Origin of the sequence: Streptomyces sp. TRM49041 (assembly GCF_008271805.1) — a bacterium.
In the GTDB taxonomy this organism is placed as follows: domain Bacteria; phylum Actinomycetota; class Actinomycetes; order Streptomycetales; family Streptomycetaceae; genus Streptomyces.
The window spans coordinates 55,628-113,298 of sequence record NZ_VSRY01000139.1 but is presented as its reverse complement, the minus strand read 5'-3'; the positions used below and the strand labels follow the sequence as shown (position 1 = coordinate 113,298).

General features: G+C 72.3%; 45 protein-coding genes (2 of these 45 running past the window's edge). 19 read left to right on the top strand and 26 right to left on the bottom strand.

The window, feature by feature from the left end:
• Positions 1 to 1,696: the 3' portion of a BTAD domain-containing putative transcriptional regulator gene (locus tag FVS66_RS17955; RefSeq protein WP_149182186.1), read on the top strand. Its footprint begins 1,691 nt before the window's first position; only the last 1,696 of its 3,387 coding nucleotides appear in the window; the start codon falls outside the window, past its left edge; it ends in the stop codon at positions 1,694 to 1,696.
• Positions 1,697 to 1,758: 62 nt separating this feature from the next.
• Positions 1,759 to 1,959 (top strand): hypothetical protein, encoded by a 201-nt coding sequence (locus FVS66_RS17950; RefSeq protein WP_149182185.1) that lies wholly within the window; start codon positions 1,759 to 1,761, stop codon positions 1,957 to 1,959.
• 101 nt (positions 1,960 to 2,060) lie between these two features.
• On the opposite strand, the gene FVS66_RS17945 is transcribed toward FVS66_RS17950, so the two are convergent.
• A complete protein-coding gene (locus tag FVS66_RS17945; protein WP_149182184.1) occupies positions 2,061 to 3,641 on the bottom strand; it encodes an FAD-dependent oxidoreductase in 1,581 nt (526 codons plus the stop codon).
• Positions 3,642 to 3,767: 126 nt separating this feature from the next.
• On the opposite strand from FVS66_RS17945, the gene FVS66_RS17940 reads away from it, so the two are divergent.
• The 3 genes from FVS66_RS17940 (at position 3,768) to FVS66_RS17925 (ending at position 7,982) form a co-directional block, all read left to right on the top strand.
• Complete coding sequence (locus tag FVS66_RS17940) at positions 3,768 to 4,001, top strand: DUF6480 family protein (protein WP_149182183.1); 234 nt, start codon at positions 3,768 to 3,770, stop codon at positions 3,999 to 4,001.
• 221 nt (positions 4,002 to 4,222) lie between these two features.
• Entirely contained in the window at positions 4,223 to 5,398 is a 1,176-nt protein-coding gene (locus FVS66_RS17935) for an acyl-CoA dehydrogenase family protein (protein ID WP_149182182.1), read from the top strand.
• A 217-nt stretch (positions 5,399 to 5,615) separates the two neighbouring features.
• Entirely contained in the window at positions 5,616 to 7,982 is a 2,367-nt protein-coding gene (locus FVS66_RS17925; RefSeq protein ID WP_149182181.1) for a serine/threonine-protein kinase, read from the top strand.
• Between the two features lie 210 nt (positions 7,983 to 8,192).
• On the opposite strand, the gene FVS66_RS17920 is transcribed toward FVS66_RS17925, so the two are convergent.
• From FVS66_RS17920 to FVS66_RS17910, 3 genes are all read right to left on the bottom strand, one after another.
• The gene (locus FVS66_RS17920; protein ID WP_149182180.1) at positions 8,193 to 8,393 is read right to left on the bottom strand and encodes an antitoxin; all 201 of its coding nucleotides are present in this window, start codon (positions 8,391 to 8,393) and stop codon (positions 8,193 to 8,195) included.
• 283 nt (positions 8,394 to 8,676) lie between these two features.
• Complete coding sequence (locus FVS66_RS17915; RefSeq protein ID WP_149182179.1) at positions 8,677 to 9,537, bottom strand: arylamine N-acetyltransferase; 861 nt, start codon at positions 9,535 to 9,537, stop codon at positions 8,677 to 8,679.
• A 45-nt stretch (positions 9,538 to 9,582) separates the two neighbouring features.
• Positions 9,583 to 11,421 carry a serine hydrolase gene (locus tag FVS66_RS17910; RefSeq protein ID WP_149182178.1) on the bottom strand — a complete coding sequence of 613 codons (1,839 nt, stop codon included), beginning with the start codon at positions 11,419 to 11,421 and terminating at the stop codon, positions 9,583 to 9,585.
• Between the two features lie 109 nt (positions 11,422 to 11,530).
• On the opposite strand from FVS66_RS17910, the gene FVS66_RS17905 reads away from it, so the two are divergent.
• Both FVS66_RS17905 and FVS66_RS17900 read left to right on the top strand, forming a co-directional pair.
• Positions 11,531 to 12,640, top strand: a complete 1,110-nt coding sequence (locus tag FVS66_RS17905; RefSeq protein ID WP_149182177.1) for a nitronate monooxygenase family protein — start codon at positions 11,531 to 11,533, stop codon at positions 12,638 to 12,640.
• Entirely contained in the window at positions 12,637 to 14,214 is a 1,578-nt protein-coding gene (locus FVS66_RS17900) for an acyl-CoA synthetase (RefSeq protein ID WP_149182176.1), read from the top strand. The genes FVS66_RS17905 and FVS66_RS17900 overlap by 4 nt, the downstream gene beginning before the upstream one ends.
• 95 nt (positions 14,215 to 14,309) lie before the next feature.
• Here FVS66_RS17900 and FVS66_RS17895 read toward each other — a convergent pair whose 3' ends face one another.
• The 4 genes from FVS66_RS17895 to FVS66_RS17880 form a co-directional block, all read right to left on the bottom strand.
• Positions 14,310 to 16,733: a penicillin acylase family protein gene (locus tag FVS66_RS17895; RefSeq protein ID WP_149182175.1), complete on the bottom strand. Its 2,424-nt coding sequence runs from the start codon at positions 16,731 to 16,733 to the stop codon at positions 14,310 to 14,312.
• Positions 16,734 to 16,958: 225 nt separating this feature from the next.
• The gene (gene paaK / locus FVS66_RS17890) at positions 16,959 to 18,251 is read right to left on the bottom strand and encodes a phenylacetate--CoA ligase PaaK (RefSeq protein WP_149182174.1); all 1,293 of its coding nucleotides are present in this window, start codon (positions 18,249 to 18,251) and stop codon (positions 16,959 to 16,961) included.
• A 279-nt stretch (positions 18,252 to 18,530) separates the two neighbouring features.
• Complete coding sequence (locus tag FVS66_RS17885) at positions 18,531 to 18,986, bottom strand: SRPBCC family protein (protein WP_149182173.1); 456 nt, start codon at positions 18,984 to 18,986, stop codon at positions 18,531 to 18,533.
• A 62-nt stretch (positions 18,987 to 19,048) separates the two neighbouring features.
• Positions 19,049 to 20,707, bottom strand: a complete 1,659-nt coding sequence (locus FVS66_RS17880; protein ID WP_149182172.1) for an acyl-CoA synthetase — start codon at positions 20,705 to 20,707, stop codon at positions 19,049 to 19,051.
• Between the two features lie 167 nt (positions 20,708 to 20,874).
• Here FVS66_RS17880 and FVS66_RS17875 point away from each other — a divergent pair, with 167 nt between their 5' ends.
• From FVS66_RS17875 to FVS66_RS17850, 6 genes are all read left to right on the top strand, one after another.
• Positions 20,875 to 21,684, top strand: a complete 810-nt coding sequence (locus FVS66_RS17875; protein WP_149182171.1) for a crotonase/enoyl-CoA hydratase family protein — start codon at positions 20,875 to 20,877, stop codon at positions 21,682 to 21,684.
• Between the two features lie 17 nt (positions 21,685 to 21,701).
• Positions 21,702 to 22,649 (top strand): OB-fold nucleic acid binding domain-containing protein, encoded by a 948-nt coding sequence (locus FVS66_RS17870; protein WP_149182170.1) that lies wholly within the window; start codon positions 21,702 to 21,704, stop codon positions 22,647 to 22,649.
• Entirely contained in the window at positions 22,646 to 23,704 is a 1,059-nt protein-coding gene (locus FVS66_RS17865) for a thiolase domain-containing protein (protein WP_149182169.1), read from the top strand. Before FVS66_RS17870 ends, FVS66_RS17865 begins: the two co-directional genes overlap by 4 nt.
• The gene (locus tag FVS66_RS17860; RefSeq protein ID WP_187645570.1) at positions 23,697 to 24,863 is read left to right on the top strand and encodes a thiolase domain-containing protein; all 1,167 of its coding nucleotides are present in this window, start codon (positions 23,697 to 23,699) and stop codon (positions 24,861 to 24,863) included. Before FVS66_RS17865 ends, FVS66_RS17860 begins: the two co-directional genes overlap by 8 nt.
• Before the next feature lie 318 nt (positions 24,864 to 25,181).
• Positions 25,182 to 25,682 (top strand): hypothetical protein, encoded by a 501-nt coding sequence (locus tag FVS66_RS17855; RefSeq protein WP_149182168.1) that lies wholly within the window; start codon positions 25,182 to 25,184, stop codon positions 25,680 to 25,682.
• Positions 25,683 to 25,695: 13 nt separating this feature from the next.
• Positions 25,696 to 26,094, top strand: coding sequence for an RNA-binding S4 domain-containing protein (locus FVS66_RS17850; protein ID WP_149182167.1), 399 nt, complete (start codon positions 25,696 to 25,698; stop codon positions 26,092 to 26,094).
• A gap of 9 nt (positions 26,095 to 26,103) precedes the next feature.
• On the opposite strand, the gene FVS66_RS17845 is transcribed toward FVS66_RS17850, so the two are convergent.
• Positions 26,104 to 28,326, bottom strand: coding sequence for a terpene synthase family protein (locus FVS66_RS17845; RefSeq protein ID WP_149182166.1), 2,223 nt, complete (start codon positions 28,324 to 28,326; stop codon positions 26,104 to 26,106).
• Between the two features lie 344 nt (positions 28,327 to 28,670).
• On the bottom strand, positions 28,671 to 29,786 hold the full coding sequence (locus tag FVS66_RS17840) for an aminoglycoside phosphotransferase family protein (RefSeq protein ID WP_149182165.1): 1,116 nt from the start codon (positions 29,784 to 29,786) through the stop codon (positions 28,671 to 28,673).
• A gap of 233 nt (positions 29,787 to 30,019) precedes the next feature.
• Here FVS66_RS17840 and FVS66_RS17835 point away from each other — a divergent pair, with 233 nt between their 5' ends.
• Positions 30,020 to 31,516 carry a hypothetical protein gene (locus tag FVS66_RS17835; protein ID WP_149182164.1) on the top strand — a complete coding sequence of 499 codons (1,497 nt, stop codon included), beginning with the start codon at positions 30,020 to 30,022 and terminating at the stop codon, positions 31,514 to 31,516.
• Positions 31,517 to 31,643: 127 nt separating this feature from the next.
• Here the strand turns inward: FVS66_RS17835 and FVS66_RS17830 are convergent, their stop codons facing one another.
• A complete protein-coding gene (locus tag FVS66_RS17830) occupies positions 31,644 to 33,119 on the bottom strand; it encodes a SpoIIE family protein phosphatase (protein WP_149182163.1) in 1,476 nt (491 codons plus the stop codon).
• 512 nt (positions 33,120 to 33,631) lie between these two features.
• On the opposite strand from FVS66_RS17830, the gene FVS66_RS17825 reads away from it, so the two are divergent.
• On the top strand, positions 33,632 to 34,666 hold the full coding sequence (locus FVS66_RS17825) for an NAD-dependent epimerase/dehydratase family protein (protein ID WP_149182162.1): 1,035 nt from the start codon (positions 33,632 to 33,634) through the stop codon (positions 34,664 to 34,666).
• A gap of 9 nt (positions 34,667 to 34,675) precedes the next feature.
• Here the strand turns inward: FVS66_RS17825 and FVS66_RS17820 are convergent, their stop codons facing one another.
• Complete coding sequence (locus FVS66_RS17820) at positions 34,676 to 35,494, bottom strand: VOC family protein (RefSeq protein ID WP_149182161.1); 819 nt, start codon at positions 35,492 to 35,494, stop codon at positions 34,676 to 34,678.
• A gap of 212 nt (positions 35,495 to 35,706) precedes the next feature.
• Here FVS66_RS17820 and FVS66_RS17815 point away from each other — a divergent pair, with 212 nt between their 5' ends.
• Positions 35,707 to 37,212 (top strand): DUF6056 family protein, encoded by a 1,506-nt coding sequence (locus tag FVS66_RS17815; protein WP_149182160.1) that lies wholly within the window; start codon positions 35,707 to 35,709, stop codon positions 37,210 to 37,212.
• Between the two features lie 12 nt (positions 37,213 to 37,224).
• Here the strand turns inward: FVS66_RS17815 and FVS66_RS17810 are convergent, their stop codons facing one another.
• The 3 genes from FVS66_RS17810 to FVS66_RS17800 form a co-directional block, all read right to left on the bottom strand.
• Entirely contained in the window at positions 37,225 to 38,199 is a 975-nt protein-coding gene (locus FVS66_RS17810; RefSeq protein WP_149182159.1) for a glycosyltransferase family 2 protein, read from the bottom strand.
• Between the two features lie 485 nt (positions 38,200 to 38,684).
• On the bottom strand, positions 38,685 to 39,542 hold the full coding sequence (locus FVS66_RS17805) for a trypsin-like serine protease (protein ID WP_262387053.1): 858 nt from the start codon (positions 39,540 to 39,542) through the stop codon (positions 38,685 to 38,687).
• Positions 39,543 to 39,866: 324 nt separating this feature from the next.
• Complete coding sequence (locus FVS66_RS17800) at positions 39,867 to 40,124, bottom strand: hypothetical protein (RefSeq protein ID WP_149182157.1); 258 nt, start codon at positions 40,122 to 40,124, stop codon at positions 39,867 to 39,869.
• A gap of 220 nt (positions 40,125 to 40,344) precedes the next feature.
• Here FVS66_RS17800 and FVS66_RS17795 point away from each other — a divergent pair, with 220 nt between their 5' ends.
• Positions 40,345 to 41,145 carry a lytic polysaccharide monooxygenase gene (locus FVS66_RS17795; protein WP_399225766.1) on the top strand — a complete coding sequence of 267 codons (801 nt, stop codon included), beginning with the start codon at positions 40,345 to 40,347 and terminating at the stop codon, positions 41,143 to 41,145.
• A 28-nt stretch (positions 41,146 to 41,173) separates the two neighbouring features.
• Here FVS66_RS17795 and FVS66_RS17790 read toward each other — a convergent pair whose 3' ends face one another.
• A complete protein-coding gene (locus FVS66_RS17790) occupies positions 41,174 to 41,974 on the bottom strand; it encodes a VOC family protein (RefSeq protein WP_149182155.1) in 801 nt (266 codons plus the stop codon).
• A gap of 477 nt (positions 41,975 to 42,451) precedes the next feature.
• Positions 42,452 to 42,649 (bottom strand): hypothetical protein, encoded by a 198-nt coding sequence (locus FVS66_RS36895; RefSeq protein ID WP_399225780.1) that lies wholly within the window; start codon positions 42,647 to 42,649, stop codon positions 42,452 to 42,454.
• Between the two features lie 228 nt (positions 42,650 to 42,877).
• Between FVS66_RS36895 and FVS66_RS17780 the strand changes: the two genes are divergently transcribed.
• Complete coding sequence (locus tag FVS66_RS17780; RefSeq protein ID WP_149182154.1) at positions 42,878 to 43,723, top strand: MBL fold metallo-hydrolase; 846 nt, start codon at positions 42,878 to 42,880, stop codon at positions 43,721 to 43,723.
• A gap of 12 nt (positions 43,724 to 43,735) precedes the next feature.
• On the opposite strand, the gene FVS66_RS17775 is transcribed toward FVS66_RS17780, so the two are convergent.
• The 4 genes from FVS66_RS17775 to FVS66_RS17760 form a co-directional block, all read right to left on the bottom strand.
• Positions 43,736 to 44,254, bottom strand: coding sequence for a hypothetical protein (locus FVS66_RS17775; RefSeq protein ID WP_149182153.1), 519 nt, complete (start codon positions 44,252 to 44,254; stop codon positions 43,736 to 43,738).
• A 27-nt stretch (positions 44,255 to 44,281) separates the two neighbouring features.
• A complete protein-coding gene (locus FVS66_RS17770; RefSeq protein WP_149182152.1) occupies positions 44,282 to 47,068 on the bottom strand; it encodes a DNRLRE domain-containing protein in 2,787 nt (928 codons plus the stop codon).
• Positions 47,069 to 47,432: 364 nt separating this feature from the next.
• Positions 47,433 to 48,929 (bottom strand): vanadium-dependent haloperoxidase, encoded by a 1,497-nt coding sequence (locus FVS66_RS17765; RefSeq protein WP_187645569.1) that lies wholly within the window; start codon positions 48,927 to 48,929, stop codon positions 47,433 to 47,435.
• A 272-nt stretch (positions 48,930 to 49,201) separates the two neighbouring features.
• Positions 49,202 to 50,035, bottom strand: a complete 834-nt coding sequence (locus tag FVS66_RS17760; RefSeq protein WP_149182151.1) for an aldo/keto reductase — start codon at positions 50,033 to 50,035, stop codon at positions 49,202 to 49,204.
• Between the two features lie 349 nt (positions 50,036 to 50,384).
• Here FVS66_RS17760 and FVS66_RS17755 point away from each other — a divergent pair, with 349 nt between their 5' ends.
• Entirely contained in the window at positions 50,385 to 51,005 is a 621-nt protein-coding gene (locus tag FVS66_RS17755) for an L-threonylcarbamoyladenylate synthase (protein WP_149182150.1), read from the top strand.
• Positions 51,006 to 51,156: 151 nt separating this feature from the next.
• On the opposite strand, the gene FVS66_RS17750 is transcribed toward FVS66_RS17755, so the two are convergent.
• The 5 genes from FVS66_RS17750 to betA form a co-directional block, all read right to left on the bottom strand.
• Positions 51,157 to 51,522, bottom strand: coding sequence for an MmcQ/YjbR family DNA-binding protein (locus FVS66_RS17750; protein WP_149182149.1), 366 nt, complete (start codon positions 51,520 to 51,522; stop codon positions 51,157 to 51,159).
• A 100-nt stretch (positions 51,523 to 51,622) separates the two neighbouring features.
• On the bottom strand, positions 51,623 to 53,239 hold the full coding sequence (locus tag FVS66_RS17745; protein WP_149182148.1) for a cation acetate symporter: 1,617 nt from the start codon (positions 53,237 to 53,239) through the stop codon (positions 51,623 to 51,625).
• Complete coding sequence (locus FVS66_RS17740) at positions 53,236 to 53,748, bottom strand: DUF485 domain-containing protein (protein ID WP_149182147.1); 513 nt, start codon at positions 53,746 to 53,748, stop codon at positions 53,236 to 53,238. The genes FVS66_RS17745 and FVS66_RS17740 overlap by 4 nt, the downstream gene beginning before the upstream one ends.
• Before the next feature lie 200 nt (positions 53,749 to 53,948).
• Positions 53,949 to 56,078 (bottom strand): choline BCCT transporter BetT, encoded by a 2,130-nt coding sequence (betT, locus tag FVS66_RS17735; RefSeq protein WP_149182146.1) that lies wholly within the window; start codon positions 56,076 to 56,078, stop codon positions 53,949 to 53,951.
• 4 nt (positions 56,079 to 56,082) lie between these two features.
• On the bottom strand, positions 56,083 to 57,671 hold the 3' portion of the coding sequence (betA, locus tag FVS66_RS17730; RefSeq protein WP_149182145.1) for a choline dehydrogenase. It continues 70 nt past the right edge of the window; only the last 1,589 of its 1,659 coding nucleotides appear in the window; its start codon lies beyond the right edge, outside the window; its stop codon occupies positions 56,083 to 56,085.

Sequence of the window (57,671 nt, the reverse complement as noted above, 5' to 3'; positions counted from 1 at the left end):
CGCTCCCGGCAACCCCGGCCCCGCGGCCGACACCCTCGATCACCTCACCTCCCTCATCGACAAGTCCCTCGTCGTCGCCGCCCCCGCCCCCGACGGCACCATGCGCTACCGCCTCCTGGAGACCGTCGCCGAGTACGCCTCCGAACGCCTCGACGAGGCGGGGGAGCGGGACACCACCGAACTCCGCCACCTCGCGGCGTACCGCGAGCTCGCCCGCACCGGCGACCGGGAGCTGCGCGGCCCGCGCCAAGCCGCCTGGCTACGGGTCTTCGAGGCCGAGCACGACAACGTACGGGCCGCCCTGCGCACCGCCGTCGACCGCGGTGAGGAGCAGGAGGGAATGTGCCTCGTCATGTCGATGAGCTGGTACTGGCAACTGCGCGGCCACCAGCCGGACGCCGGCTTCTGGTCCGCCGCCGTCGCCGCGCTCGGTCCCGACCCGTTCCTGCCGCCGGTCCGCCCCGCCGTCCCGCTCACCGAGCCCTGTACGGCCACCCCGCCGCCCTGGCCGGAGGACCAGCTGTGGGAGGCCCGCCGCAGCGTACGGCTCCTGGTCCTCGCCGCCGACGGCGACCTGGGCGCGGCCGCCCTGGAGAGACCGGAGATGCGCGCGTACCTCCGGGCCGTCGTCGACGCCTATCGGCCGGGCCACCCTCAGAACAGCCGCCAGCCCGGCGCGATGTGGTTCTTCGTACGCCTCATGACCGGCGACCTCCCGTCCCTCCGCGCCACCATGGACTCCTGCCTCGACTGCTGCCGCACCCACGGCGACGCCGGCGACATCGGCTTCGCCCTCCTCATGCGGGCCAAGATGCTGCCCGGCGACCCCGCCGACGCCGAGGAGGCCCTGGCCCGGTTCGAGGAGGCCGGGAATCCGTGGGGCATCGCCCAGTCGCTCTCCGCGCGCGGCGAGGCGTACGAGCGTGCGGGCAGGTACGCGGAGGCGGCTCGCGACTTCCAGGGGGCCATGGACGGCGCCCGGCGGATCGGCGATCCCACGCAGGTCACCGTCTTCCGGGCCCGCCTCGCCGCCGTCCGCCTTCACACCGCGACCGGCCCCGCCGAGCGCGCCCGCGCCGAGCGGATGCTGGAGGCCGCCTCCGACGAGGCCGCCGAGCACAACACCGAGGTGATCAGCACCGCCCGGCTGCTGCTCGCCCAGCACTACGGCCTGACCGGCCGCGTCCCGCAGGCCCGTGCGCATGTCGACATGATCGGGCGGGAGCTGCGCCCCGGCACGGCCGAGATGTTCACGGGCATGGTCACCGGCCTGCGCGCCTGGCTCGACTGCGTCGAGGGCAACCACGCCCGCGCCCTGGAGCGGGTCGCCGAGGCTGTCCGCAGCCTGGAGACCCTCGCCCACCTGGTCGCCCCACCCCTGCTGCTCGGCCAGTTCGCGACCGCCGCCCTGGCGCTGGCCCGCCTCGGCGACCCGCACACCGCCGCCCGGCTCGTCGGCGCGTACGACCGGCACGGCGACACCCACGGCGGTACGGGCCTCCGCCAGCTCACGCCCGAGGCCGAGAGGGACGTGCGCGACGAGGCCGAGGCCGTGGCCCGGGCCGCCCTGGCCCCCGCAGGCTACGCAGCCGCGTACGCGGAGGGCGCCGCCCTCACGCTGAAGGAGGCCGCCGCCCTCGTCCGCCGCCCGCGTCCCCGGGCGCCCGCCCCCGGAGCCTCCGACGGCGCCCGGTGAGGGGATGCGCTCCCGCTGGGCGGCGACGACAATGGCCAGTGCCGGACGAACAAGGAGGCGGCATGAGAGAAGAGCCCGAAACGACCTCCCGGCGGGGTGGCGTCACCCCTGACGCCATCCTGCACAGCGGTGCGGAAGGCGAGTTCACCGCGGAAGACCTGGTCCTCGCCTCCGGGCGCGACGTGAACCCCAAGAATCTGGCCTGGGCCGAGCGCAGGATGGCCGAGAAGGGGAAGGCCGCCCTCGACGAACTCCTGCCCTGACCCGACCGTCCCCCGGGCCACGCCGCGGACACCATCGCGGCGTGGCCCCTCCACGCCGCCCTCCGCAACTACTCCGCAACTACTCCGCCGAGACTTCTCCGCTACGCCCCCGGCGGCGTGCCCTCGCCCTCCGTCGCGTCGTCCGCCGCGTCCTCCACCTCGGCCCGCTCCAGCGGCCGCGTCGCGGGCCCCTCCACGACCCGCCCCTCCACGTCGAAGCGCGACCCGTGGCAGGGGCACTCCCACGCGACCTCCGCGTCGTTGAAGTGCACGAGGCACCCCCGGTGCGTACACCGCGCGGACACCGCGTGCAGCGCCCCCGCCGCGTCCCGGTGCACCGCCAGCCGCCGCCCGCCGACCCGTACCACCGCCCCCTGGCCGGGGCCCACCTCCGCCACCGAGTCGGCGTACGCGCCGGGCGCCCGGTCGGCCACGAAGTGCCTGGCCACCTGCGCCTGAAGCCGCAGCACCGCGGGCACCTCGCGCACCGGGTGGAGCCGTACCGGGTCGTAGAGCGACGTCCAGGCCGGATCACGTTCCCGGATGCGGTCCGCCAGCAGCGCCCCCGCCATCACGCCGCCGCTCAGCCCCCACCCGGCGAACCCGGTCGCGACGTACACGTGCCGGGCACCGGCGTGCATACGCCCGACGTACGGCACCCGGTCCGGCGTCCAGTTGTCCTGCGTGGCCCACCGGTGGCTGAACTCCACGTCCCCGAACCGTTCCCGCGCCCACCCCTCCAGCCGCCGGTACCGCTCGCCCACCTCGCCCTCGGCCGCCGTCCCGGGCGCGAACTTCTCGCCGGTGACGATGAGCATCCGCCGCCCCTCCTCGCCGTACGGCGCCGTCCGCACGGACCGCGTACCGCCCTCGGGCGTCAGGAACGCGCCGCCGGGGTCGCGGTCCGCCGGGACCGAGCCCGCCACCACCAGCTCCCGCTTCGGCTCCAGCCGGGTGAACAGCAGCGCCCGGTCGAACACCGGATAGTGCGTGGCCACCACGACGTACCGGGCCACCACGGCGTGGCCCCGCTCGGTGACCACCTCGCACGGCGTGCCCTCCTTGAGGCCGGTCACCCTGGTCCGCTCGTAGATCCGCCCGCCCAGCCGCTCCAGGTGCGCGGCGATCGCCAGCAGGTACTTCCGCGGATGGAACTGCGCTTGGCTCTCCACGCGCACCGCGGCCACCACCGGGAACGGCAGCGGCGTCTCCGTCACGTACGACGCGGGCAGCCCCGCCTCCAGCGCCGCGTCCGCCTCCGCCCGCACCGCGTCGGCCCGCTCCGGGTCCTCGGTGTACGTGTACGCCGGGAGCCGCTCCAGGTCGCAGTCGATGCCCAGCTCGTCGCTCACCTCGGCGACGTGCTCGACGGCCAGCTGCTGCGAGTGTGCGTACTGCCGGGCGGCCCGGGCGCCGTGCAGCGACCGGATGTCCGCGTACACCAGGCCGTGCAGCGCGGACAGCTTCGCCGTGGTGTGGCCGGTCACCCCCGCGGCGATCCGGTCCGCCTCCAGCACCACCACCGGATGCCCGGCCCTGGCCAGCTCCCACGCCGTACACAGCCCGGCGACCCCGCCGCCCACCACGACGACCTCGGTCTCGACGGACCCGTCGAGCGCCGGGCGTCCGGGCCCCGGCGCGTACTCCATCCACAGTGAACCGGAAGAGGGGTCGTAGACCATGTCAGCACCTCCTAGCCGGCCGCGGGCCGAACCGTCACCGTCGGTCCGGAGTACCCCCCTGCCCCCACTCCTAAGCAGTCCGGCGAGAAGCCGCATGAAACCCCCCGAGCTGCGCACCCGTGCCGTATGACCCACATCAACCCCGACCCCGACCCGGACCGCACCCCCGGCCTGGACGCAGGCGGCGGCGTACCCCCCGGCGAAACCCCACCGGCCGAGTCCAGCCTCCCGGGCGCGGGCCCGGAAGAGACCCACAACCCCCCGAAGGGGTGGGCCAAGGCCCCCCTGGCGCTGATCCTGACCGTCGTCCTCCTGGTAGCGGCCCTCTTCGCCGCGATGGCCATCATCATCGCTCTGTGACCACGGGTCCGCACCGCCCCGTGACCCACCGTTTCCGCCTGAGCACACGCCTCGCTCCACCCGGCGGGGGCACACGCGCTGAGGCGCCCTCGCGGGACCGAAGCACGCGGCGAGGGGACACCCGCACGCCCCTTCCCCCTTACTGCAACGCGTTCTACTCTGTGCGCCCGCCGCAGAGGGAGCCGCCGCGCCGCCGCGGGGGCGAGACGCCTGGAGGGGCCGTGCACCTCGAATACACGCCGGAACAGCAGCGGTTACGCGCAGAGCTGCGCGCCTACTTCGCCGACGCCGTCCCCGAACCCGCGCCCGAGGACGCCGACCACACCGCCCGTAAGCGCTTCTACCGCGACACCGTCCGCCGCCTCGGCGCGGACCGCTGGCTCGGGGTCGGCTGGCCGGTGGAGTACGGCGGGCGGGGGCTCACGCCCATGGAGCAGTTCATCTTCTTCGACGAGGCCGCCCAGGCCGGCGTCCCGCTGCCCCTGATGGCCCTCAACACCGTGGGCCCCACGATCATGCGGTACGGCACCGACGAGCAGAAGGCGCACTTCCTGCCCCGCATCCTCTCCGGCGAGATCGACTTCGCGATCGGCTACAGCGAGCCCGACGCCGGCACCGACCTCGCGTCGCTGCGCACCCGTGCCGTCCTCGACGGCGACACCTACGTCGTGAACGGCCAGAAGATCTGGACGACCAACGGCGACACCGCCGACTGGGTGTGGCTCGCCGTCCGCACCGACCCCGACGCCCCGCCCCACAAGGGCATCACCATGCTCCTCGCCCCGACCACGGATCCCGGCTACTCCTGCACCGTCATTCACACCCTCGCCGGCCACGACACCACCGCGAGCTACTACGACGATGTCCGCGTCCCCGTCTCCCGCCGCGTCGGCCCCGAGAACCAGGGCTGGCGCCTCATCACGCACCAGCTCAACCACGAACGCGTGACCCTCGCCGCCCACGGCACGATGGCCATCCGCGCCCTGCACGACGTCCAGCGCTGGGCCGCCGCCACCAAGCTCGCCGACGGCCGCCGCGTCATCGACCTCGGCTGGGTCCGGCAGCGCCTCGCCCGCACCCACACCCGCCTGGACGCCATGAAGCTCCTGAACTGGCGCATGGTCAGCGCCGTCGAACACGGCACCCTCACCCCGCAGGACGCCTCCGCGGTCAAGGTGTACGGCTCGGAGGCCCGCCGTGACGCGTACGCCTGCCTCATGGAGGTCGTCGGCGCGGCGGGCCCGCTCAAGGCCGGTTCGGCGGGCGCCGTCCTCCGCGGCGACCTGGAGCGGGGCTACCGATCGGCCGTCATCTTCACCTTCGGCGGCGGCAACAACGAGATCCAGCGCGAGATCATCTCCTGGATCGGCCTGGGCATGCCACGCGTCCGCCGGTGACACCACGGCCCGGGGCGGCCGCACGGCACCCCGTACGGCCACCCCGCACGGCACCCGGCGCGCGCACCGCTCCGGCGGCGCGTGGCCGGGTGCGCGTACCACTCCCCGCCCCCGCCCGTGCCGACACCCGCCCGGCCCCGTACAAACTCCGCAGACAGGGCGCCATACTGGACGGGCCGGGGAGGGCGCAGCGAACCGACGGGGGCGACAGCACGCGATGGCGGACACCAGGCTGATCCAGAGCCGCTACCGGCTGCTGGAGGTGATCGGGCGCGGCGGCATGGGCGAGGTGTGGCGGGCCACCGACGAGTCGCTCGGCCGCCGCGTCGCCGTCAAGTGCCTCAAGCCGCTGGGCCCGCAGCAGGACCCGAACTTCGTCCGCGTCCTGCGTGAGCGCTTCCGCCGCGAGGCCCGCGTCGCCGCGGCCCTCCAGCACCGCGGCGTCACCGTCGTCCACGACTTCGGCGAGTCCGACGGCACCCTGTACCTCGTCATGGAGCTTCTCGAGGGCCGCAACCTCAGCCAGCTCCTGGAGGACAACAAGCACCACCCGCTGCCCGTCCACGACGTCGTCGACATCGCCGAGCAGGTCGCCGACGCGCTCGCCTACACCCACCGGCAGGGCATCGTCCACCGCGACCTCAAGCCCGCGAACATCATGCGGCTGTCCGACGGCACGGTGAAGATCTGCGACTTCGGGATAGCGCGCCTCGGCGCCGACATCGGCTTCACCTCCCGCCTCACCGGCGGCGGCATCGCCATGGGCACCCCGCACTACATGTCGCCCGAGCAGATCAGCGGCGGCCAGATCGACCACCGCAGCGACCTGTACTCGCTGGGCTGCGTCCTGTACGAGATCGCCACCGGCGTCCCGCCGTTCGACCAGGACGACGCCTGGGCTGTCCTCGTCGGCCACCGCGACACCCCGCCCGAGCCGCTCCGAAAGCACCGCGCGGAACTGCCCCCGCTGTTCGAGCGGATCGTCCTCGACCTTCTCGCCAAGACCCCGGAGGCCCGCCCCACCGACGCGGGCGACCTGCGCCGCCGCATCGTCGGCAGCCGCCGCACCGTCCTCCCCACGGAGGCCCCCCACCGCCCGGCCACGGTCCTGCGCGACGACAGGCCCTACCGTCCGGACCTGGCTCCGGGCCGGCTCCCCGGCCTGAACCCGTCCCTCCACCCGTCCCTCCATGCCGGCCCCCATACCGCCGCCCCGGCCCCGGACACCCCCCGACTGCCCGCCTGGACCCGGTCCATGAAGACGGGCCGGAAGGCCCTCGGCGCCACCGCCCTGCGCACCGCGCCGGCGGCGGAAGACCCGGCCGCGAGCCTCACCGGCGAGTGGACGACCGCCACCGCGGCCGTCCCGCGCTCCGCCGCGTACCCCTTCACCGCCCCGCCCGCCCTGCCCGCTCCGCCCGCCCCCGAGCGCCTCACCCCGCCGGAGCTGCTCGCCGTCCTGGCCGGCCGGCACAGCGCGGGCCTCAGCCTCGGGCGGCTGGGCCGCTGGGCGGAGGCCGGTGAGGTGCACCGCGCCGTCGCCGCCGAACGCGAGCACGTCCTGGGCCCGGACCACCCCGACACCCTCGCCAGCCGCTACGAGATCGGTTTCACCCTCAGCCGCACCGGCCGCGCCGCCGACGCCCTCCACGAGTTCGGCCGGGTCGCCGAGGGCCGCGCCCGCGTCCTCGGCGCCGACCACCCGGACACCCTCACGGCCCGTCAGGAGATGGCGTACGTCCTGGGCCGGCTCGGCCGCCACTTCGAGGCCCACCAGGTGTACGCCGCCGTCCTCACCGCCCGCGAACGCACCATGGGCGCCGACCACCCGGACACCCTCCGCTGCCGCCACAACCTGGCGTTCACGCTCGGCAGACTCGGCCGCCTGGAGGAGTCCTACCGGATGGCGTACGACGTGGCCACGGCCCGCGCCGCACTGCTCGGCCCCGAGCACCCCGACACCCTGGTCACCCTCTACGAAGTCGCCTACACGCTCGGCCGGCTGGGCCGCTGGACGGACGCCCTGAGAACCTACCGGGAGGTCGCCGCCGCCCGCGCCCGGGCGCTGGGCCCCGACCACCCGGACACACTCGCCGCCCGCTACGAGGTCGGCATCGGCCTCGGCCGCCTGGGCCGCGGTCACGAGGCGCTGGAGCTGTACCGCGAACTGACCGCCGCCCGCATCCGCGTGCACGGCCCCGACCACCCGGAGACCCTGCGCGCCCGGCACGGCCTCGGTGTCAACCTGGGCCGCCTGGGCCGCTGGGAGGAGGCCCTCGCCGAGGCCCGCGACGTCGCCGCGATCCGCGATCGGGTCCTCGGCCCGGACCACCCGGACACCCTGGTCAGCGGCCGGGAGGTCGCCGTGTGCCTGGGCTGGCTCGGCCGCTGGTCCGAGGCGCTCACCGGCTATCGGCACGTGGCCGGCGCCCGCGAGCGGGTCCTCGGCCCGGACCACCCCGACACGCTCGCCAGCCGCAACGACGAGGCCCAGTGTCTGGAGCAACTGGGCCGGCACACCGAGGCCGTCGAGCTCTACCGGCGTGTCGCCGCGGTCCGGCAGCGGCGCGCCACGGGCGGCTGACCGCCTCACGACCGGGCAGTGGGGGACGCGGCACGACTCTTCACCAGCCGCGACCGCACCACCGCACGCCGGGACGTACGACCGGGTGGTCCCGCCGCCCCCCCGCACGCCGCGGTCGGGGGCCCGGACGTGAACGGCCCCCGGCCCGGCCGTGACGACACAGGTGACATCGCGGCCGGCCCGGGGGCCGGAGCAGGGAATACCGGGGGATCAGTGCTGGGGCGGTTCCTGACGGCGGTCGGACTGCTCCTGGCCCGTCTGTTCCTTGAGCCTCTCCTGAGCGGCGTCGACCCGGCCGCTGTACCGGCCCTGGGTCTTGTCGTCGACGAAGTCACCCGTCTTGTCGGTCGCCTTGGCCGCCTGGTGCTCGTGCCCCTTGAGCATGTTCTTGAGCTTGTCCATCATGGACATGGGTCATCCTCTCGCAGACCGACCCCCTGACCTTCAGTTTCCCCGCCGTACCCGCTGTCCGCATCCCGGAGGGCAACGGTCACCGCGCCCGTCACCACCAGCTCGTCCCGGTGGCGGCGTTGCACGAGTGCGCAGGTTCGAACAGCAGGCACGCCCGGAAGACGACGGAGCTCGACGAGTGCGTCGCCTTGGCGGGGAGGCAGGCATTCACCTTCGCGGGGAGCGGCGCCGGCCGGTGCCTCCGAACGCCGAGGGACCCGGAGCGGCGTTCCCGCACCGGCCGCTACCCCTGGCCGGCGCCCCCGTCCGCACGGGAGCGCAGCCACTTCTCGTGCGCGTCGCCCACCCGCTCCCACAGGGCCGTACGGTCGGCGGCGTCCAGGTCGGCCAGGTCCCGTCCGAAGAAGCCGGCGAGCAGCCCGAACCACGCCTCGGCCGTGTCCACCTCGCGTTCCGCGCGCCCCACCGCGTCGATCCGCGTCAGGACCCTGCCCCGCAGCACGTGCACGGCGTCCGGGTCACGGCGCAGCGCGGTGAACGTCGTCATGAACGGCGAGTCCGCCGCCGTGGACAGCCGCCGGTGCTCGTCGGCGAACTCCGCCGGCGCGGCCGACTGCCCGCGGAACTCCATGACGGGGAACGTGCTGTGCTTGTCGTGGTGGAACGTCCAGCCGCCCGGCTCGCTGACGGAGGGCTCGAGTCCGTATGTGAACGGCCCCTGTTCATACGTTCCCGCTCGCAGCGGCAGCGGCTCGTGCGGGCCGTCGCCGAGTCCGACGTCGACGAACCACGCCTCGCCGCCGACCCGCACGGTCAGCGCCATGTGGTTGCCGTTCGCGCCGCGCCCCTCCGGTTCCATGTGGACACCGCCGACATGCCGGGTGACGTCGTATCCGAGGGCCTTCAGCAGTGCGGCGAAGCCCCCGTTCAGATGGAAGCAGTAGCCGCCCTGCCCGGCGGTGAACCGGCGTACGGACAGCTCCGGGTCCATCCCGGGCGGCCGGCCGACCTGGATGCCGATGTTCTCGTACGGCACCCGCTCCAGATGTGCCCGCTGCAAGGCGAAGAGCTCCTCGACGGAGGGCGTACCGGAGGGTGTGATGCCGAGCCGGTCCAGATATCCCGCAAAACCTTCTGGAATCATGGCTGTTGACCCTAACCTGTGCGTCCGTCCGGTACGGTGCCGGGGTCAGTCCGGCGATGGCGCCCAGCCACTCGCCTCGATCCGTGCCGCGTCCGCCGGCCGTGTCTCGTCGAACAGCGCCCGTTCGCCGTCCAGCACCCGCAGCGCGTCCACGTACACGCCCCGCCCCGTGTACCGCCCGTCGGCCGTGTACCGCCAGCGCAGCCGTACGGGCCCGGCGGCGCACCACTCCGACAGGTCCGCCTCCAGCCGGTGCCAGACCCGCCCCGACCAGCCGGTCACCACCCCGCCCGGATGCGCCGCGGCCTCCCCGTCCGGCCGTACGGTGGTGAACGGCACCGGCCGCCAGTACGCCCCGCCCCCGGGGGCCCCTGCCGACGCCTCCGCGGACGCCTCCAGGACCAGGCTGTCCGCACCAGGCTCCGTGTCCCACCACAGGGCGCACCGCAGCCGGGCCCTCGCCGTGCCCGGCCGCACGGCGGGCAGCGTGAGCGTCGCCGTCGCGGAGGCCGCCGTCCCGGCGAACCACGCGGTGCGGCCGTGCGCGGGACGCACCGGGACGGCCCGGGCCAGACGGTCGGCGGCGGCGACGCGCGGCGCCGACCCCGAGCGCCAGGTGCGCACCGGGTGCACCGAATTGCCCAGCAGCACCAGGAACGAGTCGGTCGTCGGGTCCAGGACCAGGCTCGTCCCCGTGAACCCGGTGTGCCCGGCGGTGCGCGGCGTGGCCATCGCGCCCATGTACCAGTGCTGGTACAGCTCGAAGCCGAGCCCGTGCTCGTCGCCGGGGAACGCGGTGTTGAAGTCCGTGAACATCAGCTCCACGGACTCGGGCCGCAGGATCCGGGCGTGCCCGTACGCGCCGCCGTTCAGCAGCGTACGGGAGAGGACTGCCAGGTCCCAGGCGTCGGAGAACACGCCCGCGTGCCCGGCGACCCCGCCGAACCCGTACGCGTTCTCGTCGTGCACCTCGCCCCACACCATCCCGCGGTCCAGGCCCGACCAGGGTTCCCGGGCGTCCTCGGTGGCGGCGGTCCGCGGCCGCCAGGAGGCGGGCGGGGCGAATCGGGTACTGCGCAGCCCGAGCGGCCCGGTGATCCGGTCGCGCAGCAGCACGTCCAGCGGGCGGCCGGTGACCTTCTCCAGTAGCAGCTGAAGCGCGATCAGGTTGAGGTCGGAGTAGCGGTACACCGAGCCCGGCGGGTCCGCGGGCTCCTCGTCCCAGAGCAGCCGCAGCATGCCCTCGCGGGTCGGCTCCCGGTACAGCGGGAGCCAGGCGCGCAGCCCGGAGGTGTGCGTCAGCAGCTGACGTACCGTGATGCCGCCCTTGCCTCCGCCACCGAACTCCGGGAGCCGGCCCGCGACGCGGCCCTCCAGCTCCAGCACCCCGCGCTCCAGCAGCTGCACGGCCAGGACCGAGGTGAAGAGCTTGGTGAGGGACGCCAGGTCGAAGACGGTGTCCTCGCGCATCGCGATCCGCCGCTCCGGCGGCAACTCCACCCCCTCCCCGGTCGTCTCGTCGTACGCCGCGTACCGCACCGCGTACCCGATCGCCCGGTGCAGCGCGACCGTGGAGCCACGCCCCGCGAGCAGCACCGCGCCCGCGTACCAGGGGTGCACGGGGGAGGGATCGAGGAACCGCTCGGCGTCGGCGGCCAGCCGGTCGAGGTGGGCGGGCAGCAGCCCCGCCCGCTCGGCGGTCCCGTGCCGCAGCACCGGCCACGCCCCCGCACCGTCCCCCGGCGACATTGCCGCACCGGCCCTCTGCGACGCCCCCGCGCCCGTCCCCGGAACCGGACCGATCACCAGCGCACCTCCCAGTGCCAGCACCCCGCCGCCGAAACCCCGGCGGCCGATTCCTCTGCCCGACGGCTCCCGCGTCATCGCCATCCTCCTCGAAGGAATCCTTCGGCGCCGACATGACCCCAACATAACTGACGCACCATCAGAGAATCTCTTCCCTCGTACGCCCCGCTGCGGCATCCTGCGCCCCATGGAGACGGAGCTGAGCAAGCAACTGGGCGCCGCGCACGCCATCTTCGGCTTCACGCCGTTCCCCGCGGTGGCCGCCGCCATCACCCGGGCGGGCGGATTCGGCGTGCTCGGCGCGGTCCGCTACACCGACCCCGGTGAACTCGCCCGCGACCTCGACTGGATGCAGGACCACACCGACGGCCTGCCCTACGGCCTCGACGTCGTCATGCCCGCCAGGAAGGTCGAGGGCGTCACCGAGGCCGACATCGAGGCGATGATCCCGGAAGGGCACCGCCACTACGTACGCGACCTCCTCGCCAAGCACGGCGTCCCCGAACTCGCCGACGGCGAACCGTCCGGCTGGCGCATCACCGGCTGGATGGAGCAGGTGGCCCGCAGCCAGCTCGACGTCGCCTTCGACTACCCCGTCGCACTCCTCGCCAACGCCCTCGGCTCCCCGCCACCCGACGTCGTCCGCCGCGCCCACGACCACGGCATCCGGGTCGCAGCCCTCGCCGGAAGCGCCCGGCACGCCCGCCACCACGCCGACGCCGGCATCGACATCGTCGTCGCCCAGGGCTACGAGGCGGGCGGCCACACCGGTGAGATCGCCTCCATGGTCCTCACCCCCGAGGTCGTCGACGCCGTCGCCCCGCTGCCCGTACTCGCCGCCGGAGGCATCGGCAGCGGTGAGCAGATCGCCGCCGGGCTCGCCCTCGGCGCCCAGGGCGTCTGGCTCGGCTCCATCTGGCTCACCACCACCGAGGCGGACCTCCACTCCCACGCCCTCACCCGCAAACTCCTCGCGGCCGGCTCCGGCGACACCGTCCGCTCCCGCGCCCTCACCGGTAAACCCGCCCGCCAGCTGCGCACCGAGTGGACCGACGCCTGGGACGACCCCGACGGCCCGGGCCCCCTGCCCATGCCCCTCCAGGGCCTCCTCGTCGCCGAGGCCCTCACCCGCATCCAGAAGTACGGGACGGAGCCCCTGCTCGGCACCCCCGTCGGCCAGATCGTGGGCCGCATGACCTCGCAGCGCACCGTCCAGCAGGTCTTCGACGACCTCACCCGCGGCTTCGAGAAGGCCGTCGACCGCATCAACCGCATCGCCGGACGGAGCCCCTCATGAACCGGCAGCCCCTCATACACCGGCCCGCGCACACGCCGAACGGCTTCTGGGCCCAGGCCACCGCCGACCCCACACGCACCGTCCTCACCGCACCCGGCGGCGAGCGGTGGACCGCGGGCCGCCTCCACTCCGACGCCAACCGGCTCGTCCACGGCCTTCGCTCGGCCGGCCTCCACCGCGGCGACGCCTTCGCCGCGGTCCTGCCCAACGGTCCCGCGTTCCTCACCGCGTATCTCGCCGCCGCCCAGGCCGGCCTCTACCTCGTCCCCGTCAACCACCACCTCGTCGCCCCCGAGATCGCCTGGATCGTCGCGGACTCCGGAGCCAGGGCACTCATCGCCCACGAACGGTTCGCGGCCGCCGCCCGCAACGCCGCCGACGAGGCCGCCCTGCCCGTGAGTCACCGCTATGTGGTCGGTGCGGCGGACGGCTTCCGCCCGTACGGCGACCTCCTGGAAGGACAGCCCTCCGCACCCCCCGCCGACCGCACCCTCGGCTGGGTCATGAACTACACCTCCGGCACCACCGGCCGCCCCCGCGGCATCCGCCGCCCCCTGCCCGGCATCCTCCCCGAGGACGCCCATCTCGGCGGCTTCCTCGGCATCTTCGGCATCCGTCCCTTCGACGGGCACGTCCACCTCGTCTGCTCCCCGCTCTACCACACCGCCGTGCTCCAGTTCGCGGCCGCCGCCCTGCACATCGGCCACCCCCTGGTCCTCATGGACAAGTGGACGCCCGAGGAGATGCTCCGCCTCGTCGACACCCACCGCTGCACCCACACCCACATGGTCCCCACCCAGTTCCACCGCCTCCTCGCCCTCCCGGAGGAGGTCCGGCAGCGGTACGACGTGAGCTCGATGCGCCACGCCATCCACGGCGCAGCGCCCTGCCCCGACCACGTCAAACGCGCCATGATCGACTGGTGGGGCCACTGCGTCGAGGAGTACTACGCGGCCAGCGAGGGCGGCGGCGCCTTCGCCACCGCCGACGACTGGCTCAAGAAACCCGGCACCGTCGGCCGTGCCTGGCCGATCAGCGAACTCGCCGTACTCGACGACGCCGGCCGCCCCCTGCCGCCGGGCGAACTCGGCACCGTCTACATGCGGATGACCACCGGCGGATTCCGCTACCACAAGGACGACACCAAGACCCGCGAGAACCGCGTCGGCGACTTCTTCACCGTCGGCGACCTCGGATACCTCGACGAGGACGGCTATCTCTTCCTCCGCGACCGCAAGATCGACCTGATCATCTCGGGCGGCGTGAACATCTATCCCGCCGAGATCGAGGCCGCCCTCCTCGCCCACCCCGCCGTCGCCGACGCCGCCGCCTTCGGCGTCCCGCACCCCGACCGGGGCGAGGAGGTCAAGGCGATCGTCGAACCCGCCGACGGCCACGCCCCGGACGAGCGGCTCGCCGCCGAGCTCCTCGCCCACTGCACGCGCCGCCTAGCCGGGTACAAACGCCCCCGCAGCCTCGACTTCGTCGCCGCCATGCCCCGCGACCCCAACGGCAAGCTGTACAAACGCCGCCTGCGCGCCCCGTACTGGGAGCACCACGACCGCCCCGTGTGACCTGACACGGCCGATGCGCGGCGGCGGCGCGCCCGGGCCCGGATCCCCGCCCCGGTGCCCGGACGCGCCACACGCGCGGGCTCAGCCCCTGACGGTCACTCCTTCACCTTCACGACCCGCAGCGCGGGGTCGGCGAGGATGTCCTTCTCGCAGAACCGCGCCGTCACCCACCGCTCGGCCGAGTACAGCCGCGTCTGGTCGCTGTAGTGCGGCGACAGCGGGTTCGACGACTGCGAGTACGACAACAGCGTCCGCGCCACCGGGCACCGGCCGCCGTCCCAGCCGACCGCCTGGACGTGGCTCGTCCCGTGCGCCACCTCGGTGTACCCGCCGCCCGCCGCGTCCCACACGGGCACCGTCATGTTCCACACCCCGATCGCGCCCGTGGCACCGTGCACGGGGATGCGCTCGCCGCCCCGCACCACGAACTGGTGCTCACCCAGCGGGGCGTCCAGCGCGATGCCGGCGCCGCGCAGCTCCGCCACGGCGGCGTCCACGGCCTTGCCCAGCGCCTCGGCGACCGCGGGCGCCGCCGTGTCGAGGCCGCGTGGCGTACGGACGGGGTCGGCGGCCGAGAACGGTACCTTCCACGGGTCGTCCGGCCGCGTGGACGGGTGCCAGAACCAGAACCAGAACCGTTCGAAGAGCAGGGCGCCCCGGCTGCCGGTGTCCGTCCTGCGGTCCCACCGCGCCAGCACGTCGCACGCCTCACGGCCGCCCGGCGCCGCCTCCGGACACGCCCGCAGGACGTCGTCCAGGACGAGGTCCGCGGCGGGCACGCGGTTCGAGAACTGCTGGCTCTGGAGGTCCGCGACGGTCAGCCCGCCCCGATCCGCCATCCCGGCCACGTCCTCGACGGCGCCCCGGGTCCGCACCGAGCGCGGCGTTCCGATGTCGCCGAACACCCGCTCGTAATCGGTCAGCGGCCGGTCCGCGTTGGCCAGCCACGGGCTGTCGTTGGAGTTCTCCGCGTACGGGGCGTCCCTCAGCACCGGCATCCGCGACGGGCCCATGATGCCGGGCTGTACCGCGTCAGGGTCCCTGCCGAGCGCACAGTCGCCCCGCGATCCGTCCAGCACCGCGAGCCCCGACTCCGGGTACGTGGCACGGCCCAGCGGCGTCGAGCAGCGCGCGGCCAGCTCGTCGGTGATCCGCGGCAGGACCTGCGCCTGCGTGTACAGCGTGCCGCCGTCCCGGTCGGCGGCCACGGTGTTCACCCACGGCAGGCCCTGTGTACGGCGCAGCACGTCCGCCATCTCGCGGGTCGAGCGGGCCTTGGCGAACCCGAGCCCCGTGTCCGCCATGCGCAGGTTCTGGGCGTTGGGGTCGTTCAGCGTGTACGCGGTCGTCTCCGACCACGGCAGCGGCAGGCCCGAGCCGAGCGATGTGACGACGGGCCCGTACCGGGTCCACCACTGCGTACGGGTCACCGGGTCCCCGCCCGCGACAGGCACCGTCACGGTCCGCCGCACCATCCGCCGCCGCTCGCCGTCCACCAGGTAGACGGTCGGGTCGGCCGGGTCCAGTCGCAGCTGATGGAGGTTCAGGGTGACTCCGGTCGCGACCGTGTGGCTCCACGCCACCTTGTCGGTGAAGCCGATCTGGACGAGCGGCGCGCCGAGCAGGGACGCGCCCTGCACGTTCAGCTCACCGGGGATGGTCTGCTGCGACTGCCAGAAGCGCCGCCCGCCGTGCCACGGATAGTGCGGATTGCCCAGCAGCAGGCCGCGCCCGTTGGCGGTCGTACCGCCCGCGAACGCCACCGCGTTGGAGCCCATCGTCGCGTTCTGCGTGTCCAGCAGCTTCCGCGCCGCCTCCGCCGCGCCCTCCGGGTCGACGGAGGGCGCGGACGCGCCGTCCGGCCGAGGCGGCCGCGCGGCCGTGATGGCGTCCACGGCCCGCCCCTGCCCGCCGAGCACCGCCAGGGCGTACGCGCGCCGGGCGACGTCCACGGCGGTCACGGGCCGCAGCCACTCGGCGCCCGCGCACGCCGGATCGGTGACCCGGTTCTGCCGCAGCCAGGCGTTGTACCCGGCGGCCCAGCCCCGCATCAGCTCCTTCTGGTCCCGTCCCGGTCCGGCCGGGGCGGGACGCTTCAGCAGCCGCTCGACGGTGCGCGCGTTCCGCAGGCCCCGGAAGTACAGGTCGCTCGACAGGTTGCTCCGCGCCGACGACAGCGATCCGTCCGACCGCGCTTCGGCGCCGAAGTAGCGTGACCGCTCGCCCCGTACGGTCACGAACCCGTCGGCGAGCACACACACCTGGTCGGCCGCCTGCGCCCACCCGGTGCCGAAGCCCAGGTCCGCGTAGTCCTCGCCCACGATGTGCGGAATGCCGTACTCGGTGTACCGGACGACAGCGGACAGCCCGCCCCCCGACGGACTGTGCTCCTCACCGCTCCTGTCCGGCGCCGCGACGGCCGCCGACGGCAGGACGGCGGCGGCCAGGGCGGCGGCGGCCACGGCGGCGGTGGCCGACCACGCCCGGCGGACACGTCTCTTGCTGGTACGGAGGTGCAACGTTCCTCCCAACAGAACAACGACAGAAGTGAGTCGGCCATGGTGCGCCCGACGGAGCGCACACCACGCCGGCCCACTTCACCAGACGCCCGCAGCCGTCACAGGGGTTGACGCCGTCCCCGGCCCACGCCGTCCCCGGCCCACGCCGTCCCCGGCCCACGCCGCCCTTGCCCCGCGGTCTCCCCGCCCCCGGTTCCCGACCGGCTGTCGCCACACCCGCCGCGATCAGTGACCCGGCCTGAGGTCCTCGATCCGCCGGATCTTCCCCACCGACCGCTCCAGCGTCTCCGGATCGACCACGTCGACCGCCACCGACACCCCGATCCCGTCCCTGACGGCCGCCGCCACGGCCCGCGCCGCCTCCGCCCGTACCTCCGGTGCCGCGTCCGCCCGCGCCTCCACCCGTACCGTCAGCGCGTCCAGCCGCCCCTCGCGCGTCAGCCGCAGCCGAAAGTGCGGCGCCAGCCCCGGCGTACGCAGCAGGACCTCCTCGATCTGCGTCGGGAACAGGTTCACGCCGCGCAGGATCACCATGTCGTCGCTGCGTCCCGTCACCTTCTCCATCCGCCGGAACGCCCGCGCCGTCCCCGGCAGCAGCCGCGACAGATCCCGCGTGCGGTAGCGCACCACCGGCATGGCCTCTTTGGTCAGCGAGGTGAACACCAGCTCGCCCCGCTCTCCGTCCGGCAGCACCTCACCGGTCACCGGGTCGACGACTTCGGGAAGGAAATGGTCCTCCCAGATGTGCAACCCGTCCTTCGTCTCCACGCACTCCTGCGCGACGCCCGGGCCGATCACCTCCGACAGGCCGTAGATGTCGACCGCGTCGATCGCGAACCGCTCCTCGATCTCCCGCCGCATCTCCTCCGTCCACGGCTCCGCACCGAAGAGCCCCACCTTCAGCGACGTCGCCCGCGGATCGACGCCCTGCCGCTCGAACTCGTCGAGCAGCGTCAGCATGTACGAGGGCGTCACCATGATGACCTCGGGCCGGAAGTCCTGGATCAGCCGCACCTGACGTGCCGTCATTCCACCGGAGGCCGGCACCACCGTGCAGCCCAGCCGCTCGGCCCCGCCGTGCGCCCCGAGCCCGCCGGTGAACAGCCCGTACCCGTAAGCCACATGCACCACATGCCCGGGCCTGCCACCCGCCGCCCGGATCGACCGCGCCACCACGTCCGCCCACATGTCCAGGTCACGCCCGGTGTAGCCGACCACCGTCGGAAGCCCCGTCGTCCCGCTCGACGCGTGGATCCGCCGCACCCGCGACCGCTCGACGGCGAACATTCCGAACGGGTACTGGTCCCGCAGATCCGCCTTCGTGGTGAACGGGAACCGCGCGAGATCCGCGAGCGTCCGACAGTCCTCCGGCCGCACTCCGGCCCCGTCGAAGGACCGCCGGTAGAACGGCACGTTCTCGTACGCGTGGCGCAGCGTGCCCCGCAACCGCTCCAGCTGCGTCTCCGCCAGCTCCTCGCGCCCCATCCGCTCCCCGGCGTCGAGCAGATCCTCCGCCATATGCCCGTCCTCCCGTACGTCCCGGCAATCGATCAACCGACCATTCGGTCGTGTCGCTCCTGATCAGTTATCCAGCCCAGGGCCTCGCAGGCAAGCCCCTGGACGGCCGAGATACGCACGGGTATGGGTGCGCGTACGGGTGCGGCCGCGAAGCGCAGCCGACGGCGAGGCACCTCACACCGCTGCGTCGGGGCACCTCCGACCGTGCCCACCCTGCGTGCCCGCCCGGCGTGGTCGGCCGGGCACGGAACCACCCCCTTGCGGCAGGGCGCCGCGTTCCTAAGCGGTGGTGTCGCCGCCCTCCAGCAGGCTCTTCAGCCTCCGCTCGTTGCTCGGCATCTCCTTGCGGGCGAACGGGCGGATGACCATCGGCACGAGGAGCTTGCCCTTGCCATGCCCCTCGATGTTCAGATCGAGGGTCAGCCGGGACCGTGTGCCGTCGTCGATGGATTCGACCGTCCCCCGAAGGTCCGGGCGGACGGGGCCCTCGACGCCGTGCATGCGCCAGCTCCTCGGCGGATCGAACTCGGTGACCTCCATGGTCATCGGTATCACCCGCTTACCGACCTGCCGGGTCACCTCCACCCTGGAGCCGACGCCCAGCGGCGTGTCGCCGACCTGGTGCGCCTCGACGGCGCTCTCCTGCCACTCCGGCAGGTGCGTCGGATCCGAGACGTACGCGTACACCTCTTCAGGACGGCGGTCGATCACGACGCTTTCCTTGATGCTGGACATGATGTCCCCCAATCGCGGGGCGCGGAATCGTCCCAATAAAAGGATCTCTCCACCCCGCGTGTTCAGGCAAGGCGGGGCCGGTCTTCCCCCGGCTCCCCGTCCTCCCGTTCCTCACCCAGCGCCACCGCCCGCGCCCACCGGTAGTCCGCCTTCCCGCTCGGTGACCGGCGGACACGGTCCGCGATCACCAGTCGGCGGGGCACCTTGTACCCGGCGAGCCGGGCCCGGCAGTGCCCCTGCACCTCGCCCAGCGACAGCCCGGCCGCCCCCTCCCGCAGCTGCACCACGGCGGCCACCCGGCTGCCCCACAGCGCGTCCGGGACCCCCGCGACCAGCGCGTCGTACACGTCGGGGTGCGCTTTCAGGGCCTGCTCCACCTCCTCCGGGTACACCTTCTCGCCGCCCGTGTTGATGCACTGCGACCCCCGGCCGAGCACCGTGACCAGGCCGTCCTCGTCGACCGTCGCCATGTCGCCGAGCAGCACCCACCGCGCGCCGCCCTTCCGGAAGAACGTCTCCTGGGTCTTGACGGGGTCGTTGTAGTAGCCCAGCGGGACATGTCCGCGCTGCGCGATCCGCCCCGGTTCACCCACCGCGACCGGCTCGTGCGTGACCGGGTCCACCACGCGCGTGCGCGCGTTGACCCGCAGCCGGAATCCCGTGCCCGCGCCGGCGCCGTCCGCCGCCGTGCCGTTGAAGCCGGACTCGGAGGACCCGAAGTTGTTCAGCACCGCCACATGCGGGGCCAGCTCCGTGAACTCCGCCCGTACGGACTCCGACATGACCGCCCCGGACGACGACACGCTGAACAGCGACGACAGGTCCGTGCCCTTGAGCGGCCCCCTCAGGGCGTCGATCAGCGGCCGCAGCATCGCGTCCCCGACCAGCGACACGCTCGTCACGCGCTCCCGCTCGACGGTGCGCAGCACCTCGTGCGGCACGAACCTGCGGTGCAGCACCACCCGCTGCCCGAAGCCGAACCCGACGAACGCGGTGAGTGTCGATGTGCCGTGCATCAGCGGGGGAGTGGGGAAGAAGGTGATCCCGTCACCGCCGGCCGCGACCCGTTCGGCCAGCTCCTCCGGCCGCCGGACCGGCTCGCCGGTGGGCGCGCCCCCGCCCAGGCCCGCGAAGAACAGGTCCTCCTGACGCCACATCACACCCTTCGGCAGCCCGGTCGTGCCGCCCGTGTAGATGATGAACAGGTCGTCCGCCGACCGCGCCGCGAACCCCCGCTCCGGCGCCCCGGCCGCCTCCGCCTCCGCGAACTCCGCGCACGGGATCTCCGGCGCGCCCTCCGGCGGCGTCCCGACCCGCACCAGATGCCGCAGCCGCCCCGCCCGCGGCGCCGCTGCCGCGACCCGTACGGTGAACTCCGCGTCGAAGACCAGCCCCGCCAGATCCGCGTCCCGGTAGAGGTGAGCCAGCTCGCCGGCCACGTAACGGTAGTTGACGTTCACCGGCACGATCCGCGCCTTCAGGCACCCCAGCAGCGTCTGCAGGTACTCCACGCCGTTGTACAGGTGCAGCCCCACGTGCTCACCCGGCCTGATCCCCGATTCCAGCAGGTGGTGGCCGATCCGGTTGGCGGCGGCGTCCAGCGCGGAGTACGTCAGCCGGCGCTCCGCCCCTGTGCCCGGGTGGTCGAGGTAGGCCAGCGCCGCACGGTCGGGCACCACGTCCACGACCGACTCGAACAGATCGGCAAGGTTGTACTCCACCGCTCCTCCTCCACCGGTCCGGCGGGCGGGTCCGGCGGTCATTAGAGCGCCGCAGCGCGGAACGGGGAAGGCCCGTCACCAAAGAATCTGACTGTCTGTCAGAAAACTATTGAACTGCCACCCCGCCTCCTGCAACCTGTTCCAGTCCGAAGCGACGGGAGGCCCCCATGGGACAGGACGGCGGCACGGAACACCTCACCGTGCGGCGCCACGGCGCCACCCTCATCCTCACCCTCGACCGGCCCGAGGCGAAGAACGCCCTCACCATCCCCATGCTCGTCGGCCTCCACGACGGCTGGCTCCGCGCCGACGCCGACGACGACATCCGCTCCGTCGTCGTCACCGGCGCGGGCGGCTGCTTCTGCGCCGGCATGGACCTCAAGGCCCTCGCCGGCGCCGGCATGGCCGGCCGGGAACACCGCGACCGTATGCGAGCCGACCCCGACCTGCACTGGAAGGCGCTGCTGCGCCACCACCGCCCCCGCAAACCCGTCATCGCCGCCGTCGAGGGCCCCTGCGTGGCCGGTGGCACCGAGCTCCTCCAGGGCACCGACATCCGCGTCGCCGCCGAATCCGCCGTCTTCGGCCTCTTCGAGGTCCGCCGCGGCCTGTTCCCCATCGGCGGCTCCACCGTCCGCCTCCAGCGCCAGATCCCCCGCACCCACGCCCTGGAGATGCTGCTCACCGGCCGCCCGTACACCGCCGCCGAAGCCGCCCGCATCGGCCTCGTCGGCCAGGTCGTCCCCGACGGCACCGCCCTCGACCACGCCCTCGCCGTCGCCGAGCGGATCAACGCCTGCGGCCCGCTCGCCGTCGAGGCCGTCAAGGCGTCCGTGTACGAGACCGCGGACCTGTCCGAGTCCGACGGCCTGGCCGCCGAACTCCGGCACGGCTGGCCGGTCTTCGACACCGCCGACGCCAGGGAGGGCGCCCGCGCCTTCGCCGAGAAGCGCCCGCCCGTCTACCGCCGGGCCTGACCCCAGGAGTGAGCGCAGTGTCCGACGTCCTCACCGCCCCGCTCGTCGTGGAGTTCCCCTTCACCCGTTCCCTCGGCCCCGTCCAGTCCGCCTTCCTCACCGGCCTGCGCGAACGCACCGTCCTCGGCGTCCGCACCCGCGACGGCCGTGTCCTCGTCCCGCCCGTCGAATACGACCCGGTCACCGCCGAGGACATCGGCGACCTCGTCGAGGTCGCCCCCACCGGCACCGTCACCACCTGGGCGTGGAACCCGGCCCCCCGCCCCGGGCAGCCCCTGGACACCCCCTTCGCCTGGGCACTGGTCCGCCTCGACGGCGCCGACACCGCCCTCCTCCACGCCCTCGACACCCCCGGCCCGGAACCCGTGCGCACCGGCATGCGCGTCCGTGTCCGCTGGGCGGAGCACCGCACCGGCGCCATCACCGACATCGCCTGCTTCACCCCGTACGACTCCGAACCCACCCACCGGGCCCGCCCACACACCGGCCGGTTCCCCGACCCCGTCACCGCCATCACCACCCCCGCCCGCCTCGACTACACCTACAGCCCCGGCCGCGCCGCCGGCCGCCATCTGCGCGCCCTCGCCGACCGCGTCATCCTCGGCGAACGCTGCCCCGCCTGCCACAAGGTGTACGTCCCACCCCGCGGCGCCTGCCCCACCTGCGGCATCGCCACCACCGAAGCCGTCCCCGTCGGCCCCCGCGGCACCGTCACCACCTTCTGCGTCGTCAACATCAAGGCGAAGAACCTCGACATCGACGTGCCCTACGTGTACGCGCACATCGCACTCGACGGCGCCGACCTCGCCCTCCACGGCCGCATCGCAGGAATCCCCCACGACCAGGTCCGCATGGGCCTGCGCGTCGAAGCCGTCTGGACGGACGACGACGCCCGCCACCCCGGCCACTACCGGCCCACCGGTGAACCCGACGCCCACTACGACACCTACAGGGAACTGCTGTGACCGCCCGGGACGTGGCGATCGTCGCCTTCGCCCAGACCGCCCACCGGCGCCGCACCGACGACCTCTCCGAGGTCGAGATGATCATGCCGGTGCTCCACGAGGTCCTCGACGCCACCGGCCTGCGCACCGCCGACATCGGCTTCACCTGCTCAGGCTCCAGCGACTACCTCGCCGGCCGCGCCTTCTCCTTCACCATGGCCCTCGACGGCGTCGGCGCCTGGCCGCCCATCGCCGAGTCCCACGTCGAGATGGACGGCGCCTGGGCCCTGTACGAGGCATGGGTGAAGCTCCTCACCGGCGAGGCCGACACCGCCCTCGTCTACGCCTACGGCAAGTCCTCACCCGGCCCGCTCCGCGACGTCCTCACCCGCCAGCTCGACCCGTACTACCTCGCCCCCCTCCATCCCGACTCCGTCGCCCTCGCCGCCCTCCAGGCCCAGGCCCTCATCGACGCCGGCCACACCGACGAGACCCGGCTGGCGGCCATCGCCGCCCGCAGCCGCACCGCCGCCACCACCAACCCGCACGCCCAGCTCACCGGCGCCGTCCCGCACGGCGACCCCGTCGTCCACCCACTGCGCACCGGCGACTGCCCGCCGATCGGGGACGGCGCCGCCGCCGTGATCCTCGCCGCCGACGGCCACGCCCGCGACCTGTGTGCCCGCCCGGCCTGGATCCGCGGCATCGACCACCGCACCGAAGCCCACGCCCTGGGCGTACGCGACCTCACCGACTCACCCTCCACCCGCCTCGCCGCCGAACGCGCCGGAGCCTTCGACCGCCCGGCCGACACCGCCGAACTCCACGCTCCCTTCACCTCCCAGGAGGTCGTCCTCCGCAGAGCACTGCGCCTGGACGGCACCACCACGACGATCAACCCCTCGGGCGGCCCCCTCGCCGCCAACCCCGTCATGGCCGCGGGGCTCGTCCGACTCGGCGAGGCCGCCGCCCGCATCCACCGCGGCGACTCCGACCGCGCCCTCGCCCACGCCACCTCCGGCCCCTGCCTGCAGCAGAACCTGGTCGCCGTACTGGAAGGAGACGACCGTGTCTGAGGAGCCCGTGGCGATCACCGGCATCGGCCAGACCAAACACACCGCCGCCCGCCGCGACGTCTCCCTCGCCGGCCTCGTCCGCGAGGCCGCCCACCGGGCCCTCACGGACGCCGCCCTCACCTGGACCGACATCGACGCCGTCGTCATCGGCAAGGCCCCCGACTTCTTCGAGGGCGTGATGATGCCCGAGCTCTACCTCGCCGACGCCCTCGGCGCCACCGGCAAACCCATGCTCCGCGTCCACACCGCGGGCTCCGTCGGCGGCTCCACCGCCCTCGTCGCCGCGAACCTCGTCGCCGCCCGGGTCCACACCACCGTCCTCACCCTCGCCTTCGAGAAGCAGTCCGAGTCCAACGCCATGTGGGCCCTGTCCCTCCCCGTCCCCTTCCAGCAGCCCCTCCTCGCCGGCGCCGGCGGCTTCTTCGCCCCCCACGTCCGCGCCTACATCCGCCGCACCGGCGCCCCCAGCACCATCGGCACTCTCGTCGCTCACAAGGACCGCCGCAACGCCCTCAAGAACCCCTACGCCCACCTCCACGAACACGGCCTCACCCTGGAGCGGGTCCAGGCGTCCCCGATGCTCTGGGACCCCATCCGCTACTCCGAGACATGCCCCTCCTCCGACGGCGCCTGCGCCATGGTCCTCACCGACCGCGCCGGAGCCGCCCGCGCCCCCCACCCGCCGGCCTGGCTGCACGGCGGCGCCATGCGCAGCGAACCCACCCTCTTCGCGGGAAAGGACTTCGTCTCCCCGCGCGCGGGCCGCGACTGCGCCGCCGACGTCTACCGGCAGGCCGGCATCACCGACCCGCGCCGCCAGATCGACGCCGTCGAGATGTACGTCCCGTTCTCCTGGTACGAGCCGATGTGGCTGGAGAACCTCGGCTTCGCCACCGAGGGCGAGGGCTGGAAACTCACCGAGTCCGGCGCCACCGCCCTCGACGGCGACCTTCCCGTCAACCCCTCCGGCGGCGTCCTGTCCACCAACCCCATCGGCGCCTCCGGCATGCTCCGCTTCGCCGAGGCGGCCCTCCAAGTACGGGGCCGGGCCGGCGAGCACCAGATCGACGGCGCCCGCCGCGCCCTGGGCCACGCGTACGGCGGCGGCGCCCAGTTCTTCTCCATGTGGCTGGTGGCCGCCGACCCTCCCACGCGCTGAGACCGCCCGCCCCTTGTCCGCGACCGCCGCACCCTGTCCGCGACCGCCGCACCCGCCCCGACAGCCCCTCCGTCCTCTTCACCCCCGCCGAATGGCACACCTTCGCCCACAGGACCAGGGAAGGCGCATTCGACCTCGCCTGACAGGCCATGGCCGGACGGGCGGGTGCCCCGTCCAAGGCGGAGACGCCACGGGCCTCGCCCGTCCCCCGAACCGGTGAACCGCCCAGCAGGGAACGCCTCCCGTGACCCGGGGCGCGGCGCCACGGACGCCCGACCCGCCCGCCGTCCGGCACCCCCGGCCACGTACCATGGCGGCATGTCCTTCCTCCGCCGCCGCACCCCCTCCACCCCCGCGGGCCCGGACTTCGACGTCCTGGCCATGGACCCGGGCGACTGGCCCGGAAACCTCGGCGCCGGCCTGCTCCCCGCCCCCGACGGCAGCTGCCAGGGCGTCTTCCTCCGCTACGACCTGTTCGGCGGCCGCGGTCCCGCGATGATCATCGGCAACCTCCCGGAGGGCTCACCGGCCCGCGACCTCGCCGAGGGCCAGATCCCCTTCGAGGTCGCCCAGCTGCTCGCGGCTCTGGACATGGACGAGCCCGTCGAGGTCACGGAGACCGAGGACGTCCCGGTCATGCAGGGCGACAACCTCCTCATCGTGCGCCGCGTCAAGCTCAGCGAGAGCCGGATCTCCTGCGTCCAGTTCGACCGCAGCGACAACGTCCTGGTGACCATCGCCAGCTGGGACCGCCCCATCACCGACGACCTGTACGCACTCCTCAAACCGCTCCCCGCGGAACTCTTCCAGCAGGGCTGACCCCGAGGAACCCATGGCAGCGACAGCGACCGACGAGCAAACCGCGACCGTACGCGTCGACAGCTGGATCTGGGCGGTACGCCTCACCAAGACCCGCTCGCAGGCCGCCACCGCCTGCCGCGCCGGACACGTCCGGGTCAACGGCGACCGAGTCAAGCCCGCCCAGCCCGTCAAGCCGGGCGACGAGGTGCGCATCTTCCACGCCGGCCGGGAGCGCATCGTCGAGGTGAGGCGACTGCTCGCCAAGCGCGTGGGCGCCCCCGTCGCCGCCGAGGCGTACACCGACAGGACCCCGCCCCCGCCGCCCCGCGAGCACACCGCGCTCGCGGCGGTCCGCGACCGCGGCGCCGGGCGTCCCACCAAGCGCGAGCGCCGCGAACTGGACCAGCTCCGCGGCGCCCGCCGCCCCTGACCGGGCCCGCTACGAAGCGATCAGCGCGGCCACGCGGGCCGCCGACGTCCCCGGACCCGTCGGCCCGAGCAGCGCCGGCGCGAGCGGCGCGGCCGCCTCCGCCCGGTCCTGCAGCAGCACCTCCTCCTGGTACCGCTTGCAGCCCCGGTGCCAGTTGAGGATGCCGGCCATCCAGTTCTGGAGCTCCCGCACATACCCGTCCAGCACCGTACGCGTCTCCGCGTCGAGCCCGAAGTCGTCGTACATCACGGGGAACTCGTGTGCGGCGACATGCTGGAACTGCCGCATCCGCGAGTTCATCAGATCACCGGTGATCTCCACCGCCGTCGGGTGGTCCACGTCGAAGAAGTTCTGCACCACCAGAACACAGTTGTGGACCTCGCCCTCGAACTCGATCTCCTTCTGGTACGAGAAGAGGTCGTTCATCAGCGTCGCGAAGTCCATCGCCGCGTTCTCCAGCGCGCGCACCGGACCGCTCCGGTAGATCTCCGGCGGCACCCTGTTGCCGTGCCCGATCCGGCACAGCGCCATCGTCAGGTCGGAGCCGAACGTGGCCCGCCGCATCTCGATGTAGTCCACCGGCTCCGGGATCCGGTTGTGCGCCTGGTTCGCCAGCTCCCACTCCCAGCTCGCGATCATGACGTCGACCGCGGCCCGGAACGCCGCACGGTCCGCGTCGCTCATCGGTCCGGCCGTCCGCGGCCACAGATCCGCCAGGCCCCGCTCCAGCGCGTTCGCCGGCTCGGGCATCGACGCGGAGGCGCCGTCCAGCGGCATGAACAGCTTCAGCCGCTCGTTCTGCGCCCGCGCCCCCGCCAGGTCCCGGGGTCTGCCGTACACGACGGGGTACAGGTCGTCGCCGTATGTGCCCCAGGCCAGCCAGTGCGACGCCAGATCCAGCTCGTCGGCGTTCGCCTCGGGGTGCAGCCCGGCCGCGCAGAGCGGCAGGTCGATCCCGGCGATCTTCCGCTCGTTCCAGACGTCCGAGCCGGGCTGCCCCGGCTGCGCCCGGAGGAAGCCCATCTCGCGGCCCCATGCCACGCACCGCTGCCGCGCACCCTCCAGGTGCGGGTTGAGGGTCACCTGGAACGGCATCTCGATGTGCGGCAGCAGCGAGGGCCCCACACGCTGGTACGGCACATGCGAGAAGCCCCGCCACCGGGCCCTCTCCGCGCGCGGCGTCAGCCGGATCGAAGCGGCCGCCATCCCGAACGCGCCGCTGCCCGGTTCCGCGCCCAGGGCGCCCTCGTTCATGTAGCGGCTGGAGCGCATATGCCACTCGTGGCCGCCGGACTGCCAGTCCTGCAGCCCCTTCGCGTACGCCAGGACGGCTGCGGCGCCCTGCGGCCCGAGGCCCTTCTCCGCGCACAGGGCGGGCACCTCGGTCAGCGCCGTGTACTCGAACTGCTGGAGCCGTGACGTCAGCAGGTCGTTGACAGCCTCCGCGGCCTCCTGCGTCGAGCAGTCCAGGAACCGCTCGAGCACCAGCACACCGTTGCTGTTCTCGCCCTCGTCCTCCACCTCACGCTGGTACGAGAACAGGTCGTTGCGCAGATGCACCGCGTCGGCGAAGGTGTCGCGCAGCACCCGCAGCGGACGCGACTCCGCCACCGACTCGGGCACCTCGGCGCCCGCCGCGTACTCCACGAGCCCGGCCGACCAGGGCCCACCGCCCACCTTCCGGCGCATCTCGATGTACTCGACGGGGTTGGCGATCCGCCCCTCGTTGATGTTCGACAGTTCCCACAGGGACTCGTTGAGAAGGTTCTCGGTCGCCACGGCGAACCGTTCCCGCCAGGCCGGCGACATGGCGGGCACGGTCCGCGCCCACAGGTCCGCGAGGCCCGCCTCGACCGCGTTCTCCGGCTCCGGCATCGGCGCCGACAGGTCCAGCGGCATGAAGGCGGGCAGCCGGTCGAGATACGCCTTGCCGCCCTCCCGGTCCAGGGTGCGCTTGAAGATCTCCAGGAAGTGGTCGTCGAAGAAGAACACCCACACGTACCAGTCCGTGACGAGGGACAGCGCCTCCGCGTCGCAGTCCGGATGGGTGTACGCGCACAGCAGCGCGTAGTCGTGGGAGTCGAGGTCGTGCTCCTCCCAGATCCCGGAGCCCTCCAGCATCCCCATGCGCCGGGCCCACTCCTTGGTGTGGGCGCGAGCCGCGTCCACATGTGGGTTGAGCCGTGCCGGATACGGCACATAGAACTCCGGGAGTGCGAACGGCTGCGCCATGCGTGTCCATGCCTTTCGGTGAACGGGGCCATACCGCGCGAGCCTCTACCCGTGGCCCGGAAAGCCCACGCGAAGCTCATATAAGTCATATGAACGTCAATGTTCGGGCGCGGGTGACGCATGCTCCCCGGACAGCGCGAACCCGCAGGTCGGCAGCGTGCGCGGACCAGTCCGCACGCACAACCACCCTTGCGGACAACCCCCGTGCCATCCATCCGACGGCCCCCGTACGCCCCACCCACTTGTACGAACCGTCACCCACCCGGCGGTCCGCGCAGGAGGGCGCACCGCACACCCGGTGCGATCAGCACCGGGCGCACGGCGCGCCTGCCCCCGTCGAACGGTCAGCGTGTGCCGACCGCCGCGCGCACGGCCCGCCGTGCCAGCGCGCAGTCGTCGTGCAGCCGCCGCAGCAACAGCCGCTGCTCCTCCCCGGGTGAGACCGCTCCGGGCTGGACCGGGATCGAGCCCGCCGGCGGCGCCTCTCGTATAGTGCGCTGCACGGCCGTCTCGTACGTCCGTATCTCCCGCGTCAGCACGAGCATCAGATTCACCAGGAACGCGTCCCGCGCCGCCGGGCCTGCCGCCTGCGCGTGCTGGCTGATCTGCCGACGCGCCACCGGCGCGTCACCGAGCACGGCCCACAGCGTCGCCAGGTCGTATCCGGGCAGGTACCAGCCCGCGTGCTCCCAGTCGACCAGCACGGGACCGGCAGGCGACAGCAGCATGTTCGACAGCAGCGCGTCACCGTGGCAGAACTGGCCCATGCCCTGCCTGCCACCCGCGTGCGCCAGGCCGTGCAGCAGCTTCTGCAGGTCGTCCCGGTCCCGGTCGGTGAACAGACCCAGCTCGTGGTAGCGCGAGATCCGCGACGCGTAGTCCAGCGGCGCGTCGAACGTCCCGGCCGGTGGCCGCCATGCGTTGAGGCGCGCGATCGCCCCCAGGACGGCCCGGATGTCCGCACGCGGCGGCGCCTCCACCGGGTGCCGGCTCAGCGCCGCGGCGCGGCCGGGCATCCGCTCGATGACGAGCGTGCAGTTGTCCGGGTCCGCCGCGATCAGCCGCGGTGCCCGCACCGGAGGACGGTGCCGTACGAAGGTCCGGTAAGCGGCGATCTCGTGCCGGAATCGCTCGACCCACACGGGGGAGTGGTCCAGTAAACACTTCGCGACGGCGGTGGCGCGTCCGGTCGTGCCGACCAGCAGCACGGAGCGTCCGCTGCGCCGCATCACCTGGACCGGGTTGAACTCCGGGCAGATGCGGTGGACCGACGCGATGGCCTTCCGCAACTGCGCCCCCTGAGGGCCGGACAGGTCGATTCTTCCGCTGAGGGGCCCGGTCACCGCCCCCGCCCAGCGCCTGGCCCGGCCCGCCTGTGCGGGACCCAGGTACGGTCCGCTGCCGGCCGGGACGGTACGGGGCCGGGGCGGGGCGGACACGGAGGACGATGCTGTGTACATGGGCGAGACAGATCCCTTCGTGTGCCGACGACTGCGTACGCTGCCCCGTCCCGTCGCCGGTCCGACACCCTGGGGAATGAGGGGCCGTCGCCGGGACGGGGTGGCGCTTTCCTACCTGACACCGGCCCGCGGGTGGCTAACCATGTTGCGCACCCTGGCGAACCCTGGCGAATAGTCGCCAGCCCTATGACACGGGGTTACTGTCAACTCAGCCGAGAACCTGGGGGCTTGACGTGACAGGACAACCCAACACCCGCCTCTCCGATCTGTTCGGCCTGGCCGGCTGGTCAAAAGGCGAGCTCGCGCGGATGGTGAACCGGCAGGCGGCGGCCATGGGCCACCCGCAGCTGGCGACCGACACCTCGCGGGTCCGGCGGTGGATCGACCTGGGGGAGACCCCGCGCGATCCGGTGCCGAGAGTGCTGGCAGCCCTGTTCACCGAGCGACTCGGCCGTGTCGTGACCATCGAGGACCTCGGGTTCGTACGGCACGGGCGCGCCGGGAAACGGCGGGACGTCAGGCAGAACCAGAACCCTGACGGGCTGCCCTGGGCGCCCGAACGCACGGCCACGGTCCTCACCGAATTCACGGGAATGGACCTCATGCTCAACCGACGCGGCTTGGTGGGTGCGGGCGCCGCGCTCACCGCGGGCTCCGCCATCACCAGCGCCATGCACGACTGGCTCCGCAACGACACCCCGCAGACCGGCACCCCCGGCGCCGGCACGCCCGACCCCCTGCACGCCGACCCCGCCGGGTACGACCGCTACGAGGCCGCCCCCATCGGGTGGCAGGAGATCGAGGAGCTGGAGACCTCCGTCGAGGTCTTCCGCGCCTGGGACGCGGCCCGGGGCGGCGGCCTCCAGCGCAAGGCGGTGGTCGGCCAGCTCAACGAGGTGGGCGGCATGCTCGCCTACCGTCACTCCGAATCGATCCAGCGGCGCCTGTGGGGCGTCGCCGCCAACCTCGCCGTCCTCGCGGGCTGGATGTCCCACGACGTGGGCCTCGAACCCACCGCCCAGAAGTACTTCATCATCGCCGCGCACGCCGCGCGCGAGGGCGGCGACCGCCCCCGCGCCGGCGAGGCCCTCTCCCGCGCCGCGCGCCAGATGGTCCACCTGGGCCGCCCGGACGAGGCGCTGGACCTGATGAAGCTCGCCAAGGCCGGCTCCGGCGAGCAGATCCTGCCGCGTACGCAGGCCATGCTCCACACCATCGAGGCGTGGGCGCAGGCCGCCATGGGCCGTGGCCAGGCCATGCGGCGGACCCTCGGCGAGGCGGAGGAGCTGTTCGTCTCCGACAAGGGCGACGTCCCGCTGCCCAGCTGGATGCAGACCTTCAAGAGCGAGGACCTGTACGGCATGCAGGCCCTCGCCTACCGGACGCTCGCCGAGCACGACCCGGCCGCCGCCAAGCAGGCGCAGTACTACGCCCAGAAGGCCATGGAGCTGAGGGTCGACCACCGTAAACGGTCGTTGATCTTCGATCATCTGTCCATGGCGTCCGCCTGCTTCATCGCCGACGACCCGGAGCAGGCCGACCGTTACGCCAGGCTCGCGCTCTCGGCGATGGGCAACAACTCGTCGCAGCGCACCTGGGACCGCCTGCGCGAGATGTACCGGCTGACGGCCCGGTACTCCGGCTACGCCAAGATCAAGGACCTGCGTGAGCGGATCGAAGTGGCGCTGCCGAAGACCCAGGCGAAGAAGCTGGGCATCACGGATATCTAGCAGAGGCGGGCTGGGAACCCGCCCGCCTCACACCCCGCTCCATCGCTTATCCCTCACCGACCACACCAGCGCACACACACCACACCGAGGGGACAACGGGGGGAGCGGCTCACGGGCGAGCGGCCGGCTACGACAGGTCGCCGACCCTGGCCGCCACGACACAGGCGTCGTCCACCCGCGCCGTGTCGCCGAACTCCTCGATCACCGACCGCACACAGTCCTGCGCGTCACTCGCCCGGGCGAACCGCGGGGCGAGGGCCAGCAGCCGCTCCGTACCCGATGTGTCCGAGCCGAGCCCCGCCGCGGCGCGGGTCAGTCCGTCCGTGTGGAGCAGCAGCAGATCACCGGGGAGCAGTCGCACCTCGGCCTGCTCGTAGGCGGCGCCCGACGCCGTCGCTCCCAGCAGGACACCGTCCGGTCGGCTCAGCGCGCGCCCTGTCCCGTCGCGGAACAGCAGCGGGGCGGGGTGTCCGGCCTGCGACCAGCTGAGCGTCCGGGTCGCCGGGTGGTAGCGGCAGCAGACGGCGCTGCCGAGCGCGGGCTGTGCGGAGGACTCCATCAGCTGGTTGAGGTGCCCGAGGAGTGGCCCTGGGCGGATTCCGGCCACGGCGAGACCGCGCAGGGCGCCGAGCAGCATGGCCATGGAGGAGGTCACGGACACACCGTGCCCGGTGAGGTCGCCGACCGTCAGCAGGGCGTCGCCGTCGGGGAGTTCCAACGCGTCGTACCAGTCGCCGCCGATGCGTGTGCTGCTGCCGGACGGCAGGTAGTGCCCCGCCAGGTCCAGGGCCGCCGGGCCGCCCTGTGCGAGCCGCAGAGGGCCGCGCCACGGCGGCAGAACCGCCTCCTGCAGTTCCACCGCCACCCGGTGCTCGGTCTGCTCCACCTCCTGTCGCCGGCGGAGCGAGTCCTGTGAGTCGCGTACCGCCCGCTCGCTGCGGCGCAGTTCGCTGACGTCGCGTAAGACGGCCCACATGGAGGCGGTGCAGCCTTCGCTGTCGAGTACGGGCTCGCCCACCATGTGCAGGGTCCGCACCCGGCCGTCGGCCCGTACGATCCGGAACTCGCTGTCGATGGGCTTGCCGTCGATCAGACAGCCCGTCACCAGCTGGGTGAGCACGGTCTGGTCGTCGGCGAAGACCGCGGACGGCAGTTCGTCCAGCGACATCGGACCGGTCTCCGGATGACGGCCGAAGATCCGGAACAGCTCCTCGGACCAGCTCACCTCGTCCGTCAGCAGGTTCCACTCGGCGCTGCCGACGCGGCTGAGAAGCGACCCCGTGGCCTGCTCGGCGGAGGGCCGGCCGTTGTGTGCGGTCGCGGCGCCGGGGGCACCGCCATCCTCCCGGCATGCCTCCGTGGGCTGTTCCGGGACACCGTTCCTGAGGTGGCCCAAGTGGGCACGGAGGTCGTCGAGCTGATGGACGGCCAGGTCGCAGAGGGCGCGCTGCCAGCGGACCTGTGGATCGTTCTCGTCCGTGGCGTCCCGGCGTACGGCGTCCACCTCTCCGCGCAGCCTGCGGGTCTGCGAGATGAGGGCGTCCACCGCGCCGCGCTCCGGCGGCTGCTGGCTGGGACGGTCCGCGAACAGATGGGACGGCATGTCGTACTCCGATACAGGCGCGGCGGCCAGGGCCTGAAAAGCAAGGACCGGCTACGACTGTCGCACAGGCGGAGACGTGCTGTAAGGCATTTGGCAACACTCGATCCGGTGGTGCTTCTGGCATATGTCAAAGGCCAGCCGGGATCCAGCCACCATGGCCGAATCCCTGAGTGAGCGGCCCGGAGCGCCGCCGTCGACAGCCGACGTGCGGCCAGTCTTCCCCGGTCCGCCGCCCCGCGCGGCATCCGCACACACAATCGGCCCCTACCTTCACCGGCACAGGTGAACGAGGCTCTTCGATATTGACGCCCGGATGTGCCCGCGCGTCCGTGCGGCCACCCGGACGCGCGTCCGGGCGGCCGCACGCTGCCCGGACGGCCACCCCGCCCACGAACCGCCCGACGCCCCCGCCGGCGGATGTGAACCGGCGCGAACCGGGTACCCGGCACACCCTGGTGCGCGCACCCGTGCGCCGGAGGAGCCGATGGAGGAACCGACGGAGGAGAGCAGCGGTGAGCACACAACCAGGCAAGCGAGTCGTCGTCACCGGAGCCACCGGCAACGTGGGCACCAGCGTCGTCGCGGCCCTCGCCGAAGACCCCCGGGTGGGATCCGTCCTCGGCCTGGCCCGCCGCCTCCCGCAGTGGTCGCCGCCCCGCACCGAATGGGCGCAGGCCGACGTCGAGAAGGACGGCGACCGCGCCTTCACGGCCCACTTCGACGGCGCCGACGCCGTCATCCATCTGGCCTGGGCCTTCCAGCCCACCCACGACCCCCTGGCCACCTGGCGCACCAACGTCCTCGGCAGCCTCCGGGTCTTCCGCGCGGCCGCCGCGGCCCGTGTCCCGGCCCTCGTGTACGCGTCGTCCGTCGGCGCCTACTCGCCCGGCCCCAAGGACCGGCCCGTCGACGAGTCCTGGCCCACCCACGGCTGGCCGGAGGCCGCGTACTGCCGGGAGAAGGCCTACCTCGAACGTGTCCTGGACGCCTTCGAACCCCGCAACCCCGCCATGCGTGTGGTCCGGCTGCGCACCGCGTTCCTTTTCAAGGAGACGTCGGCCAGCGAACAGCTCCGCATCTTCGCAGGCCGCCTCGTGCCCGGCCGCCTGGCCAGCCCGAAGGTGGTCCCGGCCGTGCCGGACATCGAGGGGCTCCTCTTCCAGGCCCTCCACACCGACGACGCGGCCGACGGCTACCGTCGCGCGGCCCTCGGTGACGGCGTCCACGGCGCGTTCAACCTGGCCGCCGACCCGCCCGTCGGCGCCCGCGAACTCGCCGCGCTCCTCGACGCCCGCGTCGTACACCTGCCGCGCCTGGCCGCCCGGACCGCGCTGGCCGCCGCCTGGACGCTGCATCTGGTGCCGTCGTCGCCCCAGCTGTTCGACGCCTTCCTGCGGCTGCCCCTCATGGACTGCACCCGGGCGCACAACGAGCTGGACTGGCGGCCCCGGTACAGCGCCCTGGACGCTCTCCAGGAGCTGCTCCACGGCCTGCGCGAGGGCGCCGGCATGGCCACACCGCCCATGGTGGGCCGCGGCGTCGCCTAGCGGCGTCGCCTAGCGGTCACGGGGCTCCGCCGCGCCCGGCACCGTCAGGGTGAAGATCCCCCCGTCCGGGTCACGCAGCGTCGCCTGCACCTCCGGCTCGTGTGCGATCACCGTCCCGCCGTGCTGCAGCGCCGCCGTGACCCGCCGCTCCAGGTCCGACACCGGGAAGTGGACCTGCCAGCGCGGCCGGATCGCCGGGTCGGGTGCCGCCTCCAGCGCGCCCGACGACAGTCGCGCCACCGCCCGCCCGCCGCTCCGCAGTACGACCTCGTCGCCCTCGTACTCCACGTCGCAACAGCCGGGACGTCCGCACGCCCAGTCGAGGACCTCCCCGTAGAAGATCGCCGCCTCGAACGCGTCCCGCGTGTGCAGCCGCACCCACGCCGGCGCCGCCGCCTGCCACACCTCCCACCCGGCCGGCAGCTCGCCCTCCCAGATCCCGAACACGGCACCGTCCCGGTCCGCCGCCAGCGCGCCCCGGCCCAGCACGAACGCGACCGGACCGACCGCCACCGTCCCGCTGCGCTCCCGAATGCGGGACGCCGTCTCGTCCGCGTTCCGCACGGCGAAGTACGGAGTCCAGGCCACGGCCACATGGAACGCCGACGCCAGCGCGCCGATCCCGGCGATCGCCTTGCCGTCGGACAGGGCGACGCTGAACTCCTCCCCGAGCCGCGCGGGACGGAACTCCCACCCCATGACAGACCCGTAGAAATCGTGCGAGGACCGCAGATCCTTGGTCATCAGACTGACCCAGCAGGGCGCGCCGTACACAGCGGCGCTCGATGTCGCTCCCGAAGCCGCGGCAGCTGTCGGTTCTCTGGTCATGTGCCAACCATCCCGGTGTCGCCTCACGCGTCGTCCGCCGCGTCCATCCTTTCACCGTTTACACGTGGAGTGCCCTATTCGCCCACTTTCAATGCGACAGGGGGCCGTCACGCGGCGTGCCACGCCAACGGCGGAACGGCAGCGCCGAAAAACCCCTCTACGGTGTCGGATCAGTGTTTGATCAGTGATTTCCCCGAAAGGCAGTGGTGAGAATGGCCGTCGGCGCGCCCAGCGTCACCGACCACGACGACGAGGACACGGACCGGAGCGACGGCCCACCCCGTACGGCGACCGCGGTGAAGGCGGCGACCCTGGGGCTCGCGTCCCTGCCCCTGGGGCTGCTGGCGATGGCCTCCTACCTCGGCCGTCACGTCCGCCCCAGCGCCGACGAGTGGTGCTTCCTGCCGCTGGTCCGCGACCACGGCATCGCGGGGATCGTCGGACAGTTCTACGCCACCGACAACGGCCGGCTCACGAACGGGCTGCTCGTCGGCCTCTACGCGAAGTTCCCCGTCGCCGGACACCGGTGGTACGCGGTGGTCAGCGGCGTCCTCATGCTGGCTCTGCTGTGGGCCCTCACCGCCCAGCTCCTGCGCCGCGCCGGCCAGTGGGCGCCGCGCGGCACGGCCCTCCTGGCCGCTTCGATGATCACCGCGGTGTTCCTGTTCGCCACCCCGAACACGTACAAGACGTTCTACTGGCCCGCCGCCTCCGTCTCGCACACCCTCGCGCCCGTGCTGGCCGCCGCGGCCGCCCTGCCACTGCTCCGGGTACGCGGAGGACGCGGCAGGATCGCCGCCCTCGCGACCGTCCTCCTCGCCGGCGTCTTCATGGGCCTCCTGTCCGAAGAGGCATCGGTGGTCGCCCTGGTCGTCCTCGGCGGCGCCGTCGTCCTCGCCCGCTGGATCTTCACCGAGCGGGCCCGCCGCCACGCCGTCACATGGTCGCTGACAGGCATGGCGGGCGTCGCCGTCGGCACGGTCCTGCTGGTCACCTCCCCCGGCTCCCGCAACCGCCGGGAGCGGTACGACGCGGAGACCGCCTCCATGCTCGCTCCGGACTCCCTCCTCACGTCCCTCAAGCTGTTCGTACGGATCATGGAGACCGTCCTCACGACCTGGCAGTACGCGGGCGCCGTCGCCGCGGGCGTCCTCCTCGGGCTGCTCGCCCGCCGCCGCCCGGACGCGGGCCCCGCCGTCCTCCTGCCCTGCCGCCCGCTCCGGCTGCTGTCCTTCGGCGCGCTCGCGTTCCTGGCCTCCGGCTATCTGTGCACGGTGATCACGTACCCGGCCTTCGGCACGCGGGTCCTCACCACGGAGCGCACGTGGAACGACTACCTGCTCCTGTACGTTCTGCTGCTCGTCGCCGCCGGAGCGTTCCTCGGCCGCGCCGTGCGCCTGAGCCGGCGCCCCAGGCCCGTCACGTACGCCGTCGCGGCCACGTCGGCGGCCGTCTGCGCGGTCACCGTCCTGGGCCTGGCCGTCCCGCTCCACCATCTGGGCGACGACATGGCGGCCCGCGCCCAGCGCTGGGACCGCCAGGACCAGTACCTGCGCGACCGGGCCGCGAGCGGCGCCGAGTCGGCCCCGTACACCCCGAACTCCGTCAGCCGCATGCTGGAGCCCTTCGGCAGGGACGGCAAGAACCAGTGGCCGGCCCGCTGCGTGGCCGACTACTACCACCTGGACAAGGTCACTTACGGCAAGCAGCCGCCGTAGCCAGGCCTCCGGTCACGGCCGGCCCGCCCGGGCGGCGGGCCGGCCGGCCACCGGGGCCCCGGCCGCGTCCCGCTCGGTCTCCCGGACCACGTACTGCGGCCGCCGCTTCGACTCGTGGTAGATCCGGCCCACGTACTCGCCGATCACGCCCAGCGTCGCCAGCTGCACTCCGCTCAGCCCGACGATCGCGGTGATCAGCGTCGCGTACCCGGGTGTGTCGACACCGTTCAGCACCGCGTTCGCCACGATCCACAGCGCGTACGCGAGCGCGGACAGAAACAGCCACAAACCTGTGTGGATCGCCATCCGCAGGGGTCGGCTGTTGAACGACAGCAGCCCGTCGATGCCGTAGTTGAGCAGCCTCCGCCCACCCCACTTCGAGGCGCCGGCGGCCCGCTCGACGTTCTCGTAGCGGAAGCTCACCGTGTCGAAGCCGATCCAGGAGAACAGCCCCTTGGAGAACCGGTTGGTCTCCGGCAGCGACAGGATCGCGTCGACGGCGCGCCGTGACAGCAGCCGGAAGTCACCGGCCCCGTCCACGATCTCCACGTCCATGAACCGCCGCACCAGCCGGTAGTACGCGCGGCTGAGCGCCTTCCTGACCGCGCTCTCACCGGACCGGTCCCGCTCCGCCACCACCTGGTCGTAGCCGTGCTGGTGCAGTTCCAGCATCCGCGGCACCAGCTCCGGCGGATGCTGGAGGTCGGCGTCCATCAGGACCACGGCCGCCCCCCGGGACATACGCATCCCGGCGAGCATCGCCGACTCCTTGCCGAAGTTGCGGCTGAACGACGTGAAGCGGACCCGCGCGTCGCCCCGTGCCAGCTCGCGGAGCCGGTCGACGGTCCGGTCGCGGCTCCCGTCGTCCACGTAACAGATCTCGAAGGACACCCCGGTCGGCCGCATCGCAGTCACCACGGCCTCATGGAAGACATCGATCACCTCGCTCTCGTCGAAACACGGAACGACGATCGAGATCTCCACCATTGCTGACCCACTCCATGCACGCCGATGCGGGACGCCCCTGCGGTCCCCGCCGCATCCGGAAGATGCGGGTCGGCCCGCCGAGGTTGCCTCCACCTCGGTACCAGCGCCGCACACCCGTCAAGCACGCACCACCGCGGCTCACCCATACGATCGGCCCCGGCCCCCATTAGGGGGACCGGGGCCGAGGACCGGCGCCGACGGTAACCGCACGGGACGGCGACGGGAATGTCACCCGCCGTCCGCCCGCGCGGCCCTCCTCACCGCAGCGCCCGTAGAAGGGCCTCCTCCTGCTCCGGGGTCCGGAGCGGGACGTCGGCCTGTTCGGTGCCGGTGTTGCCGTAGGACTGGTGGGACTGGTCGCCGTTCCGCGTACTCACGTGGTCATCGCCCGGCGAGAACCTTCTTGATCATGACCAGTCCTTGTCGTGGGGCCATGCCCGACCGCCGGCCGGGCCCCACATCACGCGCCCGTCACCCGTTCGCCGTCAGGGAAGCGTCACGAACGGCGCCAGGAAGGCGCGGGCACCGTCCGAGTCCAGCCGGTATGCCACATTCGTGGCGTAGCACGGCGAGTCCCCGGTGATGGTGGTGCCCACCAGCGTCAGCCTCCCGTCCAGCAGGGCGAAGTTGGGCCCGCCGGAGTCCCCGTAACAGGCGCCGCCGTTCCCCTGCGGAGCGGTCATCGCCAGCCGCACCCACGCCGGGTTGAGCGCGTCGTACGACACCGGTGCCTTCATCCGGACACCGCCCCCGGGATGCGTGTGCCCGCCCGGCCCGCGCCGCGCCTCCTGCGTCCCGTATCCGGCCACGACGAATGATGTGTCCTTCAGTCCGCGTGGCCCCGGCGCGCCGAGCGCTCCCGCCTCGGGCAGTGTGGCCGGGGTGAACGACCAGCGCGCCGCGACCTGCGCCGCCGGCAGTTCGATCACCGATATGTCGTAGGTGTCCGAGGCGGGCCCGGGGTACTTCGGGTGGTTGTGCGCGATCCCCTCCACCGCGACCTCCCGTGCGACGGCGGCCGGGTCGCCGGGGTGACGCTCGGCCGCCCTCTCCAGCGCGCCCTCGACGTCCTGGTCGAGGGAGACATGGAACCGCACGTTCTCCGGCCAGTCGGTGGTGCAGTGTGCGGCCGTGAGAAAGGTGTCGGCGTCGATCATGGTGCCGGAGCACACCCAGTCGACCCGGTCGGGCGTCGCGGGGTTGTCGTCGTTGTCCCAGGTGGCGACGAGCGCACCGACCTCGGTGCGCTCCGGCGCCGGGGCCGCGTTGTACGAGCTGATCGCGGTGGACGGCAGGGCCGCGCCCAGGACGAGGGCGCAGGCCGCAGCGAGTGCGGCGCTCACACGGGCTGGGGTGACAGTCAAGAGAAACCCTTCCGGACGACGAGTGAACAGGCGCTTCTCCTGTGGGGTGCCGACAGTGAAACGCGCCCCGCGCATCCCCGGAAAGAGGGAAACCCCTGGCCCACCCCTACACCCCCTCGCCGCCCCCCGGCCGGCCCCGGCAGGCTCACGCGCCCGCGCACGCCGTCCGCGCCCCGCGCACGCCGTCCGCCCGGCGCCGTCCGCCGGGCACGCCGTCCGCCCCAACCGGCCGAGGGGCCGCCGAGGCGACTCGCGTACTGCCCGAAGGGCGGACGACGCACCGCCCGAGGGGCGGCGGAGCTGTCAGTCGCCCAGCGGCAGCCCAGCGGTGGGCAGACCGCCGAGGAGCCCGCCGCCGACGGGCAGCCCGGCGGGCTGACCCGGGCCGTCGCCCTTGCCCTGCGCCGGGGACCCGAGCAGCCCGGTGGAGAGGTTGGACACCACCGGCGCCCCCACGGACGCGGGCGGCGCCTCGGCGGCCGCGGGAACGGCCGCCGCCATCCCCGCTCCGGCGATGCCGACGCAGACCGTGACGAGACGGGTGCCGGTGCACATACTCATATGTCGCTCCTGAGGTTGAGGTGAGGGAAAGGTCACTTTCCAGCCGAAATCTCCAACGAGAAGGCAGGGTCGACGACACGGGGCGAAGTCCCGCCCCACCTCTTGAACTTGGTCTAGTCCAATGCGAAGCTGCCTTTGAGCCGCCCGACTTGAGGCCCCCGACCGAAGAGAAGGGACCCCCCACATGACAGCCCGCAGGACCACCCGCTTAGCGGCGGCCGTGGCGACAGCCCCTCTGCTCCTCGTCCTGACCCCCGCTCAGGCAGCCGCCCACGGCACCATGTACGGCCCGGTGAGCCGCGTCGCGACGTGCTACGCGGAGGGCCCGGAGCACCCGGACTCGCAGGTGTGCAAGGACCTCGTGGCGGCGAGCGGTACGCAGCCGCTGTACGACTGGAACGAGGTCAATATCGCCGACGCAGCCGGGCAGCACCGCCGGCTCATCCCGGACGGCAAGCTCTGCTCGGCCAACCGCGAGAAGTACAAGGCCCTGGACTGGCCCCGCACGGACTGGGCCGCCACACCCGTCTCCCCGGGCCCCCTCGACTTCAAGTACCGCGTCACAGCCGCGCATCCGGGCACGATGACCGTCTACATCACCAGGGAGGGTTACGACCCCACGAAGCCCCTGAAGTGGTCGGACCTGGACGACGCCCCCGTCGCCGTGGCCGATGTCGCCAGGACGGCCCCGAGCGGCTGGTACGAGTTCACCGGCACCCTCCCGAACAGGACGGGCCGCCACCTTCTGTACAAGATCTGGCAGCGCAACGACAGCCCGGAGGCGTTCTACAGCTGCTCCGACGTCGACTTCTCCCGCACCGCACGAGCCGCGGCGCCGCAGGCCCCCACGGAACGGCAGATCGAGGCAGGCGCCGCCAAGTCCACGGTCAGCCACGGCGGCCACGGCGGCGACACCCACGGCGGAGAGCGGACGGTCCTGCCGAAGACGCTGGCGAGTGTCGCGGCCGTGGGCATAACAGCCGCCTGCTTCCTGACGTCCCGCCGCCGCAGGACGCCCTGACGGCCGGGGCGGCCGACCGGCCCGGCCGTCAGCCCTGGCCGGACGCGGGCGTGAGCACCACGAAGTCCGCACCCGCCCGGTCCACGCAGACGGCCAGCCGCCCGACGCCCTCCGCGTCCTCCGGACCCATCTGGACGGTGCCGCCGTTCGAGGCGACCCTGGCGACCGTGGCATCGCAGTCCGCGGAGCCGAACACCGGGTGCCAGTAGGGCTTCCCGCCGGCAGGCGCGAGCACTTCGGAGGGCACCTGCATGAGGCCGCCGTGCATCCGTTCCTCGGGCAGCCCGGCGGGGGTGATCAGTGAGTACGTGCCACCTCCGCCCGGCAGCTCCATGTCCTGGGTCTGCCAGTCGAACAGATTGCCGTAGAACTCCTTGGCGGCGGCCGCGTCCGTCGTATACAGCTCGACCCACGACAGGCTTCCCGGCCCGTCCACCGTGTCGACCCCCTTGGTCGTGCCCGGCTGCCACACGGCGAACTGGCCGCCCTGGGGGTCGGTGTACTGCGCCATCCGGCCCTCACCGTCGGCGTCCATCGGATCGACCCGCACCGTGCCGCCCGAACGGCGCACGGCCTCCGTAGTGGCGTCGGCGTCCGGCGTACAGAAGTAGATCATCCACGCCGAACGCGCCCCTTCCTCCGTCAGCCGCCCCAGCCCTGCGACCGTCCTGCCGTCCAGCTTGAGATAGCCGTAGTCCGCCGCCTCGGGGCTGAACGCCTGGAACTCCCAGCCGAACACGGAGCCGTAGAACTCGGCCGCCGCCCGGACATCGGGCGCGCCCAGGTCGAGCCAGCACGGGGAGCCGGTGGCGAAGTCAGTGGTGATCACGAGAATCCTTCCGTCACGGGGCAACAGGTCCCAGGGAGCGAGGCAGGCGTGGAGCCCTACGGCAAACAGCGTGGCACCAGGACCCGCCACCCGCGCCCGGTGACGGACGAACCGGTGACGCCCCGGCCGCACCGAACACCCCTGAGCCGTGTCGAGGGCTTCCGACAGCGCCTCCAGTGCGTCGAGGACCTGACACGCCCCGTTCCGGCAGGTGGGCCTCCAGGCAGCATGGTGGCCCGCGCGAACCGGGCGAGCGCCGCACCGGAGGCGTCGGCGGCCGCCCGGGACAGTCCCCGCGCCGGACCGCTTCGTGCGCGGCGCGGTCGACGGCCTCCTGCCAGGCGGGCCGGGCGTACCGGGCCAGGACCTCGGAGCCGTACCGGGCCGTCGCGACCAGCCACTCGGCCGGCCGGCCGCGCAGCCGCGGCGTCTCCCAGGCGGGGTGGACGGCGTAGGCCGGCATCGCGAGGACCCCGCTCAGCAGGGCCCGTGCGGCGGCGTATCCGGACCGCGTCGGCAGAAACGTCCCGAACGCGCTGACAGCGGCGAGCCCGGCCGAGGTGTACGTGCCCGGGTCCGCCACCCGGACGACCCCGTCGCCGGCGCCACGCCCACCAGAGTGCCGCCGAAGCGGGCTACGGACCGGGCGTACGTCTGACCGAAATCGGGCCGCATCGTCATGAGGGAGGTGAGCGGTGCCCAGTAGCCGTGGCCCAGCGGCATGCCGCAGGAACGGCGGACAACGCCGAGTCCGGCAACATCCGCCTGCGCGCACCGCGCTACGACGCCGGGACCGACAGGTAACCACCAGCCGGAGGCATGGCCGGGCCGGTTGCCGGTCGACGGCAGGCAGGGGTCGGCATGCCCCCTCGGTCACTGGATCAGGCGTTCTACACTCCCCGGATGGCCAACGATCTGCGTTTCACGGTTCTGGGCTCCGCGACGCCGTACCCGACCGTGGACAACCCCTGTTCCGGCTACCTGGTCTCCTGCGGAGACACCCGGGTGTGGGTGGACGCGGGCAGCGGAACGCTGGCTCAACTGCAGCGACATGTCAGGCTGGACGAGCTGGACGCGATCTGGATCTCGCACCTGCACGCCGACCACAGCGCGGACCTGCTCACCGCCTACTACGGCGCGCTCTACGCCGACATCGAGCTCGCCGCTCCGATCCCCCTGTACGGCCCGCCGGGCATCGCCGACCGGCTCGCGCACTTCCTGACCAACACCACGACCCGCAGCCCGGTCGAATCCGCCTTCGCCGTCGAGGAACTGCACGACGGACACCACGTACGTGTCGGCGCGCTCACCCTCACCAGCCGGGCGGTGGCACACGGCATCCCCTCCTTCGCCCTGCGCGTCGACGCCGCGGGCCGGTCGCTCGTGTACTCCGGGGACACCGCACCCTGCCCCGCCCTGACGAGTCTGGCCGAGGACTGCGACGTGCTGCTGTGCGAGGCCGACAGCGCGCAGGCACCGACCGAGGGCGAGCAGGTGCACCACACACCGGAGGACGCCGGCGACACCGCCGGCGCGGCCCGCGCGCGACGGCTGGTCGTCACGCACGTCGGGCGGTTCCTCACGCCGCGGCAGGCAGTGGAACGCGCCTCGGCACGGTTCGCCGGTCCCGTCGACCACGCCGAACCCGGTGCCACCTTCTCGGCCGGCCGGGAGGCCATGGCCTCGACGCGGCTCCCCGGCACGCGAAGGCCCCCGGCCGGTGAGAAGCCGGGGGACCTTGTCACATGAGCGGCCGTGGGATCACTCGCCGCGTACGGTGAAATCGCACCAGGCCGTCCACTCCGAGACGGCCGGGCCGTCCTGGACCCGGACGCGCCAGCGGTAGTCGCCGCCCGTCAGCTCGTCCCGCGGCAGCTGGTAGGCGGCGTTCTGGCTGGTCTCGCTGACCAGTTGCCTGCGCAGCACCCGCTCGCCGTTCGCCCGCTCGACCTCGAAGACCACCCGGCGGCCGGGCCGCCCCGGTGCTCCGGGCTTCTCGACGGTGCCGGGCGGGGCGACGGCCTCCAGCGTGGCGGCCAGCGTCGCCGAGCCGGACGTGACGACCGGCTTCCGCGGCGCCGCACAGAACTGGAAGCCCGCGTAGGCCCCGTCGGAGACCCGGGGATTGTCCGGCGTGGCCAGCAGCGTACCGGGGTCGGCGGGCCGCGCGGCAGCCCGCGTGCCGGCCGTGCCGGGGTCCGCCAGGGACAGGGGCGCGGCGATCCCGGCGGCGGCCAGCGCGGCGACGACCGCCAGGGACGCCTTGTTGAACAGACGCATGGTTTCTGTCTCCTCCTCTGTCCTGCGCTACTTGACGTAGAGGACGTGGTCGGGGCTGTCGGTCGGGGAGACCGCCACGCACTGATAGCCGCTCCAGCGGTGCTCGGCGACGAGCCGCTTGCCGAGCGCGTCACAGCCGCCCAGGTTGTGCAGATCCTCGTACTCGACCCAGTCCGCCGCCGAGTTGGGCGTCAGCTTGGTCGTGGCGACCCGCTCGGCGACCTTGACGCCGCTGGCGACGCCGTCCGTGCCGTCCCACCGGTAGTGGACACCGAGCCAGACCCGGCCGACGGAGTTCTCCTCGGCGGCCGACGAGAAGCTGGCGAAGGTACGCGTCACGCCCAGGGCGTGCGGGTCCTCCGTCGTCCCGGTGAAGGTCATGCTGTCCGTGCCGAACCACTGCTGCATGACCTTGGCCCAGGCACCGCCGAACGTGGCATGGCCGGAGACGAACGCCGGGAAGGCGGGCGAGAAGTGCCGGCCGTCCCGGTCGTGGGACAGCGGCTGCCAGTTGGGGTCGGCCGTCGTCGCCGTGTTGCCGTCCCCGTCGAGCCTGATCGCGCTCTCCGGACGCCACAGGTCGATGTCGGTCAGGTACTTGCTGTCCCACGCGGCGATCCCCGCGTCGGCCATGGCGAACGCGACCAGCGCGAACAGCTTGGCGTTGGCGGCCACGGACAGGCGCTGCTGCCGCGACAGGATCTGCGCGAACTCGAACAGCTGCCCCGGCGGCTTGTACGTGCCGTCAAGGTCGTTGGCCCAGAACAGCGCGGCCTGCGTCTGGTCGGCGGTACGCGACGTCGACTCGGCGCGGCCGACGTCCTTCACCTCGTTCACCTGCGCGGCGTACGCGGAGCCGGCCAGCAGGCCGTCCATGGTGGTGTGCCCGCCCGGCCCGGCGGGCCGCGCCTGTGAGCCGGACGTGAGGGCGAACGGCTTGACCAGGCCCCAGCCGGGGGTGGTCGCCGGGTCGCTGTCCGTCGGGCGCCAGTAGCCGGGCGTCTCACTGCCGGTGTACGCGACGGTGGTCGCCGCGCCGTCGCCCTGGCGGGCGCCGAGCATCGCCGCCGCGGCCTGCTGGCCCACGGACGTGCCCGCGGCACGCTGCTCCGCCGTGACGGCGGCGGGGATCGTGGAGCGTGCCCGGGAGAGCTCGTCGTCGAAGTCCACACCCGGGAACACCGCGCGCAGCACGTCGAAGGCGGCGTGGTCGACGGCGCTGTTGATGTCCGGCAGGGCGCCGTTGGAGGCCGTCGCCTTCGTCAGATAGGGGGCGCCCAGGCAGCGGGTGGCGCCCTCGGCGCACTTGGCGGAGTTCGCCGCGTCGTAGACGGCGCCGTGCATCATGGCCCCGGCCCGTGCGAGCGGCCCCGGCGCGCCGCCGGCCTCGCGGAAGGTCTGCTGGAGGACGTCGTTCCAGTAGACGACGTGGTCCTTGACCGGGTCGGCGGGGGTCTCGTACGTCACGAGGATCGACGGAGCGTTGGCGGGCGCGTCGCTGGACGCGAAGATCTTGAAAGACTTGTAGTCGGCCTCGTCCGTGGCCCGCAGACCCAGGGTGTCCACCGTACGGTCGACGCCGGACCACTGCTTCACCACGGAGGTGATGTCCTCCGAGATCCAGCGCGGACCGCAGTCGGTGTGACCGTGGGTCGCGGTGGAGGAGGCCGCCTTGGTGCGCCAGACCGGCTGGCTGCTCCAGCGGGTGGACGACGACGCGGTCCCGGTGTCCCAGACCTCCCAGGAGCGGGCCTCGCAGGAGTCCGACCACACGGCGTACAGGTTCAGCTCGGCGTTGAGGACGTCCTGCCCGGTGACCGCCGCGTCGCGCGGGAACGAGATGAACGACCTGGCCTCGTCCTTCTGCCACTCGCGCCCGACGCGCAGGCCGACGTCGGCGGAGAGATCGGCGGTCTCGCCGTTGACGACGGTGGTGTCGAAGTTCGTGCCGAAGTAGATCGCAGGGTCGATGGTGACCGGGTACCGCGTGTCCTTGTCCGCGAGGAAGCCCCGGTCGGCGGAGACGGCAAGAGTGTACCCGTCACCCTCCGCGTCCGGCGCGATGTCGAGGCCGACCGTCGCCCGGTTGGTCGCGGCTCGGCCCCGCTCGTCCCGCGAGGCGTCCCACATGACGGGCGTCGGCAGCTTGCCGACCGTCTTGTCTGTGGCGGCGTCGGTGAAGGTGAGGGAAGTGTCGGCGGCGCTCTTGGTCACCTTCAGCCCCTTGGCCCTGAGCGGCAGACTGAAGCCGGCGGCACGCGCGGCCGCCGCCCGGTCCTTGACGACCAGGAACTGCTCGAAGCCCGTGCGGGTGGCCTCCACCACGAGGTCGGTACCCGGGAGTGCGTCGACGTAGGTGGCCTTGTTGCCGTCGAGGACCGGCTGCGGCAGCGCGCCCCGCCAGCCGAGGCCCACCTCACGGTCGCCGGTGCCGAGGGTGACCAGGTCGCCGCCCCCCGCGCCGGTGCGGCCGGCGAGCCGGAGACCGCGTGGGTGGCCCTTGGGACCGACGGAGCCGTCCGCGCCACGGACGAGGGTGGTGTCGACCGGCACCCAGTCGCCGCCCTTGCGGAAGCGGACGGGTCCGGCGTGGGTCTCCAGCGACATGGTGCCGTCGGGGTTGGCCCACAAGGTGGTGTTCTCGGTACGGGCGCCGACCACCTCGACACGGCGGTCCTGCGCCCCGGCGGTGAGCCGTGCCGCGGCCTCCTCACCGATGGGCGCGGCGGGTGTCGCCGCAGGCCCGGCCGCGGCAGGCACGGCTGCGACGGGCGCGGCGACTGCCGCGATCAGGCTCGCTTCGGCGAGGAGCACGAGGGCAAGGGGACCGGCAAGCCGCCGCCCGGATCTCCCGCCCTTGGGATGAGTCCATCTGCGCACGTGGTTCAGCCTCCAGAACAGTCCGACGTGGAACAGGCACTCGAAGCGTCACGGCGAGCGCTGGAGATCAGCCAACGTGCGGGACAGACTTTGTCAGTCGCACGGCGACAGAGCGCGAGGCGAACGGCAACGCACCTCGCCGTGGGCGGCAACACTGGAACGCGATGCGCCTCGACCGAGCGGCCGCGGCCCGGCCCGGGCGGCCCGTGCCTGCGTGCACAGGTCCGGGCCGGCCGCTCTGGCGGGTGGGTCGACGGTCGCCGGGGGCCGGGCCCGCGCGGGGCCCGGCCGGGCGGCGTCAGATGGACATCGTCGTGCCGTCGAAGCGGCTGAGCGTGAACTCCGCGTCCTCCAGCGTGGACTCCTTCGCCTCCCGCAGCAGGCCGATGGCGATGTCCTCACCGAGCCGTACGGCCTGCGTGTAGTCCGTCCGCCAGTGCACGCCCGCCATGCTGCGGCCGATGGCGATGTTGGAGGCGACCTTGTCGAGCTCGCCGCCCACGGTCAGCCGGCCGGCGTCGGGCCCGGTGTACGGCTCGAGGGCGGTGCCGTCCGTCGTGGGCACGACAGGGTCGCGCAGGACGTGCGACACGTCGAACCACGCCTTGAGGATCGTCACGCAGGCCACCGCCACGGTGGCGTGTCCCGCGCCGTACGCCGGGTGCGTCGGGCTGCCTTCCGGGAACGCCTGCGGCAGCAGGTGGCTGCCGTACTTCTCGAAGACCCGCTTCACCGCCACCGAGTCCAGCACCTCGCGGTCGATCGGGTACTCGCGCCGGCCGCGCAGCTGCAGATGGACGCGGCCGCCGAACTCCTCCGGGCGCAGCCGCCGGTGCACGTACCACTTCTGGAACCAGACGGCCTTGAGGGCACGTGTCGCCACCTCGGTGACCAGCGACAGGAGGTGCGGCCCGCCGTACGTACCGAAGCCGGTCTGGTTGCCCGAGAAGGCGTACGGGTTGCCCGGGTCCGTCGGCGCGTCGCTGCCGAGCAGGATGAGCGCCGCGTTGAGGTACGCCTGGTACAGCGCGTCGAAGTGCACGTAGTGTGCCAGGTCGCGCGGGCTCTGGAGGTACCGGCGGGTGGTGAGGTCACGCTCGTCGGGGTCCGGTTCGGAGCCGTTCTGTACTTCCAGCCAGTCACCCCAGGTGGTCAGGTGGTCCATCGGTCGGACCAGGGTGTCCTGGAGCTGCGGGACGAGCAGCGTGCCGTACGGGATGTCCTTGAGCAGGAACTGAGACAGATACGGCCCCGCCAGGTCCCCACGGGTGTTCCCGCGGAACAGCGTCTCCGGCGTCACCTGCCCGCCCTGCCCGGGCCCGCGGAAGTCCGACATCCGGCTCAGTTCCGAAGCCGCCTCGGCGACCGGCTCGCTGTCACCGAACCGGGTGAACAGTACGTCCCGGCAGAGCGCCATCCAGTACAGCTCGACGGCCTCGGCGGAGACCTCCGCGCTGTCGATGCGCGGTGCCGGCGGCATGGTGAGGGCCTGGGCGTCCGGTCCCTGCGGGTCGAAGGAGAGCCCGGCCTGCGGGTTGACGAGCTTACGTGTGTCCCCGAGCGGAATCCGCTCGAAGTCCTCGTGGCTGCCGGTGGCCAGCGCCCGTCGCAGCAGCCGGTACGCGCCCGGCTCCACCTCACCGTACTTGTTGTGGGGCAGGCCCTTGGAGTACGTGGCGAAGAGCGGGTGGTCCGTTTCCTCACCGTTGGCGATGTGGAGCGGAGCAGGCCGCTGGAACTGGGCCTCGGCGGCCCGGACACGTGCGTCCCGTGCGGCGAAACGACGATCAGCCATGCGTGAATCCCCCCGTGGATTCGCGAGATGCGAAACGGCATGGTGCGAAGTACGTGCCGTGGGGGCGCGGACCGCTCCCCCTCACTCAGTAAGACTCACGTTCCGCCCAGGATGTTGCACGCCACGCGCACTCACGGAAACCTCCACATACGGGACATCGCCCTCCGTATGCCCCTGATCTGAAGGCCGCCGCCCGCCTGGGTGAGTCGGCGTGCGGCCGCACGGCCCACCGCACGCGCCGTATCGCGTCCATCGCCGCCGGGGGAGGGGTCTCAGCGAGACCCGAAGACCGTCGGGTCGGGGCCGATCCGCCGACCCTCGTCGAGGGCCGCGAACGCGGCCATGTCCTCGGCGTCGAGCTCGAAGTCGAAGACCTCGATGTTCTCCCGGATCCGCGACGGGGTCACGGACTTGGGGATGACCACGTTCCCGAGCTGAAGGTGCCAGCGCAGAACCGCCTGCGCGGGGGTACGGCCGTGCTTGCGGGCGACGGCCACGACGGCCGGCACCTCCAGCAGGCCCTTCCCCTGCCCGAGCGGCGACCATGCCTCGGTGGCGATGTCGTGGCGGGCGTGGAAGGCACGGGAATCGGCCTGGGCGAGCTGGGGGTGCAGCTCGATCTGGTTGACGGCCGGCACGACGGAGGTGGCGTCGACGAGCCGCTCCAGGTGCTCGGGCAGGAAGTTGGACACGCCGATGGCACGGGCACGTCCGTCGGCGAGGATCTTCTCGAACGCCTTGTACGTGTCGATGTACGCGTCAAGCCGCGGCACCGGCCAGTGGATCAGGTAGAGATCGACGTAGTCGAGCCCCAGCCGCACCAGCGAGGCGTCGAAGGCGCGCAGCGTCGAGTCGTAGCCCTGGTCGCTGTTCCAGAGCTTGGTGGTGACGAACAACTCCTCACGGCCGATCCCGGACGCGGTGATGGCCTGTCCGGTACCCCGCTCGTTCTCGTACACGGCAGCGGTGTCGACACTCCGGTAACCGGCTTCCAGAGCGGCACCCACCGCACCGGCCGCCTCGTCGTCCGGCACCTGCCAGACTCCGAAGCCGAGCTGCGGCATGGTGACACCGTTGTTGAGGATGATGGAGGGGACCTTGCTCACGGGTAGTCGATCCTTACGTCGTCGATGGATACTCCAGAAATCAACGATCACACCCCGGCCCGCATTCCTGCACACCCCGCCGGCCCAACAACTCGGGCTGTCTGCAGCCGACCGGGCGGACCGCTCGTCAACAGCGACGGCACCTACCCGGGGTTTCGTGCGTTCACTGTGATCTCCCGCGTGCTTCCGCCGCCGGATCGTGCCCGTCACCGGCCATGGGGTGGCGGCCTGCTGCGCTCAGACAGGGACCGCAGCCGGGTGACGTACCGGCGGGTGGCGGGCCGGACGTGAGAGTGACGGAACGGGCAGGAGGGGCACCTGTCGTCGACACTGGGCGTAGGCTCGGCGGATGGCGAAGTACTTCGATGTGCACCCCGACCACCCCCAGCGACGCGCCATCGGCAACGTGGCCGACAGCATCCGCTCCGGCGCGCTCGTCGCCTACCCGACGGACTCCTGCTACGCGCTCGGCTGCCGACTGGGAAACCGCGAGGCCCTGGGACGGATCCGTACGATCCGAGACCTCGACGACCGGCACCACTTCACCCTCGTCTGCGAGAACTTCGCCCAGCTCGGGCAGTTCGTACATGTCGACAACGATGTGTTCCGGGCGCTCAAGGCGGCCACGCCCGGCCGCTACACGTTCATCCTCCCCGCGACGAAGGAGGTGCCGCGCCAGCTGCAGCACCCGAAGAAGAAGACCGTGGGGGTGCGGATTCCCGACCACGTGGTGACCCGGGCACTACTCACCGAGCTCGGTGAGCCGCTGGTGTCGAGCACGCTGCTGCTGCCCGGCGAGAAGGAGCCCATGACACAGGGCTGGGAGATCAAGGAGCGGCTCGACCACGTCCTCGACGCGGTGGTCGACTCGGGCGACTGCGGGACCGTGCCGACCACCGTGATCGACTTCTCAGGTGGCGAGCCCGAGATCGTCCGCCGCGGGGCCGGCGACACGGCACGGTTCGAATAGCCACTCCCAAGGGCACGCTCCCCCTGGATGTCCCCTGCGCGGGCCCGCCCCGACGGACGGCTGTCGAGCCTGGGCACTGCACCGGGCACCAGGAAGGGGCTGCCGTGCGAGCAGTGCGCCGCCACGCCGCTGAGCGAGTGCCGTCGCGCGGTCACTCGCCGGGCGCCGCGCCAGGGCGCAGGCCGGGGTACTTCTCGGTCAACCTGTCCGGCGCCGCCTGCCGCCACGAGTCCACGACGATGTCGCGCAGCTCGTCAAGGTCTTCCAGAGCACCGAGCCGTACCCTGACCCACGCGGAACTCGCCTCGTGCGGCGGGACCCAGAACTTCTCCGGCTCGGCGGCGATCAGCTCTCCGCGCTCCTGTCTGGGGCAGCGCACCGCAATGGACGTCTCGTCATCGGGAATCGTCAGGTACATCTTCCCGGCCACGCGGAACGTGGGCATGCCCCACGCCTCCTTCTCCACCGTCTCGGGGAAGGACATCGCGACACGGCGGACCACCTCGGCATCGATCATGCCCGTCACGTTAAACGCCTCCACTGACATCCCCCGTTCAGCCGCCGACCCCCGCCGCCAGGCCCCTGGCGTACCGGCCGACTGCCTCGGCTCGCCGCGGTCAGGACCGGGTGCCGTCCGCCCCGGTCGGCGTGCCGGCCAGGAAGATCGGTTCCACCTCCTCGTAACGACGGCGCTGATCCGCCGCGCCCCGGTCGTGGAGCACCGTGGCGAGCCAGCCGGCCAGGAAGCCGAGCGGTACGGAGACGATGCCGCTCGTGGTGAACGGGAACCAGTTGAAGTCGTGGTCGGGGAAGACGGACTGCGGTGATCCCGACATCAGATTGCTGCCGGCCATCAGGATGAGCGAGGCGGCGGTGCCCACGATGAGGGTGGCGAGCAGGCCCGTACGGGTGTAGCGGCGCCAGAAGAGGCTGTAGACGAGCGCCGGGGCGATCGCGGACGCGCCGACGCAGAAGGAAAGTGTGAGCAGCGCCTGAAGGTTCAGGTCCCGGGCAGCGGCCGCGAAAGCGATCGCGAGGAGACCGACGCCCGCCGCTGCGGCCCGCGCGATGGCCGTCTCCGTCGAGTGCTTCGGGGCCGCCCTGCGCAACCCGTGCGCGATCAGATCGTGCGCCAGGGTGTTGGCGCAGGCCAGGGTGATCCCGGCGACCGAGGCGAGCAGAGTGAGGAAGATGGCTGTGGCCACGGCCGTGAACAGCAGCGTCTCGATGGTGTCGGGGTCCGTGCCGAGTACGGCCTGAGTGACCATCAGAAATGCGGTCTGCCCCTGCGGGTCACCGGCGACCAGCCCCTTGTGCCCGACGATCGCGGCCGCTCCGAAGCCGATCACGGTGAGCAGCAGGCAGGTCACGACGACGGTCGAAACCGCCCAGGACATCGAGCGCCGCACGGCCGCCGCGCTGCGCGAGCTGAACATGCGCATCGTGATGTGCGGCAGCACCGCCGCGCCCAGCACGATCGTCAACTGTGTTCCGATCATGTCGAGATCGTCGCCCGCGAACTGCAGCCCGGATGCAAGATACGCGTCCCCCGCCCCGCTCCCGCGTTGGGCGGTGTCCAGCAGCACGGGCAGGCTGAAGTCGAACCGGTTGAGCACCAGCACCGCGATGGCGGTGGCCGCGCTGAGCAGGACGACGGTCTTGACGATCTGGATGAACGCGGTGCCCTTCATCCCGCCGATCGCCGCGTACACGATCATCAGCAGGCCGAGGGAAACGATCGCCCCGGACTTGAAGCCGTCGGAATGGAAACCGAGTACGACGGCGAGCAGGTCGCCCGCGCCCGCGAGCTGGAAGATCACCAGCGGCAGCAGCGCGGTCAGTGTGACCGCGGTCGTGGTGATCCGCACGGCGGGACCGGCGGCGCGGCGGGTGAAGACGTCACCGAGCGTGAACCGGCCGGCGTTCCGCAGAGGCTCGGCGAGCAGGAACATCATCAGGACCAGTGAGAGCACCGTGCTCAGGGCGAGCGTGACGCCGTCGAAGCCGAGGAGCGCGATGATGCCGATGGTGCCGAGCACGGTGCCGGCCGAGATGTAGTCACCCGCGATGGCGAGACCGCTCTGCACAGGCGACAACGAGCGGTAGCCGGTGTAGTACTCGCTCAGGTCCTCGTCGTCGGGTCCGGTCATCACACACAGCAGCAGCGTGACCGTGACGACGGCGATGAACGCGATCAGCGACATGGTCTGGGCCTGGGAGCTGAACTCGGTCATGACCGCGCACCTCCCGTGGGCGCGCCGGGCCACTGTGACTGTCCCCGGCCGAGGGGCCGCCCGGGAGCCTCCGCCCAGGGGCCGCCGCGGGGCCGGGCCGTGCGGGTCTCCTGCGGGGCCCGACCGGTGTGTTCACGGATGGACGCGGTGAGCGGGTCGATGCGGGAGCGGGCGATGCGTTCGTACAGGGCGATCGCCGCGAGAGCCACGGGGAGCTGGCAGAGCCCCAGCAGCAGGCCGGTGTTGAGCCCGCCGCTGATCCGGCTGGTCATCAGCCCGGGCGCGAAGGCGGCGAGGAGGAGGAAAAGGGTGAAATACCCGAGTGCGGTGAGCGTCGCGACACGGCGCAGTCTGCGGTAGCCGGAGCGGAGCGCGGCGAGGTCGCCGTGGGGCGAGTGCGGCTCAAGCGGGTCTTCACGCTGCGGCGGGGGCGCGTCCCAGGGGTGAGTGACCGGCTTCCAGGCTCCGGGCGTGGGGGGCGGATCCGGGAAGGGCTGGTGGTACGACATGGAGGTTGCTCCTTGCCGCCGTGGGGGAGGCGGGCGAGTGCGGCTGGTTGGTGCGCGCATGTTACTTGCCGGTAAGAGCGGTGGTACAGGGTTGTACCACGGACTGGATGGTCGTTCCGCTCACTGGATGGTGCGACCTCAAGCGGGCGCGGCACCCTGTGCGGTCCGGGGCGGCGTCCGGACCGCACGGTTGTCAGGCGTCAGATGTCCTTCTCGGGCAGGTGCACCTCGGCCGTGTCGGGCCGATGGTCGGGCAGCGAAGAGCGGGCCGTGGCCTCGCGGTGCAGCCGCAGGAACTCCAGGTGCCGCTCGTACTGGTCGAGGATGTTGCCGATGAGCTGCTCCTTGCTGTAGCCCATCACGTCGTAGCCCTGGCTGCCCTCGGCCAGGTGCACCTCGAAACGCACATATGTGTCGTGCTCCGTGACGGCTCGGATCGCGAACCCCGGGGTGGCCACCTCCACCGGCCACACGCGGTAGACGAAGACCTCGGTTCCCCCCATCGGAACCCTCAGTTCCATGTGTGGGACGCCCACCTCCTCGTCCACCCCCTCGACGATCGATGCCTCCGCACCCTGCCGGCTCAGCTCAGCCGCGACGTCCTGGAACGCCGGGCGGCATACCTCGTCCAGAAACCTGGTCGCGGCCCGCTTCGTGGGGAAGCTCATCGCCCTCGCGAGGCGCCGCCGCCAGTTCCACTCCGCGGTCTGGCCGCGGTTCATGGTCCGTCCCGACAGCGACGACGGCAGGGTGGTGGTCAGCGCGTCCTCCCTCATCCGTTCGATGCGCAGCGCCTTGTACAGGCCCCAGATGATGAGGAACATCACGAACGAGAACGGCAGGCCCATGATGATCGTCGCGTTGGTCAGCGCCTGCACACCACCGACGAGGAGCATGGCCAGCGTGAGCAGTCCGGTCGCCGCCGCCCAGAAGATGCGCACCCAGGAGGGCGCGTCGGTCAGTGGGGTGCGCAGATGGGAGCTGAGGTTGCTCATCACCAGCGCACCGGAGTCCGCCGAGGTGACATAGAGGAGCAACCCGACGAAGGTGGCCAGTCCGGCGCTGAACGTTGCTCCGGGGAACTGGGCGAGCAGCTCGTAGAAGCCTTGTTCGGGGGCGTTCGCGGCGGTTGCGCCGAACTCGGCGTTGCCGGCCCGCACCAGGCCGAGCGCGCTGTTGCCGAAGACGGACAGGAAGGTCAGAGTGAACAGGAACGGGATGACCAGCGTCGCCGCCACGAACTGCCGGATGGTGCGGCCGCGCGAGATCCTGGCCAGGAAGAGCCCGACGAACGGTGCCCAGGCGACCCACCAGGCCCAGAAGAACAGCGTCCAGGCGTTGAGCCAGTCGGTCGGCTGGTCGTAGGCGAAGGTGTTCAGCGTCATCGACGGGAAGCGGCTGACGTAGTCGCCGATGTTGAGGATGAGGCTGTTGAGGAGCCGGATGGGGCTGTCGACGAACAGCATGTAGAGCATCAGGATGATGGCGAGGACGACGTTCAGTTCGGACAGCCGCCGGATACCCCGGTCCACGCCCGCCACGGCGGATACGGTGGCCAGGACCACGGCGACGATGATCAGGCCGATCTGCGCGGCGGTCCCCTGGGGGACGTCGAAGAGGAACGTCAGCCCGTAGTTCAGCTGCACGACACCGATGCCGAGCGACACGGAGATACCGAAGACCGTGCCCAGGATGGCCGCGAGGTCGACCGCGTCGCCGACCCGCCCGTGGATGCGTCTGCCGATGATCGGGTACAGCGCGGACCGGATCGCCAGCGGGAGGCGGTAGCGGAAGGCGAAGTAGCCGAGCGCCATGCCCATCAGCGCGTACATCGCCCATCCGGTGATGCCGTAGTGGAACAGCGTCCACACCACCGCCTGCCGCGCCGCCTCCACGGTCTGCGGGTCTCCCTCCGGGGGCGCGAGATAGTGGGTGACCGGCCCGGCGACGGAGAAGAACATCAGGTCGATGCCGATACCCGCCGCGAACAGCATGGTCGCCCAGGCGAACAGCCCGTAGTCGGGGGTGGAGTGCTGCGGCCCGAGCTTGATGGCCCCGTACCGGGACGCCGCCACGAACACGACGAACAACAGGTACAGGGTGGCGGCGAGGAAGTAGTACCAGCCGAATCCCGAGGAGATCCATCCCACCAGTACGCCGATGGCGTCCTCGGCGCCTGTCGGGGTGATGATCGCCCAGATCGAGATGGCGAGGATCAGCACCGACGACCCGAAGAAGACGACGGGCTTGAGCCTGCTGTCCCTCCCCGGGGCCGGTGCCGTGGGGTCCTGCTGCTCCGCCGCGTCGCCGCTCGTCCGATCGATCGACACGGTGTCAGTTCTCCGGTGTCCGGTGCCGGTAGAAATCGACCGTGGCCGGCGCCAACGGCGTGTTGCCGAGAATGAGGTCGGCGGCCTTCTCGGCGAGCATCATCACCGGGGCGTAGATGTTCCCGTTGGTGAGGTACGGCATCGCCGACGCGTCGACCACCCGCAGCCCCTCGACGCCGTGCACCCGCATGGACGTCGGGTCCAGTACGGACATCTCGTCGACACCCATGCGGGCGGTGCACGACGGGTGGTAGGCGGTCTCGGCGTCGCGGGCCACCCAGTCCAGGATCTCCTCGTCCGTGTTCACCCCGGGACCGGGAGACAGCTCGCCCGCGTCGTAGTCGGCGAAGGCCGGCTGGGACAGGATGTCCCGTGCGACGCGGATCGCCTCCACCCACTCCTTCCGGTCGTTGGGGGTGGAGAGATAGTTGAACCGCAGCGCCGGATGCGCCTTCGGATCCCGGGATTTGATTTTCACCGACCCGCGCACATCGGAGTACATGGGGCCGATGTGCACCTGGTAGCCGTGCTCGGCGCCCACCGGGGTGCCGTCGTAGCGCACGGCGATGGGCAGGAAATGGAACATCAGGTTGGGGTACTGCACCGTCTCGTTGCCGCGTACGAATCCGCCGGCCTCGAAATGGTTCGTAGCCGCCGGTCCGGTGCGAAAAAGCAGCCACCGGAGCCCGATCGCGGGGCGGTGGGACCATTTGAGCGCCGGATTGTACGAGATCGGCTGCTTGCAGGCGTGCTGCACATAGACTTCCAGGTGGTCCTGGAGGTTTTCCCCGACGCCGCGCAGCTCGTGCACCATGTCGATACCCAGCGGCCTGAGTTCGTCGGGGTTCCCGATACCTGACAACTGCAGCAGTTGTGGCGTGTTGATCGCGCCGCCGCAGAGAATCACCTCGCCGCCGTGGGCCTGCCGGTGTTCCCGGCCCCACCGGCGGTAGGCCACCCCCACGGCCCGCTTGCCCTTGAACAGCACCCGGTCCACCTGCGAGAAGCACTGCACCGTGAGGTTCGGCCGCTTCTTCACCGGATGGACGTAGGCACGCGCGGCCGACCAGCGCCGCCCCCGGCGGATGTTGCGGTCGAAGCGGGCGAACCCTTCCTGCCGGTAGCCGTTGACATCGGAGGTCAGCGAGTGGCCGGCCTGCTGCGCCGCCTCCAGAAACGCGGAGAAGAGCGGGTTGGTCGCAGGACCGCGCTCCAGCCACAGCGGGCCGCCCTGGCCGCGCCAGTCGTCGGCCCCGGCCACGCAGTGCTCCATCCGCTTGAAATACGGCAGGCAGTGCGCGTAGTCCCAGGATTCCATTCCGGCATCGGCCGCCCAGCGTTCCAGGTCCATGGGATTACCGCGCTGGAAAATCATCCCATTGATGGAACTCGATCCGCCGAGCAGTCGCCCCCGTCCGTGGCTGACGCGCCTGCCGTCCATGAAAGGCTCCGGTTCGGAGTAGTAGCACCAGTCGTAGAACCGGTTACCGATGACCATCGTCAGCGCGGCAGGCATATGGGTGAGGATGTCCCAGATCCAGTCCGGCCGGCCCGCCTCCAGCACGAGGACTTTGTTGCCCGGGTCCGCACTGA

What these genes read in the sequence shown, in the direction of transcription:
- FVS66_RS17950 (WP_149182185.1), top strand. Translation starts at nt 1,759, where the DNA reads ATGAGAGAAGAGCCCGAAACGACCTCCCGGCGGGGTGGCGTCACCCCT.
- FVS66_RS17945 (WP_149182184.1), bottom strand. Translation starts at nt 3,641, where the DNA reads ATGGTCTACGACCCCTCTTCCGGTTCACTGTGGATGGAGTACGCGCCG.
- FVS66_RS17940 (WP_149182183.1), top strand. Translation starts at nt 3,768, where the DNA reads ATGACCCACATCAACCCCGACCCCGACCCGGACCGCACCCCCGGCCTG.
- FVS66_RS17925 (WP_149182181.1), top strand. Translation starts at nt 5,616, where the DNA reads ATGGCGGACACCAGGCTGATCCAGAGCCGCTACCGGCTGCTGGAGGTG.
- FVS66_RS17920 (WP_149182180.1), bottom strand. Translation starts at nt 8,393, where the DNA reads ATGTCCATGATGGACAAGCTCAAGAACATGCTCAAGGGGCACGAGCAC.
- FVS66_RS17915 (WP_149182179.1), bottom strand. Translation starts at nt 9,537, where the DNA reads ATGATTCCAGAAGGTTTTGCGGGATATCTGGACCGGCTCGGCATCACA.
- FVS66_RS17910 (WP_149182178.1), bottom strand. Translation starts at nt 11,421, where the DNA reads ATGACGCGGGAGCCGTCGGGCAGAGGAATCGGCCGCCGGGGTTTCGGC.
- FVS66_RS17905 (WP_149182177.1), top strand. Translation starts at nt 11,531, where the DNA reads ATGGAGACGGAGCTGAGCAAGCAACTGGGCGCCGCGCACGCCATCTTC.
- FVS66_RS17900 (WP_149182176.1), top strand. Translation starts at nt 12,637, where the DNA reads ATGAACCGGCAGCCCCTCATACACCGGCCCGCGCACACGCCGAACGGC.
- paaK (WP_149182174.1), bottom strand. Translation starts at nt 18,251, where the DNA reads ATGGCGGAGGATCTGCTCGACGCCGGGGAGCGGATGGGGCGCGAGGAG.
- FVS66_RS17885 (WP_149182173.1), bottom strand. Translation starts at nt 18,986, where the DNA reads ATGTCCAGCATCAAGGAAAGCGTCGTGATCGACCGCCGTCCTGAAGAG.
- FVS66_RS17875 (WP_149182171.1), top strand. Translation starts at nt 20,875, where the DNA reads ATGGGACAGGACGGCGGCACGGAACACCTCACCGTGCGGCGCCACGGC.
- FVS66_RS17855 (WP_149182168.1), top strand. Translation starts at nt 25,182, where the DNA reads ATGTCCTTCCTCCGCCGCCGCACCCCCTCCACCCCCGCGGGCCCGGAC.
- FVS66_RS17850 (WP_149182167.1), top strand. Translation starts at nt 25,696, where the DNA reads ATGGCAGCGACAGCGACCGACGAGCAAACCGCGACCGTACGCGTCGAC.
- FVS66_RS17845 (WP_149182166.1), bottom strand. Translation starts at nt 28,326, where the DNA reads ATGGCGCAGCCGTTCGCACTCCCGGAGTTCTATGTGCCGTATCCGGCA.
- FVS66_RS17840 (WP_149182165.1), bottom strand. Translation starts at nt 29,786, where the DNA reads ATGTACACAGCATCGTCCTCCGTGTCCGCCCCGCCCCGGCCCCGTACC.
- FVS66_RS17830 (WP_149182163.1), bottom strand. Translation starts at nt 33,119, where the DNA reads ATGCCGTCCCATCTGTTCGCGGACCGTCCCAGCCAGCAGCCGCCGGAG.
- FVS66_RS17820 (WP_149182161.1), bottom strand. Translation starts at nt 35,494, where the DNA reads ATGACCAGAGAACCGACAGCTGCCGCGGCTTCGGGAGCGACATCGAGC.
- FVS66_RS17815 (WP_149182160.1), top strand. Translation starts at nt 35,707, where the DNA reads ATGGCCGTCGGCGCGCCCAGCGTCACCGACCACGACGACGAGGACACG.
- FVS66_RS17810 (WP_149182159.1), bottom strand. Translation starts at nt 38,199, where the DNA reads ATGGTGGAGATCTCGATCGTCGTTCCGTGTTTCGACGAGAGCGAGGTG.
- FVS66_RS17800 (WP_149182157.1), bottom strand. Translation starts at nt 40,124, where the DNA reads ATGAGTATGTGCACCGGCACCCGTCTCGTCACGGTCTGCGTCGGCATC.
- FVS66_RS36895 (WP_399225780.1), bottom strand. Translation starts at nt 42,649, where the DNA reads ATGCGGCCCGATTTCGGTCAGACGTACGCCCGGTCCGTAGCCCGCTTC.
- FVS66_RS17780 (WP_149182154.1), top strand. Translation starts at nt 42,878, where the DNA reads ATGGCCAACGATCTGCGTTTCACGGTTCTGGGCTCCGCGACGCCGTAC.
- FVS66_RS17775 (WP_149182153.1), bottom strand. Translation starts at nt 44,254, where the DNA reads ATGCGTCTGTTCAACAAGGCGTCCCTGGCGGTCGTCGCCGCGCTGGCC.
- FVS66_RS17765 (WP_187645569.1), bottom strand. Translation starts at nt 48,929, where the DNA reads ATGGCTGATCGTCGTTTCGCCGCACGGGACGCACGTGTCCGGGCCGCC.
- FVS66_RS17755 (WP_149182150.1), top strand. Translation starts at nt 50,385, where the DNA reads ATGGCGAAGTACTTCGATGTGCACCCCGACCACCCCCAGCGACGCGCC.
- FVS66_RS17750 (WP_149182149.1), bottom strand. Translation starts at nt 51,522, where the DNA reads ATGATCGATGCCGAGGTGGTCCGCCGTGTCGCGATGTCCTTCCCCGAG.
- FVS66_RS17745 (WP_149182148.1), bottom strand. Translation starts at nt 53,239, where the DNA reads ATGACCGAGTTCAGCTCCCAGGCCCAGACCATGTCGCTGATCGCGTTC.
- FVS66_RS17740 (WP_149182147.1), bottom strand. Translation starts at nt 53,748, where the DNA reads ATGTCGTACCACCAGCCCTTCCCGGATCCGCCCCCCACGCCCGGAGCC.